36 protein-coding genes (1 of these 36 running past the window's edge) are annotated in these 57,671 nt (G+C 43.2%); 23 read left to right on the top strand and 13 right to left on the bottom strand.

All coding sequences use genetic code 11. The features are described 5' to 3' along the window. From NBH01_RS19705 to NBH01_RS19685, 5 genes are all read left to right on the top strand, one after another. A protein-coding gene (locus NBH01_RS19705) for an IPT/TIG domain-containing protein (RefSeq protein WP_250700233.1) crosses the window boundary here: on the top strand, window positions 1-143 show its 3' end. The gene continues 1,264 nt to the left of window position 1, outside the view; the window shows 143 of its 1,407 coding nt (coding positions 1,265-1,407); the start codon falls outside the window, past its left edge; the stop codon is at window positions 141-143. 32 nt (window positions 144-175) lie between these two features. Further along, window positions 176-3,283, top strand: coding sequence for a SusC/RagA family TonB-linked outer membrane protein (locus NBH01_RS19700; protein ID WP_250700232.1), 3,108 nt, complete (start codon window positions 176-178; stop codon window positions 3,281-3,283). Window positions 3,284-3,307: 24 nt separating this feature from the next. After that, on the top strand, window positions 3,308-5,383 hold the full coding sequence (locus NBH01_RS19695; protein ID WP_225678936.1) for a RagB/SusD family nutrient uptake outer membrane protein: 2,076 nt from the start codon (window positions 3,308-3,310) through the stop codon (window positions 5,381-5,383). Window positions 5,384-5,414: 31 nt separating this feature from the next. Next, window positions 5,415-6,374: a BT_3044 domain-containing protein gene (locus NBH01_RS19690; RefSeq protein ID WP_250700231.1), complete on the top strand. Its 960-nt coding sequence runs from the start codon at window positions 5,415-5,417 to the stop codon at window positions 6,372-6,374. 115 nt (window positions 6,375-6,489) lie between these two features. Further along, window positions 6,490-7,341 (top strand): TonB family protein, encoded by an 852-nt coding sequence (locus tag NBH01_RS19685; protein ID WP_008767028.1) that lies wholly within the window; start codon window positions 6,490-6,492, stop codon window positions 7,339-7,341. Between the two features lie 128 nt (window positions 7,342-7,469). Here NBH01_RS19685 and NBH01_RS19680 read toward each other — a convergent pair whose 3' ends face one another. Further along, the gene (locus tag NBH01_RS19680) at window positions 7,470-9,476 is read right to left on the bottom strand and encodes a glycoside hydrolase family 127 protein (protein WP_225678938.1); all 2,007 of its coding nucleotides are present in this window, start codon (window positions 9,474-9,476) and stop codon (window positions 7,470-7,472) included. Between the two features lie 37 nt (window positions 9,477-9,513). Then, window positions 9,514-10,515 (bottom strand): family 43 glycosylhydrolase, encoded by a 1,002-nt coding sequence (locus NBH01_RS19675; protein WP_008767026.1) that lies wholly within the window; start codon window positions 10,513-10,515, stop codon window positions 9,514-9,516. A 211-nt stretch (window positions 10,516-10,726) separates the two neighbouring features. Here NBH01_RS19675 and NBH01_RS19670 point away from each other — a divergent pair, with 211 nt between their 5' ends. The 11 genes from NBH01_RS19670 (at window position 10,727) to NBH01_RS19620 (ending at window position 32,839) form a co-directional block, all read left to right on the top strand. Further along, entirely contained in the window at window positions 10,727-12,487 is a 1,761-nt protein-coding gene (locus tag NBH01_RS19670; RefSeq protein ID WP_008767025.1) for a BNR repeat-containing protein, read from the top strand. Further along, complete coding sequence (locus NBH01_RS19665; RefSeq protein ID WP_225678939.1) at window positions 12,484-14,505, top strand: exo-beta-galactosidase/exo-beta-(1,6)-glucuronidase; 2,022 nt, start codon at window positions 12,484-12,486, stop codon at window positions 14,503-14,505. The genes NBH01_RS19670 and NBH01_RS19665 overlap by 4 nt, the downstream gene beginning before the upstream one ends. A 228-nt stretch (window positions 14,506-14,733) precedes the next feature. After that, the gene (locus NBH01_RS19660; RefSeq protein ID WP_225693610.1) at window positions 14,734-18,879 is read left to right on the top strand and encodes a hybrid sensor histidine kinase/response regulator transcription factor; all 4,146 of its coding nucleotides are present in this window, start codon (window positions 14,734-14,736) and stop codon (window positions 18,877-18,879) included. Window positions 18,880-19,521: 642 nt separating this feature from the next. After that, on the top strand, window positions 19,522-20,814 hold the full coding sequence (locus NBH01_RS19655; RefSeq protein WP_225678941.1) for an IPT/TIG domain-containing protein: 1,293 nt from the start codon (window positions 19,522-19,524) through the stop codon (window positions 20,812-20,814). Between the two features lie 20 nt (window positions 20,815-20,834). After that, the gene (locus tag NBH01_RS19650; RefSeq protein WP_072067290.1) at window positions 20,835-23,936 is read left to right on the top strand and encodes a SusC/RagA family TonB-linked outer membrane protein; all 3,102 of its coding nucleotides are present in this window, start codon (window positions 20,835-20,837) and stop codon (window positions 23,934-23,936) included. 12 nt (window positions 23,937-23,948) lie between these two features. Then, window positions 23,949-25,964, top strand: coding sequence for a RagB/SusD family nutrient uptake outer membrane protein (locus tag NBH01_RS19645; protein WP_016269783.1), 2,016 nt, complete (start codon window positions 23,949-23,951; stop codon window positions 25,962-25,964). Between the two features lie 21 nt (window positions 25,965-25,985). Then, entirely contained in the window at window positions 25,986-26,873 is an 888-nt protein-coding gene (locus NBH01_RS19640; RefSeq protein ID WP_016269784.1) for a BT_3044 domain-containing protein, read from the top strand. A 294-nt stretch (window positions 26,874-27,167) separates the two neighbouring features. After that, entirely contained in the window at window positions 27,168-29,063 is a 1,896-nt protein-coding gene (locus NBH01_RS19635; protein WP_250700230.1) for a family 43 glycosylhydrolase, read from the top strand. A 253-nt stretch (window positions 29,064-29,316) separates the two neighbouring features. Continuing rightward, on the top strand, window positions 29,317-30,384 hold the full coding sequence (locus NBH01_RS19630; protein WP_008767017.1) for a glycoside hydrolase family 43 protein: 1,068 nt from the start codon (window positions 29,317-29,319) through the stop codon (window positions 30,382-30,384). Window positions 30,385-30,387: 3 nt separating this feature from the next. Beyond that, a complete protein-coding gene (locus NBH01_RS19625) occupies window positions 30,388-31,689 on the top strand; it encodes an alpha-l-rhamnosidase (protein WP_250700229.1) in 1,302 nt (433 codons plus the stop codon). 4 nt (window positions 31,690-31,693) lie between these two features. Further along, a complete protein-coding gene (locus NBH01_RS19620; protein WP_016269788.1) occupies window positions 31,694-32,839 on the top strand; it encodes a glycoside hydrolase family 88/105 protein in 1,146 nt (381 codons plus the stop codon). Here NBH01_RS19620 and NBH01_RS19615 read toward each other — a convergent pair. Genes NBH01_RS19615 through NBH01_RS19600 form a run of 4 tightly spaced genes read right to left on the bottom strand, consistent with a single transcriptional unit; the run spans window position 32,822 to window position 35,963 of the window. Beyond that, complete coding sequence (locus NBH01_RS19615) at window positions 32,822-33,841, bottom strand: GNAT family N-acetyltransferase (RefSeq protein WP_221647538.1); 1,020 nt, start codon at window positions 33,839-33,841, stop codon at window positions 32,822-32,824. The two genes, NBH01_RS19620 and NBH01_RS19615, sit on opposite strands and share 18 nt — an antisense overlap. Window positions 33,842-33,854: 13 nt before the next feature. Next, complete coding sequence (locus NBH01_RS19610; protein WP_011108933.1) at window positions 33,855-34,772, bottom strand: DUF2156 domain-containing protein; 918 nt, start codon at window positions 34,770-34,772, stop codon at window positions 33,855-33,857. A gap of 55 nt (window positions 34,773-34,827) precedes the next feature. After that, complete coding sequence (locus NBH01_RS19605) at window positions 34,828-35,523, bottom strand: LrgB family protein (protein ID WP_008762629.1); 696 nt, start codon at window positions 35,521-35,523, stop codon at window positions 34,828-34,830. Further along, window positions 35,520-35,963, bottom strand: a complete 444-nt coding sequence (locus NBH01_RS19600) for a CidA/LrgA family protein (RefSeq protein ID WP_022472045.1) — start codon at window positions 35,961-35,963, stop codon at window positions 35,520-35,522. The genes NBH01_RS19605 and NBH01_RS19600 overlap by 4 nt, the downstream gene beginning before the upstream one ends. A 196-nt stretch (window positions 35,964-36,159) precedes the next feature. Between NBH01_RS19600 and pta the strand changes: the two genes are divergently transcribed. From pta to NBH01_RS19570, 6 genes are all read left to right on the top strand, one after another. Beyond that, window positions 36,160-37,179: a phosphate acetyltransferase gene (gene pta / locus NBH01_RS19595; protein WP_008762631.1), complete on the top strand. Its 1,020-nt coding sequence runs from the start codon at window positions 36,160-36,162 to the stop codon at window positions 37,177-37,179. 28 nt (window positions 37,180-37,207) lie between these two features. Next, window positions 37,208-38,407, top strand: a complete 1,200-nt coding sequence (locus NBH01_RS19590) for an acetate kinase (protein ID WP_008762632.1) — start codon at window positions 37,208-37,210, stop codon at window positions 38,405-38,407. Window positions 38,408-38,564: 157 nt separating this feature from the next. Then, window positions 38,565-39,656 carry a glycosyltransferase gene (locus NBH01_RS19585; RefSeq protein WP_072067299.1) on the top strand — a complete coding sequence of 364 codons (1,092 nt, stop codon included), beginning with the start codon at window positions 38,565-38,567 and terminating at the stop codon, window positions 39,654-39,656. A gap of 11 nt (window positions 39,657-39,667) precedes the next feature. After that, window positions 39,668-40,363 carry a RadC family protein gene (radC, locus tag NBH01_RS19580; protein WP_008767010.1) on the top strand — a complete coding sequence of 232 codons (696 nt, stop codon included), beginning with the start codon at window positions 39,668-39,670 and terminating at the stop codon, window positions 40,361-40,363. Between the two features lie 47 nt (window positions 40,364-40,410). Further along, window positions 40,411-40,722 (top strand): metal-sulfur cluster assembly factor, encoded by a 312-nt coding sequence (locus NBH01_RS19575; protein WP_011108936.1) that lies wholly within the window; start codon window positions 40,411-40,413, stop codon window positions 40,720-40,722. A gap of 46 nt (window positions 40,723-40,768) precedes the next feature. Further along, entirely contained in the window at window positions 40,769-41,533 is a 765-nt protein-coding gene (locus NBH01_RS19570) for a UDP-2,3-diacylglucosamine diphosphatase (protein WP_008767009.1), read from the top strand. A gap of 140 nt (window positions 41,534-41,673) precedes the next feature. Here NBH01_RS19570 and susG read toward each other — a convergent pair whose 3' ends face one another. The 7 genes from susG to NBH01_RS19535 all read right to left on the bottom strand — a co-directional run bounded on the left by susG (window position 41,674) and on the right by NBH01_RS19535 (window position 55,635). After that, window positions 41,674-43,752 carry an alpha-amylase SusG gene (susG, locus tag NBH01_RS19565; protein ID WP_055230191.1) on the bottom strand — a complete coding sequence of 693 codons (2,079 nt, stop codon included), beginning with the start codon at window positions 43,750-43,752 and terminating at the stop codon, window positions 41,674-41,676. 109 nt (window positions 43,753-43,861) lie between these two features. Beyond that, window positions 43,862-45,319: a starch-binding outer membrane protein SusF gene (susF, locus tag NBH01_RS19560; protein ID WP_055230193.1), complete on the bottom strand. Its 1,458-nt coding sequence runs from the start codon at window positions 45,317-45,319 to the stop codon at window positions 43,862-43,864. Between the two features lie 25 nt (window positions 45,320-45,344). Beyond that, window positions 45,345-46,508 (bottom strand): starch-binding outer membrane protein SusE, encoded by a 1,164-nt coding sequence (gene susE, locus NBH01_RS19555; RefSeq protein ID WP_234140615.1) that lies wholly within the window; start codon window positions 46,506-46,508, stop codon window positions 45,345-45,347. Window positions 46,509-46,542: 34 nt separating this feature from the next. After that, window positions 46,543-48,198, bottom strand: a complete 1,656-nt coding sequence (susD, locus tag NBH01_RS19550) for a starch-binding outer membrane lipoprotein SusD (protein ID WP_016269796.1) — start codon at window positions 48,196-48,198, stop codon at window positions 46,543-46,545. 21 nt (window positions 48,199-48,219) lie between these two features. Continuing rightward, window positions 48,220-51,234 (bottom strand): starch-utilizationTonB-dependent receptor SusC, encoded by a 3,015-nt coding sequence (susC, locus tag NBH01_RS19545; RefSeq protein WP_250700228.1) that lies wholly within the window; start codon window positions 51,232-51,234, stop codon window positions 48,220-48,222. Window positions 51,235-51,368: 134 nt separating this feature from the next. Next, a complete protein-coding gene (locus NBH01_RS19540; RefSeq protein ID WP_234140620.1) occupies window positions 51,369-53,585 on the bottom strand; it encodes a glycoside hydrolase family 97 protein in 2,217 nt (738 codons plus the stop codon). Window positions 53,586-53,781: 196 nt separating this feature from the next. Continuing rightward, window positions 53,782-55,635: a glycoside hydrolase family 13 protein gene (locus tag NBH01_RS19535; protein ID WP_074858060.1), complete on the bottom strand. Its 1,854-nt coding sequence runs from the start codon at window positions 55,633-55,635 to the stop codon at window positions 53,782-53,784. A gap of 243 nt (window positions 55,636-55,878) precedes the next feature. Between NBH01_RS19535 and susR the strand changes: the two genes are divergently transcribed. Then, a complete protein-coding gene (susR, locus tag NBH01_RS19530) occupies window positions 55,879-57,477 on the top strand; it encodes a SusR family glycan utilization regulator (protein ID WP_234140621.1) in 1,599 nt (532 codons plus the stop codon). Window positions 57,478-57,671: the final 194 nt, after the last annotated feature.

Here is a 57,671-nt window from a genome sequence, read left to right as displayed (position 1 = left end):
TAGGCGGGAAATCCGGATATGCTGCCGGAAATCCTACAGTTTCAAGAATGAACAGACCTTATGGTATCTGTATAACTCCCGAAAATGACATTTACGTTGCAGATGCAGGCAATAAAGTAATAATGAAACTGGCATTTATGTAATGATGAGTAGTAATCGTTTAAAGAAGAAAAAAATGAAAGCTTATATAACAAATAGAATATATCTTATGCTGTTTTTCTGCTCCATTACCATAATGGCACAAGCACAGCAAAAGTTTGAGATATCCGGTATAGTCCAAGATGAAACAGGACAGCCTGTCCCGGGAGTCAGCGTATATGTAAAAGATAAAACAGGCATAGGTACGAACACCGATATGGATGGAAAATTTGTTTTGAAAGTCGATCGTGGAGATAAAGTGCAGTTCAGTTTTATAGGATATACCAGACACGAGTATCTAGCATTAAAAACTGAAAAAAAACTGGTTATCCAATTAGTACCGGATGTAAGTGCACTTGATGAAGTGGTAGTAGAAGCTTATGGAAGCAAGACTCGTAAAATAACAACGACAGGTGCTGTCACTTCCGTAGACGTAGCGACATTACAGACTCCTGCCACCAGTCTGGCTAATATGCTGGGAGGACGAGTTGCCGGTATTATCTCGACACAAGGCAGTGGCGAACCGGGTAAAAATATCTCAGATTTCTGGATACGCGGTATCGGAACATTTGGAGCAAACGCATCAGCACTTGTCCTCATTGACGGTCTGGAAGGTAGCCTGAATGATGTAGACCCGGCTGATATTGAAAGTTTCTCCGTATTAAAAGATGCTTCGGCAACAGCCATGTATGGAGTACGGGGGGCAAATGGCGTAGTACTTGTTACCACCAAAAGAGGAAAACAAGAAAAGTTAAGCTTTACTGCACGTGCAAATGCTACTATTTCATGGCTAAAGCGCCTACCGGAATATTGCGACGGATATAACTATGCAAAATTGGCGAATGAAGCACTCGTTGTACGTGGCGATGACCCTAAATATACGAATCAGGAACTGGATATCATTAAATACGGCCTGGATACGGATTTATATCCGGATGTCAATTGGCAGGATGAAGTTCTCAAAAGGTCTTATTGGCAACAAACCTATTATTTGAGTGCCCGGGGCGGTGGTAGTATAGCACGATACTTTATCAGCTTAAATGGTTCTAACGAGACTTCTGCTTACCAACAGGATAAATCCAGTAAGTATTTTAAAGGTTTGGCATATAATACCTTCGGGCTACGTGCTAATATTGATATAGATTTAACTAAAACTACCAAATTATATTTTGGTGTCAATGCCAATAAGACAATCAGAAACCTGCCGGGTGCCGCAGATACTAATCTGATCTGGTCTGCTTGCAGCAAACTGACTCCGGTTACCATACCAGTGGTTTACTCTAACGGAATGCTTCCTTCAGCCAATGGAGTGACAGATGAAATGTCCCCTTATGTACTTCTGAACCACACAGGATTGAAACAAGAAGAAGAATTCACTTCTACTTATACATTAAGTTTAGATCAGGACCTGGGTATGCTGATTAAAGGATTGAAGCTGAATATACAAGGAGCCTATACCAACGACAACGCTTTTCATGAAACACGCTACATCATCCCCGAACTGTGGTCATATGATAAGCGTAATGCAACTGGAGAACTCGCAGGAAAACGCCAGACCGAACGCATAACGACCCAGTACAGTAAATGGGAAATGCAATACCGCAAATACTTCCTTCAGGCTACCATGAACTGGGCACATGATTTAGGACACGGACACACGCTTACGGCACTGGCGCATTATGAAATGAGTGATCAAAAGCGGTCAACTGATGCCAATGACACGATGTCGGCTATTCCAGTTCGTTATCAAGGACTTTCCGCTAAAGTCGGCTACAATTATAATGATACATATATAGTCGACGGCAACTTCGGTTATACAGGTTCCGAGAATTTCCAGCCAGGACGCCAGTTCGGATTCTTTCCATCCATATCTGGTGCATGGGTACCGAGTAGTTATCAATGGACAAAAGATAAAATGCCATGGTTGAACTATTTTAAAATCCGCGCTTCATACGGTTTAGTTGGTAACGACCGTATCACCGACAAGCGTTTTCCATATCTGACCAGCATAAATGTAAATGGTTCCGCTACCACAAACTGGAAGTATACCAAGGGAGGTATTTGGGAAAACTCGATCGGGGCAGATAATCTGGAGTGGGAAAAAGCAAAGAAGTTTGACGTCGGTCTGGAAGGTAAATTATTCGATAAATTTGAGTTTGTAATAGACTTCTTCCGGGATACTCGCGACGGAATTTTCCAAGAACGCAAACAAGTTCCTGATTTTGTAGGACTCGTAAATATGCCATTCGGTAATGTGGGCAGTATGGTAAGCTGGGGTAGCGACGGCAATATCACCTTCAACCAACGCATCAATAAAGACATGGAATTCACGCTTCGTGCTAATTTCACATACTCTACCAATAAGGTGAACTACTATGAGGAAGGAGATACCAAGTATGAATATACATCAGCAACAGGACGCCCTAATGGCTACATGAAAGGTTATATCGCTTTAGGACTTTTCAAGGACCAAGAAGAGATCAACAATAGCCCGAAACAAGATTTCGGAAGTTACCTGCCGGGAGATATCAAATATAAGGATGTAAACGGTGACGGTGTTGTTAACAGTGACGACCAGGTACCAGTCAGCTATCAGGATTACCCGCGTCTGATGTATGGTTTCGGAGGAGAATTTCGATGGAAAAAGCTGACATTGGGCGTACGTTTCAGTGGAATAGGTAATACAGACTATTACAAAATATGGACATGGGGAAGCAATAATGTGGGATATATTCCTTTCTATGATGGTAAACTGGGCAATGTACTCACTATTGCAGCCGATCCTGCCAACCGTTGGATTCCGGCCGATTATGACGATCCCAGCATACCAGCCAGTATGAGAGAAAATCCCAATGCCATGTTCCCGCGGCTAAGTTACGGTAGCAATCAGAACAATGCGCAGGCATCTACATTCTGGAAAGGCAATCGCAAATATTTACGGCTCGATGAAATCAGCCTGAACTATAACTGTAACTGTAATTTATTAAAAAGTATTGGAATAAATTCGATCGATCTCGCTGTAGTAGCAAACGATTTGCACACTTGGGACAGCGTTAAATTATTCGATCCGGAACTCGCCACAAGTAATGGACGTGCTTATCCGATTCCGGGCCGCGTTAGTTTCCAGGCAATCGTTCATTTCTAAACATGATCATTAAATAACAAAATTATGAAAAAGTATATATTACACCGATCAATAAACCTATTCATCGTATTTCTTGGGATACTTACGACCGGAGGATTCACCTCATGCAATTTTTTAAGAGTCGACGACTATTTTGACGATACAATGAAGTTTGACAGTATCTTTACTAAATACGAGTATCTGGTACAATATATGTGGGGAACATCAGATCAGTTCCCCGACGAGAGCCGCATCCTTACCGATCCGGTCACTCCCGGTCCGATGGCTACGGATGAAGCTTTCTCAAGTCAGAATCCGGAGCATGGCCTTCGCGGACTCTCCTACATTCTGGGAACTATTAATGCCGATAACATCGGTAACTATAGCATGAATATATGGTCGTCCATGTATAAAGTGATCCGTAAATGTAACTACATACTGGCACGCAAAGGAGAGGCTCACATGAATACAATACAAGATGAGGAAATCACTGGCTACACCCACATGATGCGTGGTTATGCTTATTACAATCTGATCCAGTCTTATGGTCCGTGCATTATACTCGGTGATGATATCTTACCCAATAATGAATTACCTGAAACTTACAATTATTCCCGTTCGACTTATGACGAATGTGTGGATTACTGTTGTAATGAACTGGAACTTGCTGCCAAATATATGCCTATAGACTTAAATCCGACTTTTTTGGGACGTCCTTCACGTGGTGCTGCTTTTGCGTTGATAGCTCGTCTGCGGTTGCAACAAGCAAGTCCGTTATATAATGGCGGACAGGCCGCACGCACAGCTTTCGGCAACTGGAAGCGGACAGTGGACGGAGCCAACTATGTGAATCAGAACTACGATGAAACACGCTGGGCAGTAGCAGCTGCAGCATGTAAACGTGTCATTGAGATGAACAAATACAAATTGCATACTTCTCCCATCGATCCCAGCATGCCTCCCCGAGTATTGCCGGCTTCCGTGACAATCACTGACCCCGATTTTCAGAATATCGACTATTATCGTTCCTATTCAGAAATGTTCACCGGAGAAACGATAGGCAGTAAAAATCCAGAATTTATCTGGGGTAGACAGTCGGATGCTATGGCAAACATGACACAATGCAGTTTCCCGACGGAAAAAGCAATGGGGGGATGGAACAACCTCTGCGTTACTCAAAAACTGGTAGACGCTTATTATATGGTGGATGGACGAGATAAAAATGATGCAAGTAAAGAATATCCATATCATGTAGCAAACGGTACAGTGACCGATGATTACTTTTCCACCAGTGCAGAGGAGTTCTCCGGCTACACTATTCCGATGGGAGTATACGGTATGTATCTGAACCGAGAGAATCGTTTTTATGCTACAATAGGTTACTCCGGACGTTACTGGGCAGCACGTTCCAATACCCAAGAACAATATGGCCCTTATAGGGCGTGGTATCATCAAATGGTAACTTCAGGACGCGATCTGTTTTCCGGGAAAAATTCCGCCATAACCAATCCTCTGGATTATCCGGCAACAGGATATGTGCTGACTAAATGGATCCATGCGGACGACGCATGGATAGGAACCGGAAGTATGCGAACTACCAAATATTTTCCTATCATCCGATATGCGGAAATTTTATTAGGATATGTAGAAGCAATAAATCACCTGAGTAAAAGCTATACCGTCGAATTACCCGCAATCAATGGTGGAAATAATGCTCCGCAAAGCTATACAGTCGAACGTATTCCAACTGAAATACAAAAATACTTCAACCCGATACGAAATCGCGTCGGTCTGCCTGGATTATCTGACACAGAAGCCGCATCAGATGAAACAACTTTGGACAACATCATCAAGAGAGAATATATGATCGAATTCGCTTGCGAAAACCGCAGATACTTTGATGTACGTCGGTGGGGCATATATGAAGAGACTGAAAAAACTGGTGTTTATGGAATGCGTTTGGGAGGAGATAAATATACTTATTATCAGAATCCGATTCCTGTGAATCAGGTTAACAACCGAAATCGCGTGATAGATAAAAGACTGATTCTATTACCCTTGCCCAAAGCTGAAGTACGTCGTGTAGAAAATCTCGACCAAAACCCGGGCTGGGAGAATTAATAATTTACTTCGTATTAAAACATAAATAACCATGAAAACAAAATATATTTATATAGCTTTTTTAACAATCTTATGTGGGGGAAGCTTGGTGGCATGCTCCAATGGCGACGAGTTCTTCAAGGATGAACGCTACAAGAAGATGATCTATGCAATCAGCGACAATGAGCAAATATTTCACGCTGAATTTGAACTGAATAATGAAGAAGATATCATAGGCGTGCAGCCTTTCGCAGTAAGCGGCACTAATCCTATAGATCAGGATGTGCATCTGACCATAGAAAAAGATCCGGAGCTGTTGACGGAATATAACTATAATACCTACATGGATGAAACAGATAAATATGCCCGTGAGCTGAAGGACGGGGATTATTCACTTTTATCTTCTATCGTTGAAATAAAAGCAGGAGTGAACCCCAGCTATGAAGTGGGAAAATTACAAGTGAAAATAAAGACATCGATCATTGAAAAACTATCCGTTGACTCTGCTTACTTTCTTTCGTTCCGCATTAAAGAGGCAACACCTTACGAAATCAATGAAGAAAAAAGGAATGTATTATTCCGAATTTATAAAAAGAATCAGTATGCATCCCAAAAGACACCCACTTACTATGCCTCTTCCGTCTTTATGGATGATGTCGTAATGCCGTTCGACTCTAAAATTATCATGCCATTGGCATATAATAAGATACGCACTTACATTGCCGGACAAATTTACGATGCGAATGATACCAAAGAAACAATCAACAAAAATTCGATGGTAATCACTGTAGATGCCGATAACCAAGTACTGATATCTGCTTTCGATTCTGAGAATGGATTAAAAGTTGAAATGTTATCTCCAAGTTCTGATCCCAATGATGGCTCATATGGATATCGGAACTATTATAATCCAGAAGAAAAGCAATTCTACTTATATTATCATTTTGATAATGGTGAAGGCTGGAAGGTTGTGCGTGAAACTTTAAGAGCCGAATCTATCATAAGTAAATAGTGATTGGCGACTATAGATATTTTTTCATTATGCGAAAAGAAACAGACGAATATTGCTGTGTTTTAATAAAAATACACTATATTGCGGTATTGTTTAACCTTAAAATATGATAGCCATGAACACAAAATTATTCGGTTTGTTTATTGCATTGTTGGTATGCCTGCCTTCGCTTGCCCAACAAAAGCCTGTGGAGAAGGTAGATAGTGATGGAGTTTATCTGATGCCCGATCAAATGCCGGAGTTTCCGGGCGGGATGCAGGCGATGATGAAGTTTTTGACTACAAATATCAAGTATCCTGTAGAAGCACAGAAGAAAGGCGTTTCTGGTCGTGTGATCGTACAGTTCGTCATTATGGAAGACGGAACATTGGATCAGGCTAAAGTTGTAAGAGGAGTCGATCCCTTGCTGGACGAAGAAGCCTTGCGTGTAGTGAAGTTAATGCCTAAATGGAAACCGGGAATGGATAGAGGCGAGGCAGTGAAAGTACGTTTTACTGCTCCGATAATGTTTAATCTGTCCAGATCGGAGGCACAGAGACCTACTTTTCCCGAACTTGTAGTACCTATCGGACAAGAAGTGGAAAACAGGTCTTTGCAAGGAGTATGGCAGAGTTGCGTTGTGCAACCGGGCGAACATGGATATAAAATTCTGTTATTGCCTGTTTTAAAGATCGTATCGCCTGATCAGACATTCATGAATATAATGACAGCCGGTATGAACGGCAGGTCAAATGCCATCATCTATTGTCAGGGAGAGTACAGTTTGCCGTCGGATGGCACTTACGTGGAGATGGTGGAAAAATCGGTTGATCCGGTTTTCATACAAGGAGTAAAGAATGAAATCAGTGTGGAACGATTGCATGATAATCTGATTAAATTGTCTTTTACGGTTCCGGGACAGGGAAGAAAAGTGACGGAATATTGGTTCCGGGCCCCTTCGCCGGATGTGAAGATAATGGCTGATTGATATAATAATATTATTTTAGGCACGGATTTCACAGATTACACGGTCTTAATGAATAAAAGCCGTGTTCATCTGTGAAATCCGTGCCTAAAAAGTTCTCTGTACTTTCTTATCTTCGACTCAGCTTATTATTAATTCTTAAAGAATCCGTTATCTTCCCATTTTCCCGCTTCCTGTGGCTGTGCTGATGTGGCGCTTACATCGATAGGCAGCCATACTTCCATGTCACCCTCGCCCCGATGTGCCCAGGCATAATAGGGTATCAGTGTGAGTTCTACGTCTTTAGTTACCAGTTTTCCAGCTTTGTCATAACTTAATGCCTGCGCATCGGTCGTTATCTGACGGATGCCGTAAAGTAACTCCGGTTTGTCTGTTACCTTGAATTGCGGATGCTGGTTGAGAAGTATGCTGTGGACGTTGAATCTGTTGTCCGGCCATTCTGCGCAATAAACGATGGGGCCGCGTTCAACGGCAACACGTCCGTGATCGGCTTCTACTTTTGGATTTGCCTTTACTATTCGGGGGATCATGTCGAAATGTACCTCTACCACATCTCCCTTTTTCCATTTGCGGGCAATGCTGAGATAGCCATCATTGACATCGCTTTCTACTGTCTGTCCGTTTACGGATACTTGGTAGGCAGGTTTCTGATTGTCGGCGTAAGAATACAGATCACCGGGAAGTACATTGCCGCGTACCCAGCCGGGGATACGGAGTTTCATGGTGAAGTCCTGATTGCCCTGCGTTATTTTCAGGCGGATGTCGCCATTCCAGGGATAGCCGGTTTCTTGTTCCAGCAGAATCTTTTTCTTGTCTACCTTTAGCTCGGCTTTGTTGGAAAGATAAAGGTTCACGTATACCTGATCGTTCTTCACGGCATACACATATCCCGGTAATGACGGAATGAAACGGCTGACGTTTGAAGGGCAGCAGGCGCAGCCGAACCAAGGTTTGCGGCTGTATTTTCCGTTAGAAGACAGCGGGTTGGGGTAGAAGAAAGAACCTCCGTCCAGTGATACACCCGATATCAGACCGTTGTATAGTGTGCGTTCCAGGACATCGAAATATTTGGCGTCTCCGTGCAGCAGGAAAAGACGGTAGTTCATGTATACATTGCCGATAGCGGCGCAGGTTTCACAATAAGCGGACAGGTTAGGCAGCTCGTAGTTGTTGCCGAATGCTTCGCCTGCATGGCGTGCACCGATGCCTCCGGTTATATAAATCTTTTTAGAAACGATGTTGTCCCAAATCTTGTCTATCGCTTTGATGTAGCTGCTGTCTCCGGTGATGGCTGCCACATCTGCCATGCCGGAATACATATATACGGCACGTACGGCATGTCCTACGGCTTCATCCTGTTCTACCACAGGTTTGTGTGCCTGACTATAGGTGTCTTTCCGGCTGGTATATCCACGGGTATCCAGGAAGAACTTTGCCTGATCAAGATACTTTTTGTCTCCCGTCGCCATGTATAGTTTGACTAAAGCCATTTCGGCTATCTGATGCCCCGGTACGTATTTCTTCTGTTGAGGGCCGTTGCCGATTTCGCGGCAGACACAGTCGGCATATTTAATGGCGATATCGAGGAAGTTTCGTTTTCCGGTAGCCTGATAATGCGCTACGGCTCCTTCTATCATGTGGCCCAGATTGTAGAACTCATGACTCAGGTTCTCTACCGCTACCCAACGCTCTTTTCCTGCCCAGTTGTGCGGGTGCTTCGGGTTCATGGTGCGGGCTGTATAAAGGTAACCGTCCGGTTCCTGTGCTCCGGCAACAATGACGAGTACGCTGTCAATGTACTTTTGCAGTTTCTTGTCCGGATAGGTTTGCAGAGAGTAACTGGCTCCTTCTATTGTTTTGTATACATCGGTATCGTCGAAAGAGAAGCCCTCTACTTTGTAGGTATCGCTGGGATGTGCTGCCTTTACAAAGTTTTCGTAACGTCCCGTCTCTTCACATTTGCTGAATGCCAGAGGGATGGTTACTTCACGGCTTGCTTGAAGGCGCTGTCCCCAAAAGTTGTCCGTCACTTTAACGGAAGTAAAGGGGACAGGGTCTATAGGATATCCATGATTTATTTGCGCGCTGCCTGTTATGCAGATGCAGGTCAGGAATGTCGCAGTCAGAATGTTTTTCATCTTAGTATTTATTTTAGTATGAATCTCTGTTGCGGTGTTATGGTGTAGGGATTACCTGTTTGATTGTTCCGTCCGGATTGAATTCCATCCGGTCAATACATACTTCGCGGTGCCAGCCCGGTCCGTCATTCAGATGGTTCTTGTTGATACGGTGGTATACGATATACCATTTGTCTTTTCCCGGTACTTGCAGGATAGAGTTGTGGGCAGGTCCGTAGATCTCTTCTTTTGGATTTTGGATGAGTACTATTGGTTCTTTGGCTACTTCGATCGGACCTAGCGGTGATTGGGCGGTACCATAAACTACGTGGTAGTTGGGTGAGCCGGTGTCGTCTACAGACCAGAAGAAGTAGTAAATTCCTTTTCTATAAATAACGTAAGGAGCTTCACGGTATGCGTAAGTCTGCAAAGTCCCTCCTTTGGGAGTTAATACTACCGTTGTCTCTTCTTTGATGGACAGCATGTCGTCGTTGAGCTCGGCTCCTGCCATGTAGCCGTTACCCCAATAGAGGTAGCTTTTGCCGGATACGGGGTCGGTGAATACATCCACATCAATCTGCTGTCCCCGTCCTGTGGGAGAAGAGGTGATGATAGGTTTGCCCAGATCTGTGAAAGGTCCGGTGGGGGAGTCGGCTACGGCAACTCCTATTTGCTTGCCTTTGTTGGTCGTTGGGTTGGCACTATAATAAAAGAAGTATTTATACTTCCCGTCTATCTTCTTTTCTTCGATGCAGGGAGCCCATGCGTTTCCGTTTGCCCAAGACACATTTTTGCCCATCTCCAGAATCACAGTCTCTTCTTTCCATGTTTTTAAATTCTTCGATGAAAAGACCTTAAAATAACTTCCGCCCCATCCCGGAAATCCGTCACTGGTGGGGTAAATATAATAGCGTTTTGTCTGATGAGAATACAGTACTTCCGGGTCGGCATGGAACCCCGGTAGAATAGGATTGCCGGATTTCTTATTCTGTGCCGTTACTTGTACTGTTCCGATGAGTAATAAGTGGAATAGAAAGATTCTGGTAAATAAATGCTTCATGATATTTATAGTTAGATTTTTATTATATTATAAGTACGACAAAGATAGGGGATCCACCTAAATAAAAAGGTTACATATCTGTCAAAGGAGGGTAATTATCATTCATAATAGGGAAGATGATCTAAATTTGGACTTTAATGAACGGTATTCGGATGTCCTTTTGTATCTAAAGCATTATTTTTGCGCTGAATCTAAAAAATAGTTGGTTACCATGAGAGCGAAGCTGATTTTACCTTTTCTGATTTTATATTTGTTCTGTCATTTGCTGTCGGTGCAAGGACACGAAGTTGACATTGTAAATGCCGGCAGTGATAAAAATGTAGCATCTTCTCAAGTGTATGAAGTAACTTCCGAAGGAGCATGGTGTTGGTTCGCTGATCCGCGTGCGTTGCATTATGAGAATGAAAAAGGTACAATAAACAAGACATATGTCGGCTATATTGATATACACGGCAATATTAAAGCGATGCAGTATGACTTTAAAAAGAAAAGACAGGACGAGGTACTGATTCGTTCCTATTTTCAGCCGGATGATCACAATAATCCGACGTTTCTGGTATTGCCGGATGAACGGATTATGATCTTTTATTCCCGTCACACGGATGAGCCTTGTTTCTACTATCGTATTTCCCGCCTTCCCGGAGATATTACGACATTGGGAGAGGAAAAGGTGATTAAAACAAAGGACAATACCACCTATCCGTCTCCGTTTATCTTATCGGATGATCCGGAACATATCTATCTCTGTTGGCGGGGGATTGGCTGGCACCCTACTATCGCCAAGCTGTCGTTGCCCGATCAGAATGATCAGGTGGCGGTGGAATGGGGACCGTATCAGATAGTACAGTCTACCGGTGCCCGTCCTTATGCCAAGTATATGTCGAATGGGAAAGATAAGATTTATTTTGCTTATACAACCGGTCATCCGGATAATGAGAATCCTAATTTCCTCTACTTTAATTATATAGACATTCACTCTTTGCAGTTGAAGGATGTTAAGGGGAATACTCTTTCGACTATTGCTGACGGTACTTTTAAAGTGAATAAGACGGATGATTATGCGCGTCAGTATCCATCTACTCTGATAGATAATCCATCCGCACGCGATTGGGTGTGGCAGGTTGCTTCGGATGAGAATGATAATCCGGTCATTGCAATGGTACGAATCAGTAGTGATAAGAATTCCCATGATTACTATTATGCGAAGTGGAACGGACACGAATGGAAAAAGACATTCCTTGCCAACGCCGGCGGTCATTTTCACCAGACACCAAACTCGGAGAAATGTTACAGTGCCGGTATGACTATAGATCCGGCGAATACGAATCATGTTTATTGCTCGTTGCCTGTGGAAGGAAAGCAGGGGAAGGTTTACGAGATCGTGAAATTTATCTTGAACGAGGTCGGGGAGGTGGTCTCTACAGAAGCGGTTACGCAAGACTCGCAGCAGAATAATGTCCGTCCTTATATAGTACCAAATTCAAAAAATACGCCTTTGCGGCTCACATGGATGTATGGCAATTATTACGATTGGATTGTCAGTTCACGGTATCCGCAAGGCTATTGCACAGGGATTGCCTGTGATTTTAAAGGTTTCCCGGGGGCGAAGAAGGAAAAGACTGTTGTAACGGAGAAGGATTTCAAGTTCAACCCGAAGAAGGCTTTTGTATTGGAACAAACGGTCACTTTGGATGCAGACAATTATCAAGGCTCCCTTTTACAATTGGGTGATCTTCAATATTATCTGAACGGACAAACCATGAAACCGGAAGTTAGATATAACGGAAAGGTATATCCTAGCACAAATATACTTGGAACATCTGATTGCTGGAAAACAACTTCGCGCAATACAGGCGGTGAGTGGTACACTCCACAAAAGTACGGGAGTTTCAAGTTGAAGCTGGAGTATAAGAAGGGAGTATTATGTGTGTATATTAACGGATTGCTGGATCAAAAAATAGAAATACAATGAGAAGAAAAGTTTTAAGAGATTGTGTGATAGGAGTTCTTTTATTATTTGTTCTCCCGTTGGCAGAACTGTCGGGCGCTATTGCTCAGGAGAGTGTGTTTACTGTACAGCAGCCTGATTTTCAAAAGAGTCCTTATACGGGAATGACACGTCAACACTGGATACAGGCGGGAGAGTATCTGCTGAAAGGAGCATTCGGTTATATCCATACGTTGGATGATCAGATGTACTTTCCGAAGCAACTGGACAAAACATATCCCAATAATGACGGACAAGTTCCGGTTGCTAAGTTGGAGGGGCTGGCACGAACCTTATTTATTGCAGCACCCCTGTTGAAAGATAATCCGGAACTGGTAATGAATGGAATAAGAGTAGCAGATTACTATCGGCACCAATTAGTCGGTATCTCTAATCCGAAAAGTCCGAGTTTTATTTCTCATCGTAAAGGAGGACCTAGCCAGACGTTACTGGAGTTAGGTTCTTTGGCCATTTCAATGAAAGCGGCTCAGGCCGTTTTGTGGGACCCGCTGACAAAAGCGCAAAAGGATTCGCTTGCTGCAACCATGCTGAGCTACGGAGAAGGACCGACCATAGGCTCTAACTGGATGTTCTTTAATGTCTTTATTTTAAGTTTTCTGAAAGATCAGGGCTATGCAGTGAATGAGAGCTATCTGGAGTCGAATTTAAAGAAACTGCTGGCACGTTATCGGGGGGAAGGCTGGTATAATGATGCTCCGGCTTATGATTATTACAGTGCGTGGGCTTATCAGACATACGGCCCCATTTGGGCGGAAATGTTTGGAAAGAAGCAATTTCCCCAGTTGGCACAGCAGTTCCTGGCAAACCAGCATGATATGGTAGCTAACTATCCATACATGTTTAGCCGGGATGGTAAGATGAATATGTGGGGACGAAGCATCTGCTATCGTTTTGCAGCGACTGCCCCGTTGTCTCTGTGGGAATATGATAAAAGTGGCGATGTAAATTATGGCTGGATAAGGAGGATTGCTTCTTCTACCTTGCTGCAATTTCTGGAAAATCCGAAATTTCTGGAAGAAGGGGTTCCAACGATGGGATTTTATGGTCCGTTTGCTCCTGCTGTGCAGATTTATAGTTGTCGGGGTAGTGTATACTGGTGCGGAAAAGCTTTTTTGAGTTTGTTGTTGCCGGAAAATTCAGATTTCTGGTCTGCCACCGAAAATAATGGTCCTTGGGATAAAGAATTGAAAAAAGGGAATGTCTATAATAAGTTTCAGCCGGGAACCAACCTGTTGATTACGAATTACCCGAATAGCGGAGGCGCTGAGATGCGCTCATGGTGCCATGAAACTGTTGCAAAGGACTGGCAGAAGTTTCGTAGTACGGAGAATTATAACAAATTGGCTTACAACACGGAATTCCCGTGGATGGCGGATGGTAAGAACGGAGAAATATCCATGAATTACGGAACAAAGAATCAGAAAGGCGAGTGGGAAGTATTACGGCTTTATACGTTCCAGAGTTTTAAAGACGGTATCTATCGCCGTGATGCCGTACTTGAAACAGACAGTACAGTAAGATATCAACTGGCCGATATTCCGTTGCCGAATGGAATATTGAGAGTGGATAAAGTTTCGGTCTCCGAACCGACGGAAATCTGTTTGGGACATTATTCACTGCCTCGTTTGAATGGTGTATTTAAAGAAACATCCCGGAGGGTCGGCAAGCTGGATATTCCGGTTATTGATAACGGAGAGTATGAACTGGCTATGATACCATTGGCTGGATGGGATAAACTATATACATCGTATCCGAAAGGGCTGCACCCTGTCAGCGATGAGTGTGCTTTGATTATGGCTTCTGATAAATTGGCTGGCAGCAAGATTTATGTGACGCTTCAACTTTGGAAGAAGAATGAGGGTAAGAACGGCTTTACAAAGAAAGAGTTGAATCCGGTTCGGGCGATAGATATTTCGGAAGATAAGAAACTAGTGACAGTGCGTTTGGATACGAAAGAGATAAAAACGGTTCTATTTGAGTAATTTAGAAATATGAGAAGTGTGCAGTGGGAATATTTTCCCACTGTATTTTTTATGTATAATGGTGAGCCTTAAATGCCTATATGGTGAATTTTCCTTCAAAACGTTCTACTTATCAGTATATCTGTATAGCTGGAACTGTCTAATCGTTGTTTATTAAATTTTTTATTCATAATTTTGGTCGTATGTATAGTTGTCAATTATTATATTTAACGAACAAAATATGACCATATGAAAAACGCGCGAATCGTTATCCTTTATTATAAGCTGAGTTTTTTGATTCTGTTTTTGCTTTTGAAGTCTGCTTTACTATTGGCGACAGAGGATGTCATCTACAACCTCAAATTTAAGCAACTTTCTGCACCATATTCCTTGCCGACAAATGAAGTACAAAAAGTGTATCAAGATAAAGATGGATTTATCTGGTTCGCTACTCGTAATGGACTTTGCCAGTATAATGGCTATGAGACCACTCTTTACAAATCCAATCTTTACTCTCCGGATTTATTGACTACCAATAGCATCACTTGTTTGGTTGATGATAATAATAATCATCTTTGGATTGGTACATCGGAAGGACTGAACGTGATGGATAAAAGAACCGGAGAAATAAAAAAGTATAAGGCACCATATCTTTCTAACAATGTAGTGTCTGCTCTGTGTGTGACTCGCGATAATACTGTTTGGGTGGGGACGGATAACGGTTTATGTCGTTATGTTGCAGAGAAAGATACTTTTGTAGTTTGTGGAGATGACTTTGGAGATAGTAGACTGCGGTATGTTACCATAAAATCATTATTAGAAGATTCAGATGGCGATCTCTGGATTGGAACCTGGGCACAAGGCTTATTTCGCTATTCTCCATCCACAGATAAAGTGGAAATATATCCGAAAATCAATGACCAATATTCTTCTCATGTAATTTATGAAGATAGTAATAAAGATATTTGGGTAGGGAGTTGGGGATATGGTCTTTTTAAATTGCAGAATCCTAAAGATATGCAACGTGTGTCTTATCAGCGTTTTCTGCATGAGAACGGTGATGATTCCAGTTTGTCTGATAATATAGTATATGATATAGCAGAAGATATCAATACTCACACCCTGTGGGTTGGTACACGTAGTGGGTTGAGTATCTTAAAACTTGATGAACCGGACGCATTTATTAATTATAAATCGGGAAAAACAGATTATCGTATTCCTTCTGACGAGGTTAACTCGATTATGCGTGATGCTCAGAGGAATATGTGGATAGGGGCTATTGGGGGAGGAGTTCTGATGGCTGATACACGTCAATCTACATTTGCTTTATATACACTTAACTTTGGAGATGAAGATATTCCGGTAACTTCCGTTCGTACCTTATTTGCTGATTCAGATCAAAACCTATGGATTGGAGTAGGAACTTATGGACTGGCCTGTAGAGAGTATGAAACAGGAAAGCTAAAGATGTATTCGCACATACCGGAATTTTCGGGGTTAAAAGATTTGCCATCCCTTTTCGCAGTTACCCAGCGTAAGAAGAGTGGTGAAATCTGGTTTGGTATGTATAATGGAGGAATCTACGTATATCGGAAAGGTGAAAAGGTAAAACACTTGACTACAAAGAATAGCGGTTTCCTTACTTCTGATTGTGTGTCGGCTTTATATGAAGATTATGAAGGGAATTGCTGGGTTGGCACGCGAGGAGGAATAGGGGTCAGATTGGCTGACGGTACAGACTATCGCTTTGAAACGATGAACTTTAATGATAGTTTGTCGGCAGGCTGGATATATGTAAGAGATATCATAAAGGATATGGATAGCAGTGTCTGGCTGGCAACTTCTAATTTGGGTGTGATTCATATAACGGGGGATGTCCGTCAACCTTCCACATTGAAATATGAGAATTATAGTTTTCATAATCGTAAGCTAATCACAAATGCAGTTCTCTGTATACATCTTGATCGTTTTGGACGATTGTGGGCAGGTACTGAGGGAGGAGGATTATACCTTTATAATCGTAACAAAGGAGAATTTGAGGAAAAGACGCGTGCATATAGTATTCCGGGAGACGTTATCGTTAGCATAGAAGAAGATAAAAGTGGTAATTTATGGCTGGGAACGATTTCCGGACTAGTGAAACTTTATGTAGCTGCTGTTGGAAATGATTTTTCGACCCGTATCTATACTTCTGCCGATGGGTTGCAGGATAATTTTATAGTCAATTCATCGTGTAGTCGAAATGGAGAATTGTTTTTTGGAGGACATAAGGGTTACAACAGTTTTTTTCCTGATAAAATGGAAATACCTTCTCAGGAAACCAATTTTCTGATAACAGATATTAAAATATTCAATCATTCTTTCAGTAAATTGCCGGTCGAACTGCAACAAAAGATTTCACCGGTAATGCCTACCTATACCAGTAAGATTGAACTTCCTCATAAATACAATAATTTTAGTATTGAATTTGCCGCCCTTACCTATAAGAATCCCGAACTAAACAGATATGCTTACCGGCTACAGAACTTTGACAGGGATTGGCAGTATACGGATGCAGACCGCCGCTTTGCTTATTATAACAATCTGCCGAGCGGGACATATACTTTTCAGTTGAAAGCAACCAATGAGAACGGAGAATGGAGTGGCTATGTACGTGAATTGACAGTGGTAGTCCTTCCTCCGTTCTGGGCTACCTGGTGGGCATATCTGCTCTATGTGATAATAGTCTCAGTTATAGGAGTTTCGATTTACCGTACAGCAAAGAATCGTATATTGCTTCGGAATGCCTTGCGTCTGCGTGAAATAGAAAAAGCAAAAGCAGAAGAACTGAATCATGCGAAATTGCAGTTCTTTACTAATATCACACATGAACTATTAACTCCGTTGACCATTATTTCGGCTACAGTTGATGAGCTGAAGACACAGGCGCCCAGCCATAATGACTTGTATACTGTAATGAATAGCAATATACAGCGATTAATACGTTTGCTGCAACAGATTCTTGAATTTCGAAAAGCGGAAACAGGTAATCTGAAGTTACGGGTTTCGCCGGGAGATATTGCTGCCTTTGTGAAGAATGCGGCTGAGAGTTTCCAGCCTTTAGTAAAGAAACGTAAGATACACTTTTCATTTCTTTGTGATCCTGAATCAATGATAGGCTACTTTGACATGGATAAGTTGGATAAGATACTGTATAATTTGTTATCTAATGCAGCTAAATACAATAAAGAGGATGGATTTATTCAAGTCTCCTTATCTTATGATGAGACAGATAAGGATTTTGTCCTGTTGAAGATTAAAGATAACGGGAAAGGCATTTCAAAAGAGAAACAGAAAAATCTTTTTAAACGATTTTATGAAGGTGATTATCGTAAGTTCAATACTATTGGCACAGGAATTGGACTTTCGCTGACTAAAGATTTGGTAGAGTTACATGAAGGAACCATCTCGGTCGAAAGCGAAGTGGATCATGGTACCGAATTTATGGTACGGATTCCTATTGAGCGTTCTTATTATGATGAAGAGCAAATTGATGATGAGGCTATCTCTTTAATGCAAGATTCTGTAAATTACGAGGATACACAGGAGGATGCAGATGTCGAAACTCAGGAAGTGACTATAAAGGCTAACACTATATTATTAGTGGAAGATAATGGAGAGTTGCTACATCTGATGACAAAGTTATTGAGTCGTGAATACAATGTCTTTACGGCCCAGAACGGGAAAGAAGGCATTGCAGTATTAGAAAAAGAGGATGTTGATTTGATTGTGTCTGACGTAATGATGCCTGAGATGGATGGTATTGAGTTCTGCAAGTATGTGAAAGGGCATCTGGAGATGAGTCATATACCGATGATTCTGCTGACTGCCAAAAATAAGGAAGAGGACAGAGCAGAAGCTTATGAAATTGGTGCAGATGCGTTCATTAGCAAGCCCTTTAATCTGACAGTTCTTCATGCACGTATTCGTAATCTGCTGAAATATAAGGAACGAATGGCGCGTGACTTTAAAAATCAAATAGTTTTTGAGGTGAAAGACCTGAATTACACAAGTTTGGATGAAGACTTTATTCAACGTGCTATCCATTGTGTAAATAATCACTTGGAAGACCCTAATTTTGACCAGGCGCAATTTGCAGATGAAATGCGTACAAGTAAATCTACGTTATATAAGAAATTGAAATCTTTGGCAGGTTTGAATACTTCTTCTTTTATTCGAAATGTCCGTTTGAAAGCAGCTTGTAGGATAATGGAGGAAAAAGGCACTAATGTTCGTGTTTCTGAACTTGCTTATGCAGTTGGTTTCAATGATCCTAAATACTTTAGTTCTTGTTTCAAAAAAGAATTTGATATGTTACCGTCTGAATATATTGAGCGGTTTATTCAAAATGTATAGGCATAGATAGGGGTAACCTATTTACCAATAATTATTTTGATATGCATATTTGTAAAATAGTGCATTGTAGGGTGTAACAAACCATATTCTGAGGATAGCAGAGTGAGCTATAGTTAAGTTTAGTATAGCAATAAGCTATACTCTTCGGATATTTAATCAGTTTTCTTTGTAGTATTAATATTTTTTGCCCCATTAGCTAATTCGTTCCACTATAGTTATCTTTTCGTTCTACTATAGTGGTGCGTAAAGGGAACTATAGTGCATCTTGCGTACCACTATAGTGGCACGAACTAATATGACTAACAAAAAACTTAATTGTTCGTAGCTAAGGACTTAAGAATGTGAGCGATAACCTGCAAGGAGTGAACTGATTTCATTAACGGTTTACCATATAACAAATTATTGTTTTATTGATGTTATGTTATATGTGTTTTTTATTTTACAGATCAGATTATCCTTATTCCTTGGTCGAATTATAGTTTAAAAAGGAGGAATATCTATAATTCGACCTCAGATAACTCATATTGGACCTCATCTGGAGTGACTTAACTTACATTTGCACTTGTTAATTGGTCGTTGAAATCATAAATCAATTAATGAACGGTTAATTTTTTATTTACTAATATCTTAAATATTTTTGCTATGAGAAATTGCATTTTCTATTCTTTAGTGCTAGCACTTCTCTTTTTAATAGGAAGTTGTAAAGATAGCGATGACAACAAAAGCACTGGGGCGACTTATGATCCGAATCAGCCAGTCACAGTGGAGGGCTTTATGCCGGTAGAGGGAAAGCTGCGAGAAAAGGTTATCGTTAAAGGTTCTAACTTCGGTACAGACAAGTCGAAGGTAAAGGTTTATTTTGTGGATGAGGCTGCTGAGCGCTTATCTACAGTGATAGGTATCGATAACAATACCCTTTATTGCCTTGCGCCCAGACAATTGCCGGGTGGAAACCGTATTAAGGTAATTGTTGATGGGAAGGAAGTGACTACAGATGGCACTTTTAAGTATGAACAGGCCCAGAATGTTTCTACCATCTCTGGTTCGGCTTCAAAAGATGGGAATGATGATGGTGACCTTGCATCTGCAAAGTTCAAGTACATGTGGGGAATTGCAGCCGTAGGAAATAATACGGTACTTGCTTATCAAAGAGATGATCCTCGTGTCCGTTTGATTTCGGTGGATGATAACAAGGTGACTACCGTTCATCCGGGTTTTAAAGGTGGAAAGCCTGCTGTTACCAAAGACAAACAAAGAGTGTATAGTATTGGTTGGGAAGGGACTCATACAGTATATGTCTATATGAAAGCAAGTGGTTGGGCACCTACACGTATCGGACAGCTTGGTTCTACTTTTAGTGGTAAAATTGGTGCTGTTGCATTGGATGAGACAGAAGAATGGCTCTATTTTGTTGATTCTAACAAGAATTTCGGTCGCTTCAATGTGAAGACACAAGAGGTAACATTAATAAAGCAACTGGAACTCTCAGGATCTCTTGGCACAAATCCTGGCCCTTATCTTATTTATTATTTTGTAGATAGCAATTTCTACATGTCTGACCAGAATCTGTCTTCAGTTTACAAGATTACTCCTGATGGAGAATGTGAATGGTTTTGTGGGTCGGCTACCCAAAAGACAGTGCAAGATGGTCTTCGGGAAGAAGCTTTGTTTGCCCAACCCAACGGAATGACAGTGGACGAAGATGGAAACTTTTATATTGTTGATGGATTTAAGGGGTACTGCTTGCGCAAGTTGGATATTCTTGATGGCTATGTATCTACTGTAGCTGGTCAGGTAGATGTAGCAAGTCAGATAGATGGCACACCGCTGGAAGCTACCTTTAACTATCCTTATGATATTTGTTACGATGGTGAAGGTGGCTATTGGATAGCTGAAGCCTGGGGAAAAGCTATTAGGAAGTATGCAGTAGAATAATCACTAAGAAAAACATAAATATGAAACGAAGTATTTTAGTACTATTTTGGGTATTCATGTCAGCAACTATGTTCGCCCAAGGCGGAATAGATGTTGCGGGTATCGTCTTGGACGAGCAAGGACAGGAACTCATCGGAGTGTCTGTTCAGATAAAAGGAAAACAGGGTGTAGGAGTTGTTACCGATTTTGACGGACGGTTTAAGATGACAGGTGTTCCTGCCGGAAGTACACTCGTATTTTCTTATATAGGTTATGAAACTCGGGAAATTAAATATACTGCTACGAAACTGAAAGAGAAGATTGCTTTGAAGGAGGCGGTCAATGAGTTTGATGAGGTTGTGGTAGTGGGGCGTGATACTCAGAGAAAGGTTTCTGTAGTAGGCGCTATCACCAATGTAGACCCGGCAGGGATTCAAGCTCCTGCGGTATCGGTGAGTAACATGTTGGGTGGACGCGTGCCGGGCATTATTGCCGTGACCCGAAGTGGCGAACCTGGTAACAACTTCTCGGAGTTCTGGATTCGTGGTATGAGTACGTTTGGCGCCAGTTCTAGTGCATTGGTGTTGATAGACGGAATCGAAGGAAATATCAACGATCTTGATCCTGCTGATATCGAAAGTTTTAGTATTCTGAAAGATGCATCGGCAACAGCCGTTTATGGAACTCGCGGTGCCAATGGTGTAGTTGTAGTTACTACGAAGCGAGGAAAAGCCGGAAAGTTGCATGTCAATTTCAAAACTAATGCTACTTATTCTTATTCACCCCGTATGCCGGAATATGCCGATGCTTATCAATATGCAACATTGGCGAATGAAGCGCGCTCTGTTCGTGGAGACGACCCGGTATATTCTGCTACTGAACTAGAATTATTCAAAACAGGTCTTGACCCGGATTTATATCCGAATGTGAATTGGCGTGATGTGATTTTGAAAGATCATGTAATTAACAATCAACACCATTTAAGTATTTCCGGTGGTGGACAAAGTGCTCGCTACTATATGAGTTTGGGTATCCTTAACTCTGAAGCTCTATTTAAACAGGATAAGTCTGCAAGCAAACATGACGTTAATGTAAACTATCATAAATATAATTTCCGTACGAATATTGATGCTGACCTTACAAAAACAACTTTGTTGAGTTTGAATTTGGAAGCAGTAATCAAGACACAAAACGCACCAGGAACAGGCTCAAGCAATAAATACCTGTGGGAATCGCAAGCGAACTTACCTCCTACTGTGGTTCCAGTGAGGTACTCTAATGGTCAGTTGCCTGCTTATGGCACTAATCTGGAGGATAAATCACCGTATGTACGCCTGAATTACATGGGATATACTACCAATGAGACGTATTCTACCAAAATAAATGTAGGCTTGTCGCAGGATTTGGGTATAATCACAGAGGGATTGTCAGTACGTGGCTTGTTCTCATTCTCCATGAATGGTGCACACATAGTCGACAGACACATGAACCCCGAACAATATTATGCCGATCCCAAAGATGGACGTTATTTGGATGGTAGCTTGAAAACTGTGCGTACTGTAAATAAGGAGGATATGACAGCAACACAGGGATCAGCATCCAATCGGGAATTATATTTCGAAGCTGCCGCCAACTATAAACGTTTGTTTAATCAAGATCACCGTGTGACGGGGTTGGCGCATTTTTACCGCCAGGAACTGACCAATGTGGATTGGGGAAACGGTGTGCTGGTCAGCATTCCCAAACGTTATCAGGCACTTTCCTTCCGCGCTACCTATTCTTATAAAGATACCTATCTCGTAGAAGGTAATCTTGGCTATACCGGTTCGGAAAATTTCAATAAAGAACGTCGCTACGGTTGGTTCCCCTCTATTTCCGGGGGGTGGGTGCCTACGCAATATGATTGGTATAGAAATCTGCTCCCATTCAATAACTTCCTGAAGTTCCGTGCTTCTTGGGGACGGGTAGGAAATGATCGTCTGAAAGATGAGAATGGTAATGATATTCGATTCCCTTATTTAACTACTTTAGGTAACGTTTCCAGTACATGGGGAACCGGACTTGCCGAAAATCGTACCGGATCAATGAATTTAAAATGGGAAGTCAGTACAAAAACGAACTTTGGTATCGATGCCCGTTTCTTTGATGATAAGGTAGACATGACAGTGGATTTCTTTCATACGAAGACAACCGATATTTTCCAGAGGCGTGCCAATATACCGGACGAGGGTGGTTTAAGCAATGTACTTCCTTATGCTAATATCGGAAGCATGAAGTCGTGGGGTATGGATGGTACACTAGCTTATACTCATACATTTAATAAGGATATGGCTCTTACTGTACGTGGTAACTTTACTCACGCTGAAAACGAAGTGATCTACTGGGAACAGAGTGGGGTGAATTATCCATATCAGTCTAATTCCGGAGTCCCTTACAAAGTACAGCGCGGATTAATTGCTTTGGGATTATTTAAAGATGAGGATGACATTAAAAGTAGTCCCAAACAGACCTTTATGGATAATTATCGTCCGGGTGATATCAAGTATAAGGATGTGAACGGTGACGGTAAGATTGATAAAGATGACGTCGTACCTCTCAACTACTCTGCTGTACCGTTTATACAATACGGTTTTGCACTTGATTGGAACTACAAGGCATTCCGTGTTAGTATTTTGTTTGAAGGAGTCTCTAAAGTACAATATTTTCAAGGTGGTCGGGGATTCTATCCTTTCTTAAATGAATCAAGAGGCAACTTACTCGAAATGGTTGCTGATCCAAGAAATCGTTGGATTCCAAGAGAATATGCTGAGGCTAATGGCATTGATCCTGCATTGGCAGAGAATCCGAATGCTAAGTTTCCGCGACTAACGTATGGAGAAAATAAAAATAATAATCAGGAGTCTACCTTCTGGTTAGCTGACGGTAAATATCTACGCCTCAAAAATGTAGATATCTCTTACCGCTTTACGAATAATTGGTTGAAGAGTCGTGTCGGTGTGGAATCTGCTACTCTCAGTCTGATAGGCGAGAATCTACATGTGTGGGATAAAGTGAAGCTTTTTGATCCATCGCAAGCCTCTGGTAATGGAGCGGAATATCCTTTGCAAAGGATGTACACCTTACAGTTGAACTTAACTTTCTAAAGGACGATTATTATGAAAAAGAAAACAAATATTATAAAGACTTTATTTCTGTCGATGGTTTGTAGTATAACCATCGGGCTGCAATCTTGCGGTGATTATCTGGATGTCGAAGAATATATTGACCAGATGACTTTTCTTGACTCTGTATTCTCTCGCAAAGAACTCCTGGATCAGTATATTAACGGTGCAGCGCAATATATACCCAATGAAGGCAAACTTTGGTCAAATTCTTCTACACCGTTCCAAATTGCTTCTGATGAGAATTTCATGTCCTGGAATGATAGCCAGCACTACGGCATGAAGTTTTTGCTAGACGAGATTACTCCTTATGACGGATATTACAATAATTATCCCAAATATTATCAGGGTATTCGTATGGCACTCACTGCCTTGTCGAGAATCAATGAAGTACCCGATGTGACAGACGTTGAACGTCGTGAGTTGATGGGACGATGCTACTTTTTGGTAGGATATTATTATTATCTGCTGATGTTGCAGTACGGACCTGTGCCCATTGTTCCGGAAACGCCCTTTAATGTGGATGTGCCGGTAGCCGAAATGTCACTGGAACGAGGAACATACGATGAATGCGTATTGGAAATCCGTAAATGGATGTCTCTGGCCATTCAGTTCTTGCCACTGGAAGTAGAAAGTTCAACGGTTGTGACGCTTCCTACTCAATGGGCCGCTTACGCTACTTTGTCGAGAATTACATTGTATGCAGCCAGTCCGTGGTATAACGGCAATAAGTTTTATGCTGACTGGCAGCGGACAAGTGACGGCGCAAACTTTATATCGCAGGAAAATGATAATTCGAAATGGGGAGTGTCTGCCGCTTATTCAAAATACATTATTGATTCAAATAAATTTGAGTTGTATTGGACTCCCAAAGAAATAGATAGCAAGGATCTGCCCACTAATGAAGAATTTATCAAAGAGATAGATCCGGATTATTATGAGCCTTATCCAAAGGGAGCAGCCGGTATCGACCATTACCGTTCGTTGACTTATACATTCAGTGGTGAAATTCCTGTGATGATTAATCCTGAATTTATCTATTCCTGTCAAATGCCGACAGGTGATGCCCCATTGGTGGCTGCTGCACCTTTCAAATTAGGTGGATGGGGTGGCTTGAATCTCGTACAGGACTTGATTGATGCTTACCAAATGGTGGACGGACAAGATATCAATGAATCCAGTCAGGACTATCCTTATCCGGATGCCAGCGTTAATTTTGAAAGAATTGGCGGCGCTAACCAAACTTTCTCTGGCTTTACACTTCTAGCGAGCACTGCTAGAATGTATAACAATCGCGAACCTCGTTTTTATGCAACGATAGGCTTTTGCCATTCATTCTGGCCAGGCACTTCTTCTTCGGAGAATCAGTACAAGAATATTGAGGTTACTTATTATTCCGACGGATATGCTTCCGCTAATCCGGATCATCCTGAAGATTATAATCGTACAGGCTATACTTGTGTCAAATATAGACATTTGGAAGATGAGATGAAAAAGGGTACGGTCAAAGCTAAATATTTCCCGGTTTTCCGGTATGCGGAAACATTGCTGAATTATGTGGAGGCTATTAATGAGTTGAAAGAACCTTATACGATGGAGATGCCTAACGGCAGTCAAGTGACGGTGGAACATAATACAGCTGATATTGTGAAGTATTTCAATCTGATTCGTCATCGTGCCGGTCTGCCCGGAATTACTGAGGCTGTTGCTGCCGACAGGAATAAGGTCCGTGAACTGATTAAGCATGAACGCAGAATAGAGTTTGCTTGCGAAGGACGTCGTTATCACGACTTGCGCCGTTGGGGAGATGCTATGGAGGCATACAATCGTCCTATCTCCGGTTGCAACGTCAAAGCAAGAAGCAATGAACGTCAGAAATTCTACACAACAACTATTTTGAACGATAAATTGACACGGCGTTCATTCTCGTACAAACACTATTTCTATCCTATACCTAAGAGTGTGTTGGATAAAAACAAGAACCTCGTGCAAAATCCGGAATGGAGATAAACCTATATAATCAAAAGAAATATGAAACTAATTAGAACTATTTATACGTTGGGGCTACTTGCAGGATTATTTGCATCCTGTAGTAAAGAGAGCCCTTTGGATGGTGAACAATACTACAAACAAGTTTATATTGTAGGTGCCTATGAAGTGGTACAGCAATTTGATGTGGCGTATGGCGATGGTCCGCAAAATGCGTATGTTGCCATTGCTACGGGAGGTAGCCAGAATATCGACCGGAATGTGGAAGTCGTCTTGACTCACAATGACGCTACCATCGAATGGTACAATAATAAGTATATGTTGGATGCCCCATTAAAATATCAGAAGTTGGGTGATCAATTTTGCAGTTTTCCGTCAATGAGCACGACCATTAAAGCGGGCGATGTATATAGTCGGTTGCCATTTACTGTCGAAACTTCCGGATTGGATTGTGATAAACTTTATGCGTTGACTTTCAAAATTGAGTCAGTATCCGATTACGTGAAACAGCCTAAGGATACAGTTCTCATAATGAATCTCAATTTAACGAATGACTTTTCAGGGACTTATCAGATGGTAGCCATCAGATATACGTTGACTGACAATGATGAAGAACTGACTCCTTCTTCCGTTAATATGCAGCGTACGTTGAAGGCAGTGAATAAAGATCAGGCTCGTTTCTTTAATGTTACGCAGAATTCAGATCTTTCACCAACGGGAAACATAACAACTGAAGACTATTTCAACTCAATTGATAACAACGGTGTGACGTTTACACGCCAACCGGACGGTACTTTCACAGTGGCTGGCTGGAAGAATCTTCCGGTTTCTAACGGAACCGTTAGTTTTGAGGATGGCACATTTACATTTTGTTACGATTACGAGTCCGGTGGAAAGAGGTATCGCTTGAGGGGTACAATGACGAAGTAATCGATAGGTATTTTTTATATAGGTAGTAAATGCAGGGGATGAGATGATTGAACTTGTCTCCTGCGTTTGATTATATGACTTCTTATATGTTACTATTCGATATAAAATCGTGCAAAGATGCCTTTTATTGAGTCATTTTAATGAATATGATCTAAAGTTTGACCTAATTGCACGATTTCTAGTCCTTTATTTTTTATTGAAGTCTTATTTTTGCTGATGTAAATATGAATCATTTTATTTATTAGGGATAAATAGTTCAATAGGTTTGGATATACCAAAGAAAAACAACTTAGTATGAAGATAAAGAAGATTGTAACTTTAATGATGGGCTTGTCATTTTCATTATGCGCATTTGCCCAGGACGACTGGCAACTTGTTTGGAGTGATGAATTTAATGCAGATGGTCCTTTGAACTCTTCTGTATGGAACTTTGAGCAAGGATATGCGCGTAATGAAGAAGCTCAATGGTATCAATCCGACAATGCAGTTTGCAAGAATGGGCTGTTGATAATAGAAGCCCGGAAAGAGCAGAACCGTAAAAATCCTCTTTATGTATCCGGAAGTAATGATTGGCGGAAGAAGAGAGAATTTATTGACTATACCTCTTCTTCAGTGACTACTGCCGGAAAGAAAGAGTTTCTGTATGGGCGTTTTGAGATAAAGGCGCGTATTCCCGTGGCAAAAGGAGCATGGCCTGCTATCTGGACATTGGGAAGCAATATGGAATGGCCTTCATGTGGTGAGATAGATATCATGGAATATTATCAGATTAAAGGAACACCACATATCTTAGCCAATGCTGCTTGGGGAACAGACAAACCTTGGCATGCAAAATGGGACAGTCAGGCTACTCCTTATTCGCATTTCACCGACAAAGATCCCGATTGGGCATCTAAGTTCCATATCTGGCGTATGGATTGGGATGAAGAGGCTATCAAACTATATCTGGACGATGAACTGCTGAATGAAATTCCTCTGAGCACCACAAGGAATGGAAGTATCGGTAAAGGTACCAATCCTTTTACAAAACCACAATACCTATTACTGAACCTCGCCATTGGCGGAATTAACGGTGGCCCGATTGATGAGGCCGCCCTGCCGATGAAGTATGAAATAGATTATGTAAGGGTCTATCAAAAAGAAAAGGGAATCGCTTCCGGAAAGGTCTGGAGAGATACGGATGGCAATGTCATCAATGCGCACGGTGGCGGAATACTTTTCCATGAAGGAAAATATTATTGGTTTGGAGAACACCGTCCTGCATCCGGTTTTGTCACAGAGAAGGGAATCAACTGTTATTCATCAACAGACCTGTATAACTGGAAATCTGAAGGTATTGCCTTAGCTGTCTCTGAGGAAGAAGGGCATGACATTGAGAAAGGATGCATCATGGAACGCCCCAAGGTGATCTATAATGCGAAAACCGGGAAATTTGTCATGTGGCTTCATTTAGAACTGAAAGGACAAGGTTATGGACCTGCGCGTGCAGCCGTTGCAGTGAGTGATTCTCCTGCCGGTCCCTATCGTTTCATTCGCTCCGGCAGGGTCAATCCGGGAGCTTACCCCTTGAACATGACCCGAAAAGAACGGAAAATGAAGTGGAATCCGGAAGAGTATAAGGAATGGTGGACACCGAAGTGGTATGAAGCTATTGCAAAAGGTATGTTCGTAAAGCGTGATCTGAAAGACGGACAAATGTCCCGTGATATGACTTTATTTGTGGACGATGACGGAAAGGCTTATCATATCTATTCCTCAGAAGATAACCTGACATTGCAGATTGCAGAACTGGCCGATGATTATCTCAGTCATACAGGAAAATATATCCGTATTTTCCCTGGTGGACACAATGAGGCTCCTGCTATATTCAAGAAAGAGGGAACTTATTGGATGATAACTTCCGGCTGCACGGGATGGGATCCTAATAAAGCCCGTTTGCTAACCGCTGATTCTATGTTGGGCGAATGGAAGCAACTGCCGAACCCTTGTGTTGGTGAAGATGCGGATAAGACATTTGGAGGACAAAGTACTTATATATTGCCTTTGCCGGAGAAAGGGCAATTTTTCTTTATGGCGGATATGTGGCGTCCGAAGAGCCTGGCGGATTCACGCTACATCTGGCTGCCTGTTCAGTTTGATGATAAAGGAGTCCCCTTTATAAAATGGATGGATAGGTGGAATTTTGATTAATATCGTATATATAGAAGCCGGCGGATATACTTTTCATATTTATTGCTTTCAGCAATAAATATTCTCTATGAGAAAGGGGAAAATTCCGGAAGATTATACATTTTGCGAAGAATGGTCTTTTTATATCCCTTTTTTGACGGATATTTGAACTCTTTTCTTTATGGTATAGGTTATCTTTGTGAGCGAATGATTTCACTGCGAGGTGATATGTCGGCAGAGAATAATGAGAAACATCAAAAATAATGAAATATATATGGTAAGAATGTTATTACTGGTAGTGGTTTGTATAGGGTTACTGCCAATACAAATGCGAGCTCAGAAGAATAGTTATATTATTCCCGGGGAAGTGTGGAAGGATACGGATGGTAACCCTATCAATGCGCATGGCGGGGGACTTCTTTACCACGACGGTACTTACTACTGGTATGGAGAATATAAAAAGGGCAAAACGATTTTGCCTGATTGGGCTACATGGGAGTGTTATCGTACAGATGTGACGGGAGTAGGCTGCTATTCTTCCAAAGATTTACTGAACTGGAAGTTTGAGGGCATTGTGCTTCCGGCAGTCAAAGAGGACCCGAACCATGACCTGCATCCGTCGAAGGTTTTGGAACGTCCGAAAGTGATTTATAATAAAAAGACAGGTAAGTTCGTGATGTGGGCACATGTAGAGAGTGCCGATTACAGCAAAGCGTGTGCGGGTGTAGCTGTCTCTGATTTTCCAAACGGACCATTCACTTACTTGGGAAGTTTCCGACCGAATAATGCGATGAGCCGTGACCAGACAGTTTTTGTCGATGATGACGGACGTGCCTACCAATTCTATTCTTCAGAAAATAACGAAACCATGTATATCAGTCTCCTGACAGACGATTACCTGAAACCAAGCGGACGCTTTACACGCAATTTCATCAAAGAATCCCGTGAAGCTCCGGCAGTGTTTAAGCATAAGGGCAAATATTATATGTTAAGTTCCGGCTGCACCGGCTGGGACCCGAATGTAGCGGAAATCGCAGTGGCGGATTCCATCATGGGTACATGGAAAACGATAGGTAATCCTTGTACGGGTCCGGATGCAGACAAGACTTTCTATGCGCAGAGTACATACGTACAACCGGTTATCGGAAAGAAGAATGCATATATTGCCATGTTTGACCGCTGGAAAAAGAAAGACCTCGAAGATTCACGCTATGTATGGCTTCCTGTATTGATAAAAGACGGAGCTATTACCATCCCATGGCATGAAAAGTGGGATTTGACCGTCTTTGACAAACAGAAGAAATCTGACAAATACAAGAAATCTGACAAACAGAAAAAATAGATCATGAAACGGACACTGCTGCTTACTTTTTTATTACTATCTGTTTCTGCCTTGTGCTTTTCGCAAAAACTGGTGGAAGTTGCCAAAGGATATAGTTGTACATCTGTCAATACAACGATATTCCGCAATAATTCATTGGTAACGCATGGGGATGAGCAATATATCAGCTATTATGATGCCGATGGCTATCTTGTGTTGGGCAAACGGAAACTAAATTCGAAGCAATGGACATTGCATCGTACTCAATATCGTGGAAATGTAAAAGATGCCCACAATATCATCAGTATAATGGTGGACGGAGAAGGGTATCTGCACGTTTCTTTTGACCACCATGGACATAAGTTGAATTACTGCCGCAGTATCGCCCCCGGTTCTTTGGAACTGGGCGATAAAATGCCGATGACCGGAGTGGACGAAGGAAATGTTACTTATCCGGAATTTTACCCTCTGACAGACGGGGATTTGTTGTTTGTCTACCGTTCCGGTTCTTCCGGACGTGGAAATCTGGTGATGAACCGTTATTCATTGAAAGACCATAAATGGGCCCGTGTACAGGATGTCCTGATTGATGGTGAAGACAAACGAAATGCTTACTGGCAGCTATATGTAGACGAGAAAGGTACGATTCATCTCTCATGGGTATGGCGTGGAACCTGGCAGGTGGAGACCAACCATGATCTTTGCTACGCGCGTTCTTTTGATAACGGAGTGACTTGGTATAAGTCGGATGGTGAACAATATAAACTTCCGATTACAGCTTCGAATGCAGAGTATGCTTGTCGTATTCCACAAAACTCGGAATTGATAAACCAGACAAGTATGAGTGCAGACGCTGGTGGCAATCCTTATATTGCCACTTATTGGAGGAGTTCGGACAGTGAAGTCCCTCAATATCGCATTGTCTGGAATGACGGGAAGACATGGCATAATCGTCAGGTGACAGACCGCAAGACTCCGTTTACACTGAAGGGAGGAGGCACTAAGATGATTCCTGTTGCCCGTCCGCGTATTGTGGTAGAGGATGGAGAAATCTTCTATATTTTCCGTGACGAAGAGCGGGGCAGCCGTGTCTCAATGGCGCATACTGCTGATGTTGCCAACGGTAAGTGGATAGTCACCGACCTGACGGATTTTTCCGTAGATGCCTGGGAACCGTCCCATGACACGGAATTGTGGAAGAAGCAGCGGAAACTCAATCTCTTTGTACAGCACACTTGTCAAGGCGACGGTGAACGCACGGCGGAGATTGAACCTCAAATGATATATGTACTGGAAGCGAATACGAATACAAATACAAAAAAATAAAGATATGAAGAAATTGTATGCAACTCTTTTTTCCGCACTGGTGGTAGGCTGTGCGGTGTGTGCCGGTTGCACAACCAAGAAAGTTTCATCTTCGGCAGAAGTGGTTGACATTATTCATAAAGTCAATGGCTACTGGCAGACAAACCATCCGGAACACGGGCGTTCTTTCTGGGACAATGCCGCTTATCATACCGGAAACATGGAGGCTTACTTCCTGACCAACAAGCCGGAATACCTGGAATACTCAAAAGGATGGGCGGAACATAATGAGTGGAAAGGCGCTAAATCGGATCATAAAGCCAACTGGAAGTACAGTTATGGCGAAAGCAATGATTATGTACTGTTCGGCGATTATCAGATCTGTTTTCAGACGTATGCCGATTTATATAATCTGGAACCGGATACACATAAGATAGCCCGTGCCCGTGAGGTGATGGAGTATCAGATGAGTACACCCAACAATGATTATTGGTGGTGGGCGGATGGTTTATATATGGTAATGCCTGTGATGACCAAACTATATAATATCACTAAAAATCCACTTTACCTGGAGAAACTGCATGAATACCTCGCTTATGCAGACAGTATCATGTATGATGAAGAAGCCGGACTTTACTATCGCGATGGAAAATACGTATACCCCAAGCACAAAAGTGTGAATGGTAAAAAGGATTTCTGGGCACGTGGTGATGGCTGGGTACTGGCGGGGCTGGCGAAAGTCTTGAAAGACCTTCCGGAAACAGATAAGTATCGTCAGGAATATATAGACCGTTTCCGTACATTGGCAAAATCTGTTGCGGCCTGTCAGCAACCTGAAGGGTATTGGACGCGTAGTATGCTCGATGCGCAGCATGCACCGGGACCCGAAACAAGTGGTACGGCATTCTTTACGTACGGTCTGCAATGGGGGATCAATAACGGTTTCCTAGACTCTGCCCATTATCAACCTGTGGTTGAGAAAGCATGGAAATATTTGTCAACAGTTGCTTTACAGCCCGACGGAAAGATCGGTTATGTGCAACCCATCGGCGAGAAAGCCATACCGGGGCAAGTCGTAGATGCTAATTCTACTTCAAACTTCGGAGTCGGTGCTTTCCTGCTGGCAGCTTGTGAAAGGGTACGTTATCTGGAATCACTTATTCAGCATTAAACTCATATAAGGTTGTAATGCCTGAAATATTCTTCCGGTCAGCTCACTGATATTCATTAGTATATGTGCGCCGGGCAAACGCTCGGTGCTATACATACATTTGCCATTACACAGATAGTAATAGCCATTATTTACTGACAATTGTTTATCTGATACTTCCAGTTGCATTTCGTCCTCAGGAAAAGCGGAGGCATACAGTTGCAGTACTTCTTTGGCATTGATGATTCGCGCCATTCCCAACGGATATTGCGTCTGTTCTTTCTCCGGAGGAAGCAACTGAGTCATATGCCTGCATCCTGTAAATTGCTTGATATAGTGCAACAGACTGTGCTCAGCATCTTTGGACTCTGCAAAAAGCTCGCTGATAATTAATTGCTTTTCTCTTCTGTATACAATAGCCAATCCATTGATTTGATTCTCTGATCTGGCAGTAACCAAAATTCCGTCACTGAGAATAAGGTCCGCCATGACTACTTGAAAATCCTCAAAGGAGTGCTGGATGCAGCAAGTGCGTCCGGAAAGTTTGCTGTTTAGATATTCGTAAACTTCTTTCTGACATCCGACTTCAGAGGTGACTGTTATTTCTTTAGACGGAATAAATTCCGGTACGGTAATCTCTTTAACCGAATATTGGAATACGGAAGCATATCCCATCCGGGTATAATAGTCGAATAACCAAGGTTCGGCAGGAATCAATGTACTGAAATACGTTCCGTTACGAAGCATCTTTGCAAAGGCTTGGGAGAGTAATTCGCGCATCACTCCGTTTCCGCGAAAATCCGGATGAGTGCAGGCTCCTGAAATGTAAGAGGTCTGTACGGTATCTCCGCAGAAAGTCATCGGATAAGGAATCATCTGAAGAGCGGAAACAATCTCATCTCCACTTTCGATAGCAATGTTTATTTCGTTTTTATAGCGCAGCCTGAAGTACATTTCAACGAACTCTTCATTGTCGTCGAAACATAACTGCCATAATGCCTTAACCTTTTCTTTTGTCGTCATACCTTATATATTATTACCATCTGACCATATCCATAGGATGGTCTTTCAGACAAGCCATATACTTTTCAAGGATAGTTACCGGTTGATAAGACAGCTTTGCTTTGCGTAAGCCTTCAATACCTAAATCTTCTTCCCGGTTGATATAGATATACTGTTCGGGAATGCGATTGGCAAACTCGTAATTAATCATGGCGTAAGCACCGTCAATGCTGGTATCTGCTTTTTCTACATGTACCCCGAATGTTTCATGGTTGATAGGCATCCCGAAAGTAAATGCCACAATTTTCCCGTTGACGTGGAGAATGCCTCCGGTCAGACCGAGTGCTTCGAAATTATGTAATGCATAAATGAGGGCACGACGTTCATTTCCCGTTCCTTCCTGCTGGTCGCAGTTGTTCACTTTGCACCATTCGGCTTCCAGGTCCAGACATTCTTGAATACGGTCGGGCGTAATCGGTGTATATTCGTAATCGGGATACGTATTACGGAACCGGTTGATATGATTTCTCTTTGCCTGAAATTTCTTTCCTTTTAAGGTAGCCAGATCACTCCTTAAATATATATAGTCGGCATAGGCACGGTCTTCCGTGAAAATGAACCGTTCGGGTAAAATCGCTTCGAGGTCGGCGCGCATATTGCTGCAAACTCCCAACATACAGAAATTATGCTTCTCCTTATCCGCATCTTCGATTAATTTCCGTAATACAGCTTTCAGATCGCCGTTTCCTACAGGCATCATATATGCCAGTTGTTCGCCGGCCCAAAATTTGAATACCAGAAAATCGTCGATGACTGCAAATTGAGTATCGTACAAGAATCTCCAGCTACAGAGGTTGGAAAATGAAAGATCGCAGTTTCGGCGGTCACTTTTCATGGTGAATGCAGTTATTGTGTCTCTATCAGCTAGTGTAATGTCTTTAAATGGAATCATAAAATGCTTTTTGCGTTTAACTCTTTATATAACGGAAAATGAAAGAATTTTGTTTTTACAAAACACCTAATAATCGCAGGATAGTCGGTGTCAGTAATGCGGTGAATATTCCATTCAGTGTCAATCCCAGGCTGGCATACGCCCCGTATTTGCTGCTGATGTCCATGGCAGTGGAAGTGCCGACAGCGTGGGCGGCTGTTCCCATCGAAAGCCCTTGGGCTATCGGACTGCCTACGTGCATGATTTTCATTGTCTTAAATCCGCAGATGGCTCCCAGTAAACCTACCGCTACTACAACGGCTGCCGTCAGTGACGGGATACCTCCGATAGCCTTGGTCACTTCCATGGCAATCGGAGTCGTTACGGATTTAGGTGCCAATGAAAGAATGACTTCTTGTGAAGCTCCCATAAACTTGGCGATTAATACCACAGAGATCACTCCGACGATGCACCCTGCCAGTTGAGACAAGAGGATAGGCAGCAACTGTTTCTTAATCATTTCCAGCTGAAGATATAAAGGGACTCCCAAAGCTACCACAGCCGGGCGTAACCAGAATTCGATGAGATGCCCTCCCTGATTGTAAGTCTCGTAAGAGATATTGGCCATTTTAAGGAAGATAATCAGAACGGCAATGGTGAGTAAGATCGGGTTCAGCAATACCAGCCCCGTTTTCTTCTGAAGCAATTTGGCAAAGAAGAAAACGCCGAAAGTGACAGCCAGCAGAAAGAAATTATTTTCTAAAAAGCTCATTTGTCTTTATCCATTAAGTTAGTTTTGTTTTTTAAATGTAGCTTGTCGGACAAGTGAAAGTCTGATAAGCGTAGGCTACTCGCCAGTTTAATCTGACGTGCCAGTCTGAATTTACGGACAATCTGGTGTACCCATCCCGTTACGACCAGCACGAGAGCCGTGCTAACGATTGTTGCGATGACGATAGGCCAGAATTCTGCCGCAATAACGTCGAAATACAACATCAATGCTACTCCGGGAGGTACGAAAAAGAAGCCCAGATTAGCTACTAGAAAGTCGGACAATCCCTGCACCCACTGCAGTTTGATCCAGCCTAATTTCAAAAAAAGGGTGAGCAGCAGCATACCGATAATGCTGGAGGGGAGCTTGATCCCTGTTAAATAAACGATTAATTCACCCAAAGCCAAACAGCCAAATAAAATGGCGCACTGACGTATCATACACTAATTACCTATTGATTTGTTTGAAAACACTGCAAAGGTAGAAAAAATAGAAGTACAGTGTTAAATATTATAATATTTTAGACTTGGAGAATAAAATTAGCCGGAATTGTAATGTGGATATTGCAAAATTGAGTACTTTTGCAGCGCAAATTACAAATCGTAACAAGGTTTATAATATTATTCAAATATATCTATGCTTAATTTAATCAACCAAATCGTGGCTCGTGCGAAAGCAGACCGCCAACGTATTGTTCTTCCGGAAGGAACTGAAGAACGCACATTAAAAGCTGCCAATCAGATTTTGACAGATGAAGTTGCTGACCTTATTTTACTGGGTAAACCCGCTGAAATTAACGAACTTGCAGTGAAATGGGGACTGGGTAACATCAGCAAAGCTACTATTATTGATCCTGAAACTTCTCCGAAACACGAAGAGTATGCACAATTGCTGTGCGAACTTCGCAAGAAGAAAGGCATGACTATTGAAGAAGCCCGTCAATTGACGAATGATCCTTTGTTTTATGGTTGTTTAATGATTAAGAGCGGTGATGCTGACGGTCAGTTGGCAGGTGCCCGCAACACAACAGGCAATGTACTGCGTCCGGCTTTACAGATTATCAAGACTGCTCCGGGCATCACTTGTGTATCCGGTGCTATGTTACTCTTGACTCATGCTCCCGAGTATGGTAAGAATGGTATTCTGGTGATGGGTGACGTTGCCGTAACTCCGGTTCCGGACCCTAACCAACTGGCACAGATTGCTGTTTGTACGGCACAGACTGCCAAAGCCGTTGCCGGTATTGAAAATCCGAAAGTGGCTATGCTGAGCTTTTCTACCAAAGGTTCCGCTAAACATGAAGTAGTGGATAAAGTAGTGGAAGCTACCAAGATCGCTAAGGAAATGGCTCCTACACTTGATCTGGACGGAGAAATGCAGGCTGATGCTGCTCTTGTTCCTGAAGTAGGCGCAAGCAAAGCTCCGGGTTCACCCGTAGCGGGAGAGGCTAACGTGCTGATCGTTCCGAGTCTGGAAGTAGGAAATATTTCTTATAAACTGGTACAACGTCTGGGACATGCCGACGCTATCGGCCCGATCCTTCAGGGTATCGCCCGTCCGGTGAATGACTTGTCTCGTGGTTGCTCTATCGAAGATGTATATCGTATGATTGCTATTACGGCTAATCAGGCTATTGCAGCAAAAAACAATAAATAAGTATCAAGTTTTAAGTATTAAAGACAATATGAAAATTCTAGTATTGAACTGTGGAAGTTCATCCATCAAATATAAATTGTTCGATATGACCACCAAAGAAGTGATTGCACAAGGTGGTATCGAAAAAATCGGTCTGAAAGGCTCTTTCCTTAAATTGACTTTGCCGAATGGCGAAAAGAAAGTACTCGAAAAAGACATTCCGGAACATACGATTGGTGTGGAGTTCATTCTGAATACATTGATTAGCCCGGAATACGGAGCTATCAAATCACTGGACGAAATCAATGCGGTAGGTCACCGTATGGTACACGGAGGCGAACGTTTCAGTGAATCTGTATTGCTGAACAAAGAAGTACTCGAAGCTTTTGCTGCCTGCAACGACCTGGCTCCGCTTCACAATCCTGCCAACTTGAAAGGTGTGAATGCAGTTTCCGCTATTCTTCCCAACATTCCGCAGGTAGGCGTATTTGATACAGCTTTCCATCAGACGATGCCGGATTATGCTTATATGTATGCTATTCCCTACGAAATGTATGAGAAATATGGCGTACGTCGTTATGGCTTCCACGGAACTTCTCACCGTTATGTTTCAAAACGTGTATGTGAGTTCCTTGGCGTTAATCCGGTAGGACAAAAAATCATCACTTGCCATATTGGTAACGGTGGTTCTATCGCTGCTATCAAGGATGGCAAATGTATAGATACTACTATGGGACTGACTCCGTTGGAAGGTTTGATGATGGGTACCCGTAGCGGTGACATCGATGCCGGTGCAGTAACATTCATCATGGAAAAAGAAGGCTTGAATACGACAGGCATTTCTAACCTGCTGAACAAGAAGAGCGGCGTACTGGGTATTTCCGGCGTATCAAGCGATATGCGCGAACTGCTGGCCGCTTGTGCTAACGGAAACGAAAGAGCCATCCTTGCTGAAAAGATGTACTACTACCGTATTAAGAAATATATCGGTGCTTATGCTGCGGCATTGGGCGGTGTAGATATCATCCTGTTTACAGGTGGTGTAGGCGAAAATCAGTTTGAATGCCGTGAATCTGTTTGTAAAGACATGGAATTCATGGGTATTAAACTGGACAATAATGTGAATGCAAAAGTTCGTGGTGAGGAAGCTATTATTTCTACTGCAGATTCTAAAGTGAAAGTAGTAGTGATTCCGACAGATGAAGAGTTGTTGATTGCATCGGATACAATGGATATTCTGAAAAAGTAAGAAGAACTGAGATAATAAAAAAAGGCGGCTTATCATGAAGTCGCCTTTTTTTGTTAACTCTTTTATAAGTCTCGTTTTTTTTACCTTACTTTGTGCTTCAAATCAATATTCGTTTTATTGGATTTACGCAAAATCGTTATTTTATAAATTCATTGATATGCGCTATTCTGTCATAATTCCCGTTTACAATCGTCCCGATGAGGTGGATGAATTGCTGCAAAGTCTCACTGTACAGTGTTTTAAAGATTTTGAAGTAGTTATTGTTGAAGATGGTTCGTCCATCCCTTGTAAGGAAGTGGCAGATCGGTATACAGATCGGTTGGACATCAAGTATTTCTCTAAACCCAATTCCGGACCGGGGCAGACCCGTAACTACGGAGCGGAGCGAAGCGAAGGAGAATATTTTATCATACTGGACTCTGATGTCATTTTGCCCGAAGGATATTTTGACGCGATAGAGAAGGAGCTTCAGGCTTCTCCTGCCGACGCGTTCGGTGGTCCCGACCGTGCGCACGATTCTTTTACGGATATTCAGAAAGCTATCAACTACTCGATGACTTCCTTTTTTACAACAGGCGGTATCCGTGGCGGAAAAAAGAAGATGGACAGGTTTTATCCTCGTAGCTTCAATATGGGGATTCGTCGCGAAGTGTATGAAGCTTTGGGGGGATTCTCTAAAATGCGCTTCGGGGAAGATATCGACTTCAGTATCCGTATTTTTAAAGGTGGCTATACTTGTCGTCTTTTCCCCGACGCATGGGTATATCACAAACGTCGGACAGACTTGAAAAAGTTCTTTAAGCAAGTCCATAACTCCGGCATTGCCCGCATTAACCTTTATAAGAAATATCCCGATTCGTTGAAATTGGTGCATTTGCTACCGGCAGTGTTCACGTTGGGAGTCTCTTTGCTTTTATTATTGACTCTTTTGGGGTTGGGGCTCGTTTTGTTAGCTTTTTATCTGCTATATTCCAAAACGGTTCCCGGGTGTGCGACAGGCGAGATGGCACTTCTGTTTTTAGGATTTGCCGCCATGTTGGCAGCACCTCTTCCCTTACTGCTCTATTCCTTGGTGGTTTGCGTGGATTCGACAATCAGAAATCGCAGTTTATGGATTGGAATGCTGTCGATTACTGCTTCCTTTATACAACTAATTGGTTATGGAACGGGATTCTGGCGTGCATGGTGGCAGCGTTGTATAAGAGGAAAGGACGAATTCGAGGCGTTTCAAAAGAATTTTTATAAGTAAGTGATTTGATCATGGAAAGCAAACACAAACTATCCATCAACCAGTGGGCGCTGGAAGACCGTCCCCGGGAGAAGATGATGGAGAAAGGAGCAGCCGCATTGAGTGATGCCGAACTACTCGCCATATTAATCGGCTCCGGAAATACGGAAGAAAGTGCTGTCGAACTGATGAGGCGTTTGCTTCTCTCTTGTGATAACAATCTGAACTCCTTGGCAAAGTGGGAAGTCTGCGACTATTCCCGTTTTAAAGGAATGGGACCGGCAAAGAGCATCACTGTAATGGCTGCCCTGGAACTCGGCAAGCGACGGAAACTGCAAAATATCCAAGAACGCCCCCGCATCTCTTGTTCAAGAGATATTTATGACATCTTCCAGCCTGTCATGTGCGACCTTGAACAGGAAGAATTCTGGGTATTATTATTGAATCAGGCGACGAGACTGATCGATAAGGTACGTATCAGCACCGGCGGAATAGACGGAACGTATACGGATGTACGTACCATTCTTCGGGAAGCATTGCTGCAGAGAGCCACGCAAATAGCCGTAGTACATAACCATCCTTCGGGAAATATCCAACCCAGCCAACCGGACCGGACGCTGACGGAACACATCCGCCGGGCAGCCGACACAATGAACATTCGCCTGATAGACCACGTTATTGTTTGTGAGGATAAGTTTTACAGTTTTGCCGACGAAGGGCTGCTCTGAATAAATTTATTCTTATCTTTGCAATACATATTAATAAGGAAAGCCCTATGGAAAAATTTAAAATAGAAGAAAAGATCGTAGCCATGCTAAAGACGGTGTACGATCCTGAGATTCCGGTGAATGTATACGATCTTGGACTGATTTATAAAATAGACGTCTCCGACAATGGGGAAGCAGTGCTTGATATGACTCTGACTGCTCCCAACTGTCCGGCAGCCGATTTCATCATGGAAGATATCCGCCAGAAAGTAGAATCGGTGGAAGGAGTGACAACCGCCACTATCAACCTTGTGTTCGAACCGGAATGGGATAAAGATATGATGAGTGAGGAAGCAAAACTGGAACTCGGATTCCTGTAAATTCATAGCTCAAAATATAAAACTGATAACTCTAAACTCAAAACTCATGAAGAACGTTTATTTCCTTTCCGATGCGCATCTTGGTTCCCGTGCCATAGAACATGGACGTACACAGGAACGGCGCTTGGTGAACTTCCTCGACAGTATCAAGCATAAAGCTTCTGCCGTTTACCTGTTGGGAGATATGTTCGATTTTTGGTATGAATTCCGGTTAGTGGTTCCCAAAGGATACACCCGCTTTTTAGGAAAGCTTTCCGAACTCACGGATATGGGAGTGGAGGTACATTTCTTTACCGGCAACCATGATATCTGGTGTGGGGATTATCTTTCTAAAGAATGCGGAGTGATTATTCATCGTGAAGCATTGACTACCGAAATATACGGAAAAGAGTTTTATCTGGCTCACGGTGACGGACTGGGTGACCCGGACAAGAAGTTTAAGTTGCTGCGCTGGATGTTTCACAGTACAACACTTCAGACACTGTTTTCTGCCATCCATCCCCGTTGGAGTGTGGAATTGGGCTTGACGTGGGCAAAACATAGCCGCGAAAAGCGGGTGGACGGCAAAGAACCGGATTACATGGGGGAGAATAAGGAACATCTGGTACTTTATACAAAAGAATATCTGAAGAGTCATCCTAATATCAACTTCTTCATTTATGGCCATCGTCACATTGAACTGGATTTAATGTTGAGTGCTACTTCCCGTGTGCTGATTCTTGGAGACTGGATTAACTATTTCTCCTATGCGGTATTCGATGGGGAGAATCTATTTTTGGAAGAGTATATAGAAGGAGAAACACAAGTTTGATTCTTATTCCATTAAAAAGTGGAAATTCCGATTGATATAAGGTTTCTTGAAGATAGATAGAAACCGGAAAAAGTCAAGACCACGTCTTCAGATTCATTTCATAAGAATAGAATAAATCTGAAGACGTGGTCTTGATGTATTTAGTTGCCCAACTTGAATACTACAGAGGCGTATCCTCCCAGTTTCAAGGTGTAACTGTCGCTGTCTGTATTTTGTTGAGTTTCGCCATTCACAAACAATACTTTCTCAATCTTGTCTGTCAGCGGAAGTTGCATGGCCGTTCCGCCGAAATTATGGATGACAAGCAGTTTCTCGTTGTCCTTGGTCATATACCAGGCGGCAATCGGCTTATAGTCTTTCTCCTGTGATTCGTTGTAGACGGAATGTTTGGTCATATTTCCTTCTGCCAGTGCCGGATAGGTGTTGCGCAATCGGGTGAGGGAGAAATATATGTTCAGAAGTGAATGGGTATCGGCTTGTTGGTCCGCTACCGTTTTCACATTTTTCGAAACGGTGGCATCCGTCTTGTCTGTGTAGTTGGTAGTGTAGCTATCTCCCCATAGCATCGGGCTGCGCACATATTCGTCTCCGTTATCCTTTGTTCCGTAAAGTCCCAGTTCTTCACCGTAATAGATGTAAGGATGTCCGGCGGAAGTGAGTAAGACGGCGGCGGCCAGTTTGCATTTGTCGGCGGATTTACCCAACTTGGACGATGTACGGTCTTCGTCATGGTTACTCAGTTTCGTTGCTTCGATGTAATCGCTTCGATAGTTGGCGTATTTCTGTTGGTAAGAAAGGATGTCTTTGGCAAAATAACATCCGGTACTATTATTGATTCCCCATTCCAGACGATACCAGAAGGAAAATTCAAAAAGGGCGGGCAGACCTTTATAATAAGGAGCTACTTTATCGTATTCCGATAACACTTCGCCTACCATATAGAAGTCGTCCGTATGTCCTTTTTGTTTGTAATAGGCGTTCATATCTTCATAGAACATTTTCAGGAAACGAGGATTTTCTTCGCTGGTCTCACTGTGGTAGATGTGCTTCACGGCGTCGAGGCGGAGGCCGTCCACACCACGGGCGATCCATCCTTTGGCGGCGTCTGCTATTGCCTGATATGCCGGTGATTCGCCTGCCTGGTCTACAGGGCCGTAGTTAAGGTCGGCAAACCAGTCGGTGCAGAAATGAGAATGGAAATAGGTGATCTGCTGGCTGTCGAACATGATGTTGGCAGGGTTGCCGGCGTTGGTCAGTTTGAAATCCTTGTTCAGCGCGAGTTTCTCCGACGAGGAAGAGGCGCCGTATTTTGTTCCAGATGGCCAGGAAGAAGCATTGCTGGTACGGATCAGAAGCCCCCAAGTGGACTCAAAGTCGACGGTGAGTTCATAGATGTTGTTTCCTTTGTCATAAAACTTTTTACAGATGTCTTCTCCGTAGTATAAGTATTTGGCGTTGTCGGTACCTGTGTCTGGATTATCCTCGTCTGCTTTGGTGCCTGTGGAAACGACAAGGATGGGGGAAGATGCGTTGCTCCAGTCCAGTGTAAATTTCAGCAGTCCTTTCACGGCAGCGGTCTCGTCAGAAACCTGAAACCATTCTGCGGCATTGTATCCGGCTGCTCCTTCTTGGGTGATCATGGCGATTTTGCCTGCTGCGATATCTGTTTTCGGGTCTTCAGAGAAAGAATAATAATTGCGATACGGGCTTTCGGATGATGAACTAGCTTCGGTGAACCACGGGTGGGCAGTGCCGGTGTGGTTCATTACGTAGTCCAGATAAATCTTGATGCCTCGGTTGTGGGCTTCTGTAACCAGACGGTCGAAGTCGCTTTCTGTGCCGAGCTGCGGATTGACTTTGGTGTAGTCTGTGACGTCATATCCGTGATAAGACATACAGGGGTGGATGGGAGAGAGCCAGAGGGCTTTCACGCCTAGTTGGTTGAGATAGTCCAGCTTTTGGGTGACGCCATTCAGGTCTCCATATCCGTCTCCGTCGCTGTCGGCGAAGGAATAGACCAGTAACTGGTAGGAGATATCTGCCCGTTTGGTCTCGTCCCATGTGTCGGGAGAGGCGGTAAGTGCGGTCCATTGCCCTTCGATGGGCGGTTCGGGTTCTGGAGCAGGCTCGGTGATATTTTTGTCATCGCTGCAAGCGGTCATGAATGCCATGAGCATTGACAACCACAAAAGAGATAATAAGTGGAGATGTTTATTCATAATGATGATGTATTAAAGACAATAAGTGTCGTTTCTTAAAAAACAGTGGCCGCCCCGATTCCATTGTATTCGCGACGGCCATTCCCTGTTTCCCTGATTTCTTGTAGTATTATTCGATGCGGCCTGTTCCGTTACCAAAGTTCAGATAAACCTTTTGTCCGGTTTTACCTTGTACCGCAGCTTGGTCACCACCGTTGCCCCGGTAAGTTATTTGTCCGTCGAAGATGATAAATTCTGTTTTCCACCAGTCGCCGGCAGAGACAGCTTTCGGATTTACGCAGATTCGTACTGCGCCATCTTTCAGGAATGCCGGAGAAACAAATTCACCATCAGCCGTTCCGGGCACGGTAAATAAGTCCTGTTCTACCAGTTGCGCGTCCCAACCGTTGTATGAGGTATCGCCCATCAGATATACATTCGGCTTTTCAAATTCTATCGCTTTGTCATCGCCGATAACGGAGACATATACTAAGTACCAGCCGGCTATACCGACTTTTATGTTGCCGCCCTCGTCCGACAATCCGGCAAGGTCTTTGGATTCCTGTGAGATAGCATCTACAAAACCGAAGTCATTGCCCCAGTTGGCTTGCGGTGCAAACTTCACCTGATCGTTAGCTGCGAAATAGAAGATTCCCCAGAAAGTTCCTTTCATTCCGTTGACCGGAACAAGTGCTTTCCAAGCATTCGGATCACCGGCAGGAGTTCCCCAGTTGTATGCGCTGCCGGTCATATAAAGTTCGGTGGGCGCACTGTTGTCTTTCACTGTAAAACGGTAGTTGAAGGCATCGAACGAGATTTTGATCTTACCGTCCAGTGCTGTATTAATGGCTTCCGCATTCGTCCAGGTAACAAAATTATCACCGGAGTCATCACCGTCTACACTACTTCCCAAGGCTTTGGTCCAGTCTATGTCGTTTCCGTTAATAGCTGAAGCCGGGAAAATCTTGAAGTTCGAAGTACTTTCTATTTCTGCTTCCAGTATATACAGGTTTTCATCGAGAGCGTCCTTCTTCATCTGTTGGGCACTGTTGCCGTCCCAGCCTGTGAAATCACCGACTATATAATAGCCGTCGGGATCAACAGCCGGAGTTGTGGCAGGCTGCAAGGTGATGCTTACTTCATTTCCCACCAGTTGAATACCTTCACCGGAAGGAGTTACGGCAGAAGCATTAATAGAGATTTTCAATTCACGTACCACGCTTGCACGGCTTTTGTAGGCTTCCTGCGTCACACTGTCCAGTTGTGCCAAGGCTACTTTAAAGACATGATCTTCCGTCATGGAAAATGGAATGGTGTGATTCTCATTCAGTGTCAAAGAGTTGACAGCGATCTTACTGCCTTCTTCGGCTGTGGTCGAGCTTAACTTTGCAATTTCTACGGAATCGGCTGTGGCCGCATCCATGACGATGCTGGCGTCTTTGCCTGCTGTGAAAGTTGCAGTCAACTGTCCCGCTGACTCTTCCTGGGGATTGGACTGGGGATCAGCCCAGTCCTTGAAATCTTCGTTACAGGCAGAAAACCCGATTGCTGCCAGAAACATCCCTATGTATATTAAATGTTTTTTCATGATGAATCGTTCTTTTTAAAGTTAATTACTTCTTTTCTCCTGTACCTGCCGTGAAGTTCAGATGGATCACATTGCCGGCTGAACCTTGTACGGAATAACCGTCTCCCTTTTCTGTCCAACTGTCAATAAGGTTGAAATCACGATAGAAGATTTCACCGTCATGGAGTGTAAACTCAGTTCTCCACCAGTCGAGGTCTGTCTTGAAGCACATACGGACTTCTCCGCTTGCAGTCATGGCAGGAGATACGAAGTTACCGTCTTTGGTGGCGGGAACCGTAAACTTCCATTCGTCGTTGAATGCCCATGAACCGCCGGTTGTGTTACCGAACAAATACACTTCAGCCGGGTAGAAAGTAATGGTAAACTGATAATCATCCCCTTTGACAGCCGCTTTGACGTAGAAGAGATACCATCCGGCGTTTTCTACGACGAAGTTGTCACTGCCGCTGACTCCTGCTCCGGCTTTGTCGGTAACCGTCACGCGGTTGTCGTTAATACCGATATACTCGTTTTCCTTTGTTCCGAACTTGAACTCGGAGTTGGCATCGAAGTAAATCATTGAATAGAACTGACCGTCCATACCGTAGACACCTGCCATCGGTTTCCATACTTTCCAGTCGGTATCCAGCATAGAACCTACAATGAACATAGTCTTGGGAGGTGTCAATGAGCTGGTGCTCTTGGAAATCAGAACGTTGGGTAACTCAATCACATTGGAAAAACATACTCCTTTTCCACTGCTTGTGATGTTGGCCTTCAGGCGGATATATACAGCTACCGGTTCGGTAGGGAGTTCTGCCTGCTCTCCGTTCACGGCCGTCCACAAGTCGAGAAGCGCATTGTTGAGTTCGGAAGCATCCACATTGATCTTTGCTGTCGGGGAGGTGCTTTCCAACACTGTATAGTTGGCTTTGCTCTCATCTGTCGCTTCTATGAAATCCTGTTCAAATGAGGCTTGTACCGTGTAGGTGGTAGCTGTCGGAAAACCGTAGTCCGGTTGCGAACAAGTGAGTTCTACAGTCTGGGCATTCTTCAGGTCATATACATTGTTGGCTGCATACGCGGGCGTATTGAGCGTGAATGTATCGGGTTCGTTCAGGATCGGATTGCTGTCATTGTCTGTTTCGCAGGCCGTAAATAGAGGCAGTGCGAAGGTGACAGCGAGTAATATGTTGGATATTTTTTTCATAATGGCATTCTTTTATATAAGGATGAACTCTTGGTTATTTATAGCCTTCATTTTGTGACATATTCCTGTTATTGTTGATATCCGATACAGGGATAGGATATTTGTTGTAGTATGAAGCGACAGATGTTCCGTTCATTGCTCCACCTTTCCAGTCCCAAAGATATTTATTGGTTGTGAACATACCGAAACGAACCAAGTCTGAACGACGGCGACCTTCCAGATAGAACTCACGTGCCCATTCGTCGATAAGTTCCTGTTCGGTTACGGTCTGTACCTTTCTTGTACAGTTGGCGCGTTTGCGAAGTTCATTGATGTCTCCTGTGGCGTCTCCTCCCTGGCGGAAAATGGCTTCCGCACGTGTCAGGTATGCTTCTGCCAAACGGAACAAAGGAATATCTGTGTCAGGATAAGTAGCATGGCTGACGGGTTTTCCGTCAGAGCGGTAATTCTGCCATTTTACAATTGACAAGCCATCGGTGAATCCGCTGATCGCATCTGTCTGAATTTTGCGTCTGCCGCCTCCTACACCAGAGTATAGCAAGGCACGGTCGTCACCGGCAGCTTTGATCATGTCTTCTGTTCTGATGCCATATTCTGCATCGAAAGCATCGATCTGCTCATCTGTATCTAAGCCTTTGGTCGGAATCTCAACATCGGCGGGCAGCATCGGCACATCTTCGAGATTGGAGAAGAATTTTTGTACCATTGCTGCACGGGCAAAGATACAGGACCAACCGTTCGTTGTTCCCATACGGGGCATACCGGCTACACGAGTACCACAAACCAGATAAGTTGAACCGCCATAGTTACGTGTCTTCACTCCATCCTGACGGATAGGCAGAATGATTTCCTGCATGGCATTTTCATTCTCGTCGTTATCGGCCATAAACAGTTCGCTGTAATTTGTACATAGCTTATATGCTGAGCCAATCACTTTGCTGGCATATTCTTCCGCTTTTGCATAATCGGTTTGTCCGGTGTATACGCCTGCGTTCAGGTACAAACGTGCGCGGAGCAACCAGTTGGCAGCTTTGTCTGCACGTCCGAAGGGAGCCTGGCGAGGTTCATACATATCAGCTTCAATTTCGTTCAGTTCATTCTGAATGTAGGTATAGAGTTCCGTCCCCTTCTTCTCGACAGGCAAGTCATTGCTAAAGTGTTCCTTGAACGGAGCTTTACCAAACAAGTCGAGGAAGTACCAATAATGGAGGGCACGCAGGAAACGTATTTCCGCACGTTGGCGCAGTGTTTCTGCATCTGTCATGCCTTCGGTCTGGTCGAGGAAGAAGTTATATTGTGTGATGTCATATCCCAAACGGACGTAAACCCACTCTGTGCGCTGGCTGGAAGGACTCCAGCTAATGCTTGTAAGCTGGGGGATGTCCTGATTCTCCTGCCATGCCCAAAGACATTCGTCAGTAGGCAGTTCGTTGCAGTTGAAAGTGGTACGATAGAAACCGGATTCGCCTTCGTCCTGTCCGTCGAGGTCAGGAGAGCCGTCGATACCCTTTTGTCCGGTTACACCCAACATGGCATATCCTTTCACAAATACTCCCTGCTGGTCGAAACTACCTCCTGTCTGAGGGTCGATGGGACTAATATCCAGATCGTTGATACATGAAGTTACTCCCGAAGAGAGAACTGCGATCAGTGCGGCTGAAAATAGCTGTTTGATATATTTTGTTTTCATGATAAATTGATTTAATGAATGTTAGAATTGCAGACTTAAACCTAATAAGAAAGTCATAGCTCTGGGATATGGATTGGCGTCGATACCGCTTTTTACTTCCGGATCAAGGCCTTTGTATTTACTGATAATGAACGGATTCTGTACTGTAGCATATACACGCCCGCCAACACCTTTGTAGGTTTGAGTCTTCCACAGATTCTGGAAAGAATAACCTAACGTGATGTTATCACAACGTAAGAATGATGCGTTATGTATAAAATAGTCGCTCATGTAGTAATCACCTTGTCCGCTGAAACCGAGTGCGACGGCTTCGGCACTGGTGTTGCTATATGCATTATTGGAGAACAGTCCCGAAGTGCTGACGTTGGCTTTGTTGCTCAGGAAGTCATAGTACACGTAGTTGTTCAGACTGGCACGTAAGGAGAAGCTGAAGTCAAAGTTCTTATATTGCATTTTGGAGGTCAGTCCCATCAAAACATCGCCTGCCGGTTTTTTGTAGATATATTTGTCTCCGCTGTCTATCGTTCCGTTTCCGTTACGGTCAACAAACATATTTTCAATAGGTTTGCCATTTTCGTCGTATACCTGCTGGTAAACGTAGAAAGAGTTGGCTGCGTAACCTACTTTATGCGCCTGTACCTTGGTATTGTTACCTCTGGAAATCTTATCGCCTGCTTCTACGTAATAATCGCTGTCGTCGCCACCTGTCAACTTGGTGATTTCATTGTGGTTCCATGTAATGTTATAGCTGAGGTCCCAGGTGAAGTCCTTAGTCACAATCGGTTTGGCGTTGATGGAAAATTCCATACCGTAGTTTTCCAGTGAACCGATATTCTGTGTCATCTGGGCATTGAAGTTAGTTCCGACGGGAATTTTAACGCTGTTCAGCAGGTCATCCGTTTTACGGAAGTATCCGTCGATACCGCCTGTGATTCTTCCATTCAGGAATCCGAAGTCCAGTCCGGCATTCCATGTGGTCGTTTTTTCCCATTTCAGATTTTCATTGAAAGCCTTCGGGCGGGAAGTAGAGTAATACGTATCGCCAAAAGGATACTGGGCATACTCGTTATTGACTACATACAGAGGAAGATAAGCAAAATCATCACCTATGTTTTGCTGACCGGTAATACCCCAGCCTAAACGCAATTTCAGATCAGACAGGATATTTACATCTTTCAGGAAGTTTTCTTCTTTAATCTTCCATCCCAGTGCCAATGACGGGAATGTACCCCAACGGTTATCTTTGGAGAAACGTGACGAGCCATCCCAACGCATGGTAAAGGTAAACAAGTAACGGTTCAGCAGGGAGTAGTTCAGACGGCCGAAGTAAGAGACCAGTGTATTTCTGGTTGCATAAGCTGTCTGTTCGCGCAATTTGGCGTCATGGGGTTCTTGCGTATAGGAATCCCAGCCCTGACCTTCTTCAAATCCGTTGCGATGGAAGTGCTGTTCTTCACCACCGACCATGATGTCAAAGTCGTTTGCACCCAAAGACTTGATATACTGTACGTATATGTTGTACGAAAGGTTGTATTTATATTGGGTAACGTCGCCATTCCAACCATAATAATTATTGCCGAATGAGTATGGAGAAACAATCGTAGTCTGTGTACCTTCCGCATATTCGCCACCTATGCTTGCGTGCAGACGGAGGTCAGGCAGGAAATGGAATTTATAGTCAACGTCTACATTTCCAACAAAGTCGTTGCTGTTCGCCTTGTCATTTTTGAGTTCCAGTGCAGCCAGCGGATTTTGGGGAGAGTTCGGATTGGACGTGTATTTCCAGTCCGGATTGCTGAAGCCTGTGGTAGAATTTATATTCTGCCAGTAGCCGCCTGTAAACTGGTAAGGGTCTTCGTTAGAATAAACCGGACGGGTAGGGTCGATGGCCAATGCCCCGCCAATGGCGGCACCTGTATCGGCATAGCGGTTTTTACCGTTCATGAATTTGGCATTGATGTTGAACTTCAGATGATCTTCAAAGAAGGAAGGAGCCAGGTTCACGGAAGCAGTGAAGCGTCGGAAGTTGGATGTTTTCACAATACCATTGTCGTCTGTATAACCTAAAGATACACGGTAAGGCAGGTTCTTGAATCCTCCGTTGATAGAAACATGATGGTCGGTGCTGACAGCTGTACGGAATATCTGGTCCTGCCAGTCTGTATTGGCGGTTCCTAAATCTGCCGGTAATTTGTCACCCCATAACTGATTGGCGTAAGCGCGGTATTCGTCTCCGCTCAGTACATCATAACGTTTTTGAGTTTTGGAGAAGGATACGGAGCCGTTATAGCTTACGCTGGGAGCTTGTCCGTTCTTTCCTTTCTTGGTGGTGATAATAATGACACCATTGGATGCACGCGAACCGTAAATGGCAGTTGCAGAGGCATCTTTCAGTACAGTAAGGGTTTCGATGTCCGCAGGGTTAACCATTGACAAACCGTTTGCCATCCCTTTGATACCTTCGTTGTCAATAGCCAGACCGTCAATAACGATCAGCGGGTCATTGCTTGCATTCAATGAAGAACCGCCACGAATACGGATTTGTGCGCCACCGCCCGGTGTACCGTCATTGGAGATCACGCTGACACCGGCAATTTTACCGGATAACATATCCTGAGCATTCGTCGTAATACCTTTACTTAGTTCATCGGGCTTGATAGCCATTACCGAACCGGTCATATCGTTCTTTTTCACCTGACCGTAACCGATGACTACTACTTCGTCCAGTATTTCCGTATCGTCTTTCAGTATTACATTCATTTGTGCGGCGACGGGAAGTTCCTGCGGCTGGTACCCGATAAATGAAACTACTATTATATCGCCTTGCTTGGCAGACAACTGGAAGTTGCCATCGAAATCGGTAATCGTTCCGGTGGTAGTGCCTTTCACCACAACATTGGCACCGATAACCGGTTCGCCTGTTGCGTCTTTTACCATTCCTTTGACGGCTATTTGTTGAGCAAATGCGTCAACGGACAAGAATATTCCGGCTATAAGCGTAAGCAGGACCTTGAACATAAAGTTTCCTTTTTTCATGTTTTTGTCTTTAAAGTTAATTGTAAAATCTCTATTCATTCTCTCTTAAGAAATACCTATTGAAAACCTTCTCTTCGTCATCATTTTTAGTGCTCGAAAACACTCTCTTTTACCGAATAATAATTTCTCTGTCTTTATAATCTTTTGATACCTTTTATCTCTGATTTATCTTTTACCTCTTTGATGCTGATAGCATATCCGCCTCCGTTAGCTGCGTGCAGGTTCAGCTTGCTCTTATTCGTCAGAATACCTTTCTTGATGGTATAAGCCTGCGGGTTCTCTTTCCAGTCGGCATCTTTGGCATCCGCGTAGACGGTAGCGATGTATTGTTTGCCCGGAGTCAGGAAGTCGAATACGAGTTTGGAGGTATGACCGTTTTCACCGGCTGTGCAGCCTACGTACCAGTCGTCCGTACCTTTTGCTTTACGGGCAATCGTGATGTATTCTCCCGGTTCTGCTTCCAGATAGTTCGTTTCGTCCCAGTCGAGAGCTACGTCTTTGATGAACTGGAAAGCGTCCATAAAGCGTTCGTAGTTTTCCGGAATGTCGGCAGCCATCTGCAAAGGACTGTACATGGTAACGTATAGTGCCAACTGGCGTGCAATGGTAGAACGTACCTGAGAATTGTTTGCCGGATTCATCTTGTTGCAATGCGTTTCGAAGATGCCGGGAGTGTAATCCATCGGACCGCCAACCAGGCGTGTGAAAGGCAGAATTGTTGTATGATATACTTTGTTGCCTCCGAATGATTCATATTCTGTTCCGCGGGCGGATTCATTGCCGATCAGATTCGGATATGTACGGCAGATACCGGTAGGGCGGGTTGCTTCGTGTGCATTCACCATGATTTTGTAATCGGCGGCTTTCTTCACTGCATACAGGTAGTGATTGTTCATCCATTGTCCGTAGTGATGTTCGCCGCGGGGGATGATGTTGCCTACATAACCGCTCTTTACGGAGTTGTATCCATTGTCTGCCATAAACTGGTAGGCTTTGTCCATGTGGCGTTCGTAGTTGCGTACAGAAGCGGAAGTCTCGTGATGCATCATCATTTTGATTCCTTTGCTGGCTGCATAGCGGTGGATTTCCTTCACATCGAAATCGGGATAAGGAGTCACGAAATCAAATACATAGTCTTTGCTGTTGCCGAACCAGTCTTCCCAGCCTTCGTTCCAGCCTTCAACCAGTACTGCATCGAATCCGTGAGCGGCTGCAAAGTCAATGTAACGTTTCACGTTGGCTGTGTTGGCAGAATGTTTGCCGTTCGGTTTTGTTTTGGAGTAATCCGTTTCACCGAGTTTTACGCTGGTCAGTTCGTCGGTGTAAGCCCATGAACCTTTTCCGGTGATCATGTCCCACCATACACCGATATATTTCACGGGTTTTATCCAAGAGGCGGCATCCGCTATCTTGCAAGGTTCGTTCAGGTTGAGAGTGATACGTGAAGCGAGGATATTGCGGGCGTCATCGCTCACGATAACCGTACGCCAAGGTGTGTTGCAGGGAGTCTGCATATATCCTTTGTCTCCTTTGGCATCCGGTGTCAGCCAGGATTCGAATACCATATTCTTGTCGTCCAGATTGAGGTGCATACATGAGTAATCAACCAAAGCGGCTTCGTGAAGATTGATGTATAAGCCATCATCCGTTTTCATCATCAGTGCAGTTTGTACGCCTGTCTGTGAGAAAGGAGTCTGAGAAGAGTTCGGAGTGATCGCTTCTTTCATCAGCCCTCTGATCTCTGATAAGCGGGAAATGGTGTAGTCATATTCCTGCGTATCATAGTCACCCGGTATCCAGAAAGCGATATGATCGCCGTTCATGCCAAACTGAGAATGTTCTTCCTTGATCACGAAGTAATTGAGTGACTTCTGCTGAGGAAATTCATAACGGAATCCCAGACCGTCATTGAACAGACGGAAACGGATAACGATAGAGCGGTCGTTCATGGGTTGATACAGGGTGACTGCCAGTTCGTTATAGTGATTGCGGATTTCTTTTTCTTCTCCCCAGACCGGTTGCCAGGTTTCATCAAAGGTAGCCGTTTGGGTATCTTTTACTTCGAAGCCGTCGTACAGGTTGGTCTTTGAATCAAGTTTGGTCAGGTCTCTGCGGTCCACCCAGTCGAAGTCGGTTCTGGTATTATCTTCTTTCTTCAGTTCCAGTCCGAGAGTGCTGGGTTTGATTACCACTTTGTTCTTATACGTCAGGTCATACGTTGGGGCACCTTTGGAGTCTACTTGAAAGGTCATTACCAGATTGTTGTCCGGTGAGGTTAATTTCTGTTGGGCATTCGCAATGAATGAGATGCAAAGGAATGCGATGAGCGATAAAATCTTTCTCTTTTTCATTCTATTTATGGTATTAAATTATAAGCTAACTAATATTTTTACTCCGCTCTGTTCCGGATATTGCAAATATAGCAACCATCTTGAGACTTTGGGCTGTCTAGAATAAAAATACAAGTTTATATAAATCTCAATGTTTTGTTTTACAGTAGTTTATTATATTATTTCATCCTGATAAATATAAGTCGAAGTGAACTTATTAAAAGGATAGGATGTATATTCCACGACTTGAAAGTGTTAATTCATTTCTTAATTCAACCTTTTTCTCTGTCAATAAATCGAAAGCAGATGAAGCGGGGAGTATTTCCCGGTAAGGAACCAGGTCGATGGTCTGTTCCCGGTCGTTTCCGTTCAGGAAAACAACGACTGACTTATCACCGTATTTGCGTTCGTATACGTAGATACCCTTATTCGGTGCGAAATGTTTGAGCTGACCTTTGGCAATGACTTTGTTTCCTTTTCTCCATTGGAGCAGTTTTTGCATAAAGGAGAATGCTTCGTTTTGCTGCGGAGTGCGGTTGGCTGCGTCAAAGCTGTTTTTTGTATCGTTCGGCCAGCCTCCGGGGAAGTCGCAGCGGAGCAGTCCGTCTCCATTCGCCTTGTCGGCTGCCATCAGGATTTCAGTTCCATAATATATCTGCGGTATTCCGCGGGTTGTCAGTAAGAATGTCAGGGCTTGCTTGTACCGGTCCAGGTTCTTTGTATCCGCTTCCGAACGGTAGAAGCGGGAAGTATCGTGATTGTCGAGGAAGGTCAGCAGGTTCATTGGATGGCTGTAGACGATGTCCTGCGACAGATATTCGTAGAGTCTGAAAAGTCCTCCGTTCCATTCGGTAGTCTCTTCGTCGAAAGCCTTGTTCATCTCTTCCATTAGTGGGAAGTCCATGACAGTAGGGAGGTTGCTGTTTTTCGGATAAGCGAGTCTGCTGTCTTTCTGCCAGTAGGAGATGAGTACATTGCTGCCCAGCCATGTTTCACCTACAATGTTGAACTTGGGGTATTCTTCATTGACCGCTTTGCACCAGCGTGCCATCATATCAAAGTCGGCATAAGGATGTGTATCCTGACGGATGCCGTTGATACCGGCATACTCTATCCACCAGATGCTGCTCTGTATCAGATATGTAGCTACATGACGGTTTCTTTGGTTGAAGTCCGGCATGGTCAGTGTGAACCAGCCGTCGATAGCGATTTTCTTTTCGTAATCGGAAGCATACGGGTCCATTTGAGTGGCAGTCTTGAAGCTGGTCTGCACGTAGTTTCCTTCAAAGTTAAACCAGTCTTTGGAGGGCATATCTTTAAACAGATAGTTGTCCGAACCGCAATGGTTGAAGATCATGTCCATTACTACTTTCAGCCCTTTGGCATTAGCTTCCTGAGTAAGTTTGCGGAACTCTTCGTTACTGCCGAAGCGGCGGTCTACCTGATAATAATCGGTAATGGCATAACCGTGATATGATCCTTCTTTCATGTCATTTTCCTGAATCGGGTTGAGCCATATACTGGTGACTCCGAGGTCTGCTATGTAATCCAGATGATTCTCTATTCCTTTCAAGTCGCCGCCATGACGTGCGAAAGGCTCATTACGGTCTACATTTCCTTCCAGCATTCCGGGAATGATGTCGTTGGAGGGGTCGCCATTGGCGAAACGGTCCGGCATAATGAGATAAAGCACGTCGCTCGAATCAAAACCTTCTACTGCCGAAGCATTCGGCCGGCGCTGTTTAAGCTCGTAAGGGATTTTGGTTTGCTTTTTGCCTTGTTTCAGGATAATGTCAAAGTTCTGTGGAGCAGCCTTCGAAAGGTCTAAATACAGAACCAGATAATTAGGATTCTCCTGCTTCACCACTTCTTGCAGCGTGATATCATCGGCAGAAAGACTGACGTCTGCGGACGATATGCGGTCACCATATAATAGTATCTGCAATTCGGGATTCTTCATTCCTGCCCACCAAAAGGTCGGGGCTACTTTCTTTATAGTGCTTGCTGCGAATACCTGGTGAAAACCGGGTAATAATAATAGTAAGATAATGAATAATAAATTCCTTTTCATGGTAACTAGATTTTTAAAATTTGTTCGGGGGAACCGATGATGCAAATGTAGGCGAATCGGGTATGCCGTATGGCAGTTAGAAAGAAAATATAAATATTTGTTTTGAATAGGCTGTTGATAATAAGCTTTTTATCGTTATTGCCTCTGTCGAAAAATACAAGTGAAAATGAAAATTGTTATGGCGATATTTTTCGTTTTTATTACTATAATCATTATATTTGTCACATCTTAAAAAAGCACCTTATGAGAAATCTAACCTATTATCTTTTGTTTCTTCTTTTTGTTTATCCTCTTTCCTTGTCCGCAAAGCATACGGATATAAATAAGGCGGCCCTTAAAAAACTGGATGACATTATAAGTAAGAAGGAAACTTATCAGATACGGAGAGAAAAAGACATTACTGATTTAAAAGTACAACTTGCCCATTCCACCGATCCTGCCCGGAAATATGAGTTGTATGCCTCGCTCTTTGGCGCTTACCTTCATTATCAAGCGGATTCGGCACTTCATTACATTAACCGTGAGATGGAGATATTGCCCCAATTAAACCGTCCGGAACTGGAGTATGAGATTATCATTAACCGTGCTACGGTAATGGGTGTAATGGGCATGTACATCGAAGCTATGGAACAATTGGAGAAGATTGATCCTAAAAAACTGAATGAATGGACTTTGCTTTCTTATTACCAGACCTATCGCGCCTGCTACGGCTGGCTCGCTGATTATACGACAAACAAAACCGAAAAAGAAAAATACCTGAAAAAGACCGATTTGTACAGAGATTCCATTATCGCCGCCATGCCTCCGGAAGAAAATAAAACAATTGTTCTGGCGGAAAGATGTATCGTGACCGGAAAGGCTGATACGGCTATCGGCATGCTGAACGATGCACTGAAAGATATGGAAGACGAACGTCAGAAAGTATATATCTATTATACCCTTTCCGAAGCATATAGCATGAAGAAAGACGTTGAGAAAGAAGTTTATTATTTGATACTGACTGCTATTGCAGACTTGGAATCTTCCGTCCGGGAGTATGCTTCCTTGCAGAAACTCGCACATCTGATGTATGAATTAGGGGATATTGACCGTGCTTACAAATATCTGAGTTGTTCGATGGAAGATGCTGTAGCATGTAATGCCCGTTTGCGATTTATGGAAGTGACAGAGTTTTTCCCGATTATTGATAAGGCTTATAAACTGAAAGAAGAGAGAGAACGGGCCGTTTCCCGTGCCATGTTAATTAGTGTCAGTCTGTTGTCGCTGTTTCTCCTCATTGCTATTTTCTATCTGTATCGTTGGATGAAGAAGATATCCGTCATGCGTCGGAATCTAAGCTTGGCCAACAAGCAAATGTCTGCGGTCAACAAAGAATTGGAACAGACCGGAAAGATAAAGGAAGTATATATTGCCCGTTATCTGGACAGATGCGTCAATTATCTAGATAAACTGGAAACTTATCGCCGCTCTCTGGCCAAACTTGCCATGTCGTCACGTATCGACGAGTTGTTTAAAGCAATCAAGTCCGAACAGTTTATCCGGGACGAACGGAATGAATTTTATAACGAATTTGATAAGTCATTCCTTAAACTGTTTCCCCACTTTATTACTTCTTTTAATAATCTGCTGGTAGAAGAAGCAAGAGTCTATCCAAAATCGGACGAACTGCTGACAACGGAACTCCGGATCTTTGCCCTTATTCGTTTAGGAGTAGTGGATAGTAACAAGATTGCTCATTTTCTGGGTTATTCTTTGGCTACGATCTATAATTACCGGAGCAGAATGCGCAATAAAGCTGCCGGAGATAAAGATCGGTTCGAACAGGACGTAATAAATTTGTAAGTACACTCTAATCTCTCTTCATGTCTCCAATAGACATAAACGTGATATGACTATTTAATTGTATATGAATGTGTAGTGTACTGAATAAGTTGACACTTCAAAAATCGAAAATAAAGATGAAATATTCGAAAAAGAAGTACAACTATTACAGTGATGATGAACGAATGTCTTATATTCGTGAGTATTTATCAAGT

This window comes from Bacteroides sp. B1-V-101 (assembly GCF_023656585.1).
GTDB lineage: Bacteria > Bacteroidota > Bacteroidia > Bacteroidales > Bacteroidaceae > Bacteroides > Bacteroides thetaiotaomicron.
This window is presented reverse-complemented; position numbering and strand designations above follow the sequence as displayed.

What these genes read in the sequence shown, in the direction of transcription:
- NBH01_RS19700 (WP_250700232.1), top strand. Translation starts at nt 176, where the DNA reads ATGAAAGCTTATATAACAAATAGAATATATCTTATGCTGTTTTTCTGC.
- NBH01_RS19695 (WP_225678936.1), top strand. Translation starts at nt 3,308, where the DNA reads ATGAAAAAGTATATATTACACCGATCAATAAACCTATTCATCGTATTT.
- NBH01_RS19690 (WP_250700231.1), top strand. Translation starts at nt 5,415, where the DNA reads ATGAAAACAAAATATATTTATATAGCTTTTTTAACAATCTTATGTGGG.
- NBH01_RS19685 (WP_008767028.1), top strand. Translation starts at nt 6,490, where the DNA reads ATGAACACAAAATTATTCGGTTTGTTTATTGCATTGTTGGTATGCCTG.
- NBH01_RS19680 (WP_225678938.1), bottom strand. Translation starts at nt 9,476, where the DNA reads ATGAAAAACATTCTGACTGCGACATTCCTGACCTGCATCTGCATAACA.
- NBH01_RS19675 (WP_008767026.1), bottom strand. Translation starts at nt 10,515, where the DNA reads ATGAAGCATTTATTTACCAGAATCTTTCTATTCCACTTATTACTCATC.
- NBH01_RS19670 (WP_008767025.1), top strand. Translation starts at nt 10,727, where the DNA reads ATGAGAGCGAAGCTGATTTTACCTTTTCTGATTTTATATTTGTTCTGT.
- NBH01_RS19665 (WP_225678939.1), top strand. Translation starts at nt 12,484, where the DNA reads ATGAGAAGAAAAGTTTTAAGAGATTGTGTGATAGGAGTTCTTTTATTA.
- NBH01_RS19660 (WP_225693610.1), top strand. Translation starts at nt 14,734, where the DNA reads ATGAAAAACGCGCGAATCGTTATCCTTTATTATAAGCTGAGTTTTTTG.
- NBH01_RS19655 (WP_225678941.1), top strand. Translation starts at nt 19,522, where the DNA reads ATGAGAAATTGCATTTTCTATTCTTTAGTGCTAGCACTTCTCTTTTTA.
- NBH01_RS19650 (WP_072067290.1), top strand. Translation starts at nt 20,835, where the DNA reads ATGAAACGAAGTATTTTAGTACTATTTTGGGTATTCATGTCAGCAACT.
- NBH01_RS19645 (WP_016269783.1), top strand. Translation starts at nt 23,949, where the DNA reads ATGAAAAAGAAAACAAATATTATAAAGACTTTATTTCTGTCGATGGTT.
- NBH01_RS19640 (WP_016269784.1), top strand. Translation starts at nt 25,986, where the DNA reads ATGAAACTAATTAGAACTATTTATACGTTGGGGCTACTTGCAGGATTA.
- NBH01_RS19635 (WP_250700230.1), top strand. Translation starts at nt 27,168, where the DNA reads ATGAAGATAAAGAAGATTGTAACTTTAATGATGGGCTTGTCATTTTCA.
- NBH01_RS19630 (WP_008767017.1), top strand. Translation starts at nt 29,317, where the DNA reads ATGGTAAGAATGTTATTACTGGTAGTGGTTTGTATAGGGTTACTGCCA.
- NBH01_RS19625 (WP_250700229.1), top strand. Translation starts at nt 30,388, where the DNA reads ATGAAACGGACACTGCTGCTTACTTTTTTATTACTATCTGTTTCTGCC.
- NBH01_RS19620 (WP_016269788.1), top strand. Translation starts at nt 31,694, where the DNA reads ATGAAGAAATTGTATGCAACTCTTTTTTCCGCACTGGTGGTAGGCTGT.
- NBH01_RS19615 (WP_221647538.1), bottom strand. Translation starts at nt 33,841, where the DNA reads ATGACGACAAAAGAAAAGGTTAAGGCATTATGGCAGTTATGTTTCGAC.
- NBH01_RS19610 (WP_011108933.1), bottom strand. Translation starts at nt 34,772, where the DNA reads ATGATTCCATTTAAAGACATTACACTAGCTGATAGAGACACAATAACT.
- NBH01_RS19605 (WP_008762629.1), bottom strand. Translation starts at nt 35,523, where the DNA reads ATGAGCTTTTTAGAAAATAATTTCTTTCTGCTGGCTGTCACTTTCGGC.
- NBH01_RS19600 (WP_022472045.1), bottom strand. Translation starts at nt 35,963, where the DNA reads ATGATACGTCAGTGCGCCATTTTATTTGGCTGTTTGGCTTTGGGTGAA.
- pta (WP_008762631.1), top strand. Translation starts at nt 36,160, where the DNA reads ATGCTTAATTTAATCAACCAAATCGTGGCTCGTGCGAAAGCAGACCGC.
- NBH01_RS19590 (WP_008762632.1), top strand. Translation starts at nt 37,208, where the DNA reads ATGAAAATTCTAGTATTGAACTGTGGAAGTTCATCCATCAAATATAAA.
- NBH01_RS19585 (WP_072067299.1), top strand. Translation starts at nt 38,565, where the DNA reads ATGCGCTATTCTGTCATAATTCCCGTTTACAATCGTCCCGATGAGGTG.
- radC (WP_008767010.1), top strand. Translation starts at nt 39,668, where the DNA reads ATGGAAAGCAAACACAAACTATCCATCAACCAGTGGGCGCTGGAAGAC.
- NBH01_RS19575 (WP_011108936.1), top strand. Translation starts at nt 40,411, where the DNA reads ATGGAAAAATTTAAAATAGAAGAAAAGATCGTAGCCATGCTAAAGACG.
- NBH01_RS19570 (WP_008767009.1), top strand. Translation starts at nt 40,769, where the DNA reads ATGAAGAACGTTTATTTCCTTTCCGATGCGCATCTTGGTTCCCGTGCC.
- susG (WP_055230191.1), bottom strand. Translation starts at nt 43,752, where the DNA reads ATGAATAAACATCTCCACTTATTATCTCTTTTGTGGTTGTCAATGCTC.
- susF (WP_055230193.1), bottom strand. Translation starts at nt 45,319, where the DNA reads ATGAAAAAACATTTAATATACATAGGGATGTTTCTGGCAGCAATCGGG.
- susE (WP_234140615.1), bottom strand. Translation starts at nt 46,508, where the DNA reads ATGAAAAAAATATCCAACATATTACTCGCTGTCACCTTCGCACTGCCT.
- susD (WP_016269796.1), bottom strand. Translation starts at nt 48,198, where the DNA reads ATGAAAACAAAATATATCAAACAGCTATTTTCAGCCGCACTGATCGCA.
- susC (WP_250700228.1), bottom strand. Translation starts at nt 51,234, where the DNA reads ATGAAAAAAGGAAACTTTATGTTCAAGGTCCTGCTTACGCTTATAGCC.
- NBH01_RS19540 (WP_234140620.1), bottom strand. Translation starts at nt 53,585, where the DNA reads ATGAAAAAGAGAAAGATTTTATCGCTCATCGCATTCCTTTGCATCTCA.
- NBH01_RS19535 (WP_074858060.1), bottom strand. Translation starts at nt 55,635, where the DNA reads ATGAAAAGGAATTTATTATTCATTATCTTACTATTATTATTACCCGGT.
- susR (WP_234140621.1), top strand. Translation starts at nt 55,879, where the DNA reads ATGAGAAATCTAACCTATTATCTTTTGTTTCTTCTTTTTGTTTATCCT.